The organism is Magnetospirillum sp. UT-4, assembly GCF_902729435.1.
Lineage (GTDB): Bacteria > Pseudomonadota > Alphaproteobacteria > Rhodospirillales > Magnetospirillaceae > Magnetospirillum.
This window is the reverse complement of sequence record NZ_CACVCG010000047.1, coordinates 1-52,783: the sequence shown is the minus strand read 5'-3', so window position 1 is coordinate 52,783 and position 52,783 is coordinate 1. Positions and strand designations below refer to the sequence as shown.

Below are 52,783 nucleotides of genomic sequence, written 5' to 3'. Positions count from 1 at the left end.
TTCGGCAAGCTCGGCCTTGGCGAGGTCGATTTCCTGGCGGAACAGCTGGGCGGTCTCGCGGGTCAGCTCGCCGAACAGGCCGGCCAGCGAACGGTCGGGAAGCACATCCGCCATGTCAGCCTCCCGCGCCCGGGATGGTGTCGCCGGGCATGCCGATTCCGGTGTCGGTGCCTGCCGAGGCGCCGTAGCCGCCGGTCCCCCCGGGGCCGCCCAGGGCGGATGTCGGAGCCTGGGCCGCGGACATGCGGCGCGGCATCCGGCGCGGGCCGGGGCCGGCGTTCTTCACCGCCCGGGCGAGCACGAAGCCGACCATGGCGGCGCCGCCGACGAACCAGTAGGGCTGGCGGCGGGCGAAGTCCTCGGCCCCGCCCATCACGTCGTCCCACCCGGTGGAACGCAGGTAGTCGGCGACCTCGTTCAGCCGCTCGGCGGCGATATGGGTGTAGCGGCCGATCATTTCGTTCTCCGATTCCAGGTCCGTTGCCGCGCGATGCAGGGCACCCGCCATGCCGTCGACCGCACTGGCGGCGCGCCGGCGCTGTTCGTCGGCGGCGTCGCGCACCGCCGCCTTGGCCTGGGCCATGGCTTCTTCGCCGCCCGCCCGGGCCGCCCGTTTAACCTTGCCTTCGCCGAGTCCGCCGCCGCCGCCCTCCACGGCCGGTGGCATGTCGGCGGTCGGAGTCACGATGGGATCTGCCATGGCGCCCTCCTCGTTACGCTGCCTGCTTGCTGGGGAAACAGTCCGGGCGGCGCCCGGTTCCTTGGTTCGAACTTCCGGGGTTCGGACTTCCGGGTTAGCGCCGCGGCGGGAGATCGCCGGCGGTTTCGACGGCGGTCACCGGGGCATATCCGAAATAGGCGGCCACCAGGGTGATGGCGCCATGCAGCCAGATGTCGTGGCTGTGGATCGGCACCAGCCCGAACACCGTGTCGAGCACCGGGATCAGCCCCATCACCGTCAGCACCGCGTAGACCACGGCGACGGCGCGGGCATAGGCGCGCGACGGCACGAAGGACCGCCACACCACCACCCCCCAGACGCCGAATGCCAGGTGCACGATGTTGTGCAGGACGTTGACCGGGAACAGCCCGAACAGCACGCCGTGCCCGGCCTCGACCACCAGCGGCGGGCCGGCCTCGGGCGGCATCAGCACGCCGGGGACGAAGCCGAGGATGCCGATGGCCAGGAAGACCACGCCCATCACCAGGGCGAAATAGCGCGTCTTCATCGCAACCCTCCTGTGGCGGTCATTTCTGGGTGGCGAGATAGGCGATCACGTTGGCGCGGTCCTCGGGCTTCTTCAGCCCGGCATAGGCCATCTTGTTGCCCGGGATGAAGCCCTTGGGGTCGGCCAGGTACTTGTCCAGGTTTTCCGGCGTCCAGGTCAGGTTGGCGCCGGCCATGGCTGGCGAGTACTTGAATCCCTCGACCTTGCCCGAGGGGCGGCCGACGATCCCGTGCAGGCTGGGGCCGACGCGGTTCTTGCCGGGCTCGACGGTGTGGCAGGCCTTGCACTGGTTGAACACCTTCGCGCCGGCCGCCGCATCGCCTGGCGGGGCTGGGGCCGGAGCCGGGCCTTGGGCCTGGGCGGTGCCGGCATACAATGCCGCCAGCGGGACCAGGGCAAGAGCGAGGCGCACGAACATGACGCTCCTCCACGGGTATGAAGTGGTTTGTCAGGCCAACAGCCGGGGCGGGCGCTTCGTTCCACGCTTGCATTTCCTCCGGTTTGACGGAAGATGCCGCCATTCCCTTCGGCCGCCCCGGAATTCCCCTCCATGCCCAGCGAGCTGTCGCGTCCCATCGGAATCTTCGATTCCGGCGTCGGCGGGCTGACCGTGCTGAAGGCGCTGCGCGAGCGGCTGCCGGCCGAGGCCCTGGTCTATCTGGGGGACACCGCGCGCCTGCCCTACGGCACCAAGAGCGCCGCCACCGTCAGCCATTACGCCGTCCAGGCCGCCCGCGCCCTGGTCGCCACCGGCATCAAGGCGCTGGTGGTGGCCGACAACACCTCGTCGGCCCATGCGCTGGAGACCCTGCGGGCGGAGTTCCCCGGCCTGCCGGTGATCGGCGTGATCGAGCCCGGAGCCACCGCCGCCGGGCATGCCAGCGCCCGCGGCCGCATCGTCGTCATCGCCACCGAGAGCACGGTCGAGGCCGGCATCTATCCGCACGCCGTCCTCAATTCCCGCCCCGGCGCCCGGGTGACGCAGCGCGCCTGCCCGCTGTTCGTGGCCATGGTCGAGGAAGGCATGACCGACGGCCCCATCGCCGAGATGGTCGCCCGCCACTACCTCGATCCGCTGTTCGCCCAGGCCCCCGAGGGCGAGGCCGGCGACTGCCTGCTGCTCGGCTGCACCCATTTCCCCGCGCTGATGCCGCTGCTGCGCCGGGTGGTGGGCAACGGGGTAGCCATCGTCGATTCCGCCACCACCACCGCGCGGGCGGTGGACGCATTGCTGGAGCATCGCGGCCTGGCCCGTCCGCCGCTTTGCGCCGGCGGCGTGCGCTACCTGGCCACCGACGCCCCCGACCGCTTCGCCCGGGTGGCGGCGGAATTCGTCCCCTGGCACATCGGCGCCGGCGAGGTCGAGCTGATCGATCTCGGGTAACGGAACCCCGCGGACCCGGCGGCCGTTAACCTTCCGCAACCCGCTGCGGGAGAGGCCCCATGTCGTTCATCTTCGCCATCGTCATCGGCCTGCTGGCCGGCATCGTCGCCAAACTGCTGATGCCGGGGCGCGACCCCGGCGGCTTCATCGTCACCATCCTGCTGGGCATCGGCGGCGCATTGCTGGCGACCTGGGCCGGCCGCGCCCTGGGCTGGTACGGCACCGACCAGGCGGCCGGCTTCATCGGCGCCGTGGTCGGTGCGGTGTTGATCCTGTTCCTCTACCGCCTGGCCATGGGGCGGCGCAGGACGGATTAGGGCGGGGTGCCCCATTCCCTACCCGTAGCCTCATCCTTCGAGACGCCGCCTGCGGCGGCTCCTCAGGATGAGGCCCGAATGAGACGAAGCTCCCGCTTGATATGAGCGCAGGCCGGCGCCTCAGCCGCCGGCCGCCTTCAGCTTGGCCCGCGCCTCGGCCAGCCTGGCGTGCAGGGCATGGCAGCGTTCCGCCACCTGGGGGATGGTCTCCCAGTTGACGGGCAGCTCCTCGGACAGGTCGTGCAGGTCCATCTTGGCCTGGGTCGCCTGGGTCGACAGCTTCTTGATTTCGGCCTTCAGGGTGTCGATGTCGCTCATCACTCGCTCGCAGTCTGGCTTCGGCGGAAGCAGACTGCGACTTTAACGCATTGCACAAACAGAAGGCAATCGCGCCGGATGCCTATTTTCTGCCCTGTCGGACGGCGCGGCACACCCCGCTGCGCATGGACGCGGCCAGCGCCTTCTCGGCCTCGGCCCGGCTGGGATAGCCGCCCAGGCGCTGCCACTGGCCGCTCCAGTGCGGCACCGAGACGCGCACCTCGCAGGCGCCGCTGGCGGGCCAGCGCACCAGCAGGTGCTCCGGCGCGGCGGCGGCGGGAAGGGCGGCAAGGCTGAACAGGACGGCCAGGGTGATGCGCATGGCGGGGAAATGGCCCACGCGGGCGAGGGCCGCCATTGCCCGAACGGAATCTCGGAAGGTACTCCGACGCCGAACCCGCGTTACGCTGCCGGCACGCCCGAGGTGGTGGAGTGCTCGAAGTGCAGGGCCTCGTCCGGGTGGGTGTGGGCGCGGGCGGAGTGGGCGGCGCGGGCGGCTTCGGCGAAGCCGCTCAGGATCAGCTTCAGCTTGCCGGGATAGGTGCAGACGTCGCCGGCGGCGAAGATGCCCGGGGTAGTGGTGGCCATGGTGGCGGGATCGACCGCCACCGTGTTGCGCTCCAGGGCCAGGCCCCATTCGGCGATGGGTCCCAGATCGCTGGCCAGCCCGAAGAAGGGCAGCAGGGCGTCGGCCTCCAGGCGGCGGGTCTGGCCCTCCAGCGTCGCCACGGTGACCGCCGCCAGGGCGCCGCCGGGGGCGGCCTCGAGGCCGTGCAGCTGGTAGGGCACCACCAGTTCCACCGCGCCGGATTCGGACAGCGCCTTCAGGCGCGCCTCGGATTCCGGGGCGGCGCGGAATTTCGGGCGGCGATGCACCACCGCCACCGACGCCGCCACCTCGGCCAGCGAGATGGCCCAGTCCACCGCCGAATCGCCACCGCCGGCGATGACCACGCGCCGGCCCCGGTAATCCTCGCGCCGGGTGACGAAATAGTGCACGCCGCGGCCCGGACCCTGGCCCTCGAAGCCCTCGATGCCGTCCAGCGGCGGCCGGTTGGGGCCGAAGGCGCCGCCGCCGGCGGCGACGATCACCGCCTTGGCCAGGATGTCGGTGCCGTCGGACAGGGTGCAGCGCCAGACCTCGCCCTGCCGCTCCAGCCCGTTCATGCGGCGGCCCAGATGCATCACCGGATGGAACGGCGCCGCCTGGGCCTCGAGCCGGGCGATCAGGTCGGCGGCCAGGATGGCGGGATGGCCGGGGACGTCGTAGATGGGCTTTTCCGGATAAAGGGCGGCGCACTGGCCACCCACCGCGTCGAGGGCATCGACCACGTGGCAGCGCAGCTTGACCATGCCGCATTCGAACACCGCGAACAGGCCCACCGGCCCGGCGCCCACCACCACCACATCGGTCTCGTGCGTCATCTATCGACTCCGAAAAAACAATAGATTCACCACAAAGACACAAAGGACACCAAGAAAGAGAAAATAAGAATTTTATTTCTTCGTGTTCTTTGTGTCTTTGTGGTGAACCCCTTACTTTTCTACCACCGGAACGTCGCCATCGCCGCCAGCGGGATTTCGCCGTGCGCGGCCACCACCTCGGCCAGGCGGGCGGGTTCGGGTTCGGCGCCCGGCTCGATGCCCAGCTCGGCGGCGTGGATCCCCTGGGTCACGAACACCGCCCGCAGGCCGGCGGCATTGGCGCCCTTGACGTCGGTGTGCAGCGCGTCGCCCACCGCCAGCACCCGGTCGGCGGCGCAGCCCAGCCGCTCCAGCGCCACCGTGTAGATGGCCGGGTCGGGCTTGCCGCGCATGGCGACGCGGCCGCCCATGGCCTGGTAATGGCTGGCGATGGCGCCGGCGCACATGATGGCCCGGCCCTGGCGCATCACCACATGGTCGGGATTGGCGCAGACCATGGGCAGGCGCCGGGCGATGGCCCGGTCCAGCACCGGCTGGTACTCGGCGATGGTCTCCTCCAGGTCGACCGGCCCGGTATTGACGATGAAGTCGGCCTCGTCGATGCCGACCGAGCGGTAATCCAGTCCGTCGAACACGCTGGTGTCGCGCTCCGGCCCCATATGGTAGAGCCGGCGCCCGAGATCGGCGAAGAACGGATCGCTGCGGCGCTCCAGTTCCAGGTGCACCGCATCGCCCGAGGACAGCACCTCGTCATAGAGGTGGCGCGGCAGCCCCAGGCGGCTCAGCTGCTCGACCAGGGTGGCGCCGCGCCGGGGCGCGTTGGACAGCAGCAGGGTGCGCTTGCCGGCGGCGCGGATGGCCCGCAGGGTCTCGCCGGCGCCGGCATAGGCGACGACGCCGTCATGGATCACCCCCCACAAATCGAGGAGATAGCCGTCGGCCTGCTCGGCCAGGGCGGCGAGGCCGGGGATCAGCGGCACCCTCATGCCGCGCTCCCCACCGCGTCGGCCACCGAAGCGTGGCCGTCGCGGGCCAGCAGGGCGGCCAGCTCGCGGTTGATGCGGGCGACCAGGGCGGGGCCGTGATAGACCAGGGCCGAATAAAGCTGCACCAGCGAGGCGCCGGCGCGGATCTTGGCATAGGCGTCAGCGCCCGAGGCGATGCCGCCCACCCCCACCAGCGGCAGCCGCCCCTCGGTCAGGGCGTACATGCGGGCCAGCACGGCGGTGGAGGGCTCGAACAGCGGCGCGCCCGACAGCCCGCCGGATTCGCCGGCCTGGGGCGAGCGCAGGCTGTCCGGCCGGGCGATGGTGGTGTTGGAGATCATCAGCCCGTCCAGCGCCCCGTCCAGCGCCACGCTCGCGATATCGACCAGGTCGGCCTCGGTGAGGTCGGGGGCGATCTTCAGCAGCAGCGGCGGCCGCTTGGCCCCCTTGGTGGCAGCCTCGAGGGCGGCGCGGGTGCGGCCGACCAGCCCCTCCAGCTGATCGCGCCCCTGCAGCGCGCGCAGGCCCGGGGTGTTGGGCGACGAGACGTTGATGACCACGTAATCGGCCAGCGGCCCCAGCCGGGCGGCGCCCTTCTCGTAGTCCGAGGCGGCGTCCTCGGTGTCCTTGTTCTTGCCCAGATTGGCGCCGACGATGCCGATGCGCGGCCGTGCCTCCAGCCGCGCCGCCACCCGGTCGAGGCCCTGGTTGTTGAAGCCCATGCGGTTGATCACCGCCGCGTCCTCGGTCAGGCGGAACATGCGCGGGCGGGGATTGCCCGGCTGCGGCCGGGGTGTCACCGAGCCGATCTCGACGAAGCCGAAGCCCTGGCGCAGCATGGCATCGGGCACCTCGGCATTCTTGTCGAAGCCGGCGGCGAGGCCGACCGGATTGGGGAACCGCAGCCCCCACAGCGCCACCTCCAGCGACGGCGCCGCCACCCGCTTCTGGGCCGGCACCAGCCCCCATTTCAGGGCGCGGATGGCCAGGCCGTGGGCGGTCTCGGGATCGAAGGCGCGGATCAGCGGCCCGGCCCAGTGGTAGTAGTCGAACACGTCAGTCCTCGAGCTTGGGAAAGATGTGGCGCCCGGAGGCGGGGTCCAGCGGCAGGTCGCGCACCGCCTTGACCGCGTTCACCGGCAGCGGGCCGTAGAGGTGCGGGAACAGCTGGCCGCCCCGCGACGCCTCCCACTTCAGCGCCGGCCCCAGCACCGCCCCGTCCACCGCCAGCAGCACCAGCCCGTCCTGCCCGGCGCGATGCTTCGCCGCGCTCTCCTCCACTTGAAGGGCGGTGGAGAAATGGATGAAGCCGTCGCCCGCGTCCTGGGACGACCCGCGATAGGCGCCGTCAGCCTGGGCGGCAGCCCATTCCTCGGCTCGGCACATGTGGTAGATGGTGCGCGTCATGACGCCCGGACCTTAGCGCAAACGTTTCGGGCTGACCATGGTGTGGTGGCGAACTCTTTGGACCGCCTAACGGTTAGACCGTATCCAGGAATTGCCAATTTCCAGAAAAAGGCATCGGTCGGCGCCATTGGTTACGCCATTATGCCACTCATGCTCGATAAGCGACATACAGACCCTTACCCGAGCTGCAGCGACAGTCTCGTCGCAGGACAATTTGATTAAACTCAATTTTGAGAATGACCGGTGCCCAATCCCTGCTGACTTGGCCAGTTGCTTCATATCGCCGTCCAGCGCGATAAGCACCCATTCGTTCAATTGCGCGACAGTAGCGACAAGCGGGTCGGGGGCACCTTTCGTAAAGACGTCGTTGAACCAATGCACTTCATGACCAGCCTCCTGAAACGCTTTTCCAACGGAGACGGGCACCCCTTCATCCAAGACCAGGCTGAGGCGTAGGCGCGTCGCGGTCAAGCTGCGGCGCCGCTCTTTTGCTGTCGAATGACGCCTTCAACGTCGGCCTCGGTCAGCGACGGAAATTCTGCAACGATGGCCGATGCCGTATACCCCGCCTCGACAAACCGCATAATAGTCGAGACGCGAATCCTGGTGCCCGCCACCACTGCGGCATTGTGCGCGACATATCTGTGGCGTTCAATTTTCCCAATTTCCGACTGGTCGCGACGGTTAAGGCGCTCCGCTTCCTGGCGCATCTCGGTCATGATGTCGGAAATTTCCAGCAACGCGTACTGGCCACTGGTGACACCAATAGGCTTGCCGGTCTCCGGGTCGTCCCAACAAACCTGCCGGTTCCAGACGTACAGTCGGACGTCTGCCCATGTGGCCATGCGTTTAGAAAGTTCGGCGGCAACTTCCTTAAGGTGTTTGAGGGGTACGGCGTACCCCCCGCGCAGCAGGCTAATGGTCCGAAGCCCCACTACGTCCTTGAAGGAATAAATGCGCGAAAAATGCGAACGACGGTCCTCCACTGCATACTGCGGCGCAAAGAATCCGATCCGGTCCCACTCAGCGAGCTGGCGCTTGCTCAGTCCGGTAAGCCGCACCACCTGCTCCGCCGTGAATGCTCTTATGACGTTATCGCCACCGGCCATCGTCAATCCTTCATACTTCCCCGTGTTGGTTAGCACCCAGCCGTTAGAATATCATGAATAATCGACTGAGTGCGACAGCGGCGTAACGCCCTACACCGTGAAATACCGCGCCTGCGGGTGCAGGCTGACGATGGCCGAGGTGCTTTGTTCCGGTTCCAGCTGGAACTCGTCCGACAGGGTCACGCCGATGCGGTCGGCGCCGAGAAGCGACAGCAGGGCCGACTGGTCCTCGATGCGCGGGCAGGCCGGGTAGCCGAAGCTCCAGCGGCTGCCGCGGTAGCCCTGCTTCAGGAGTTTCTCGGTATCGGCCGCGTCCTCGGCGGCGAAGCCCAGTTCGGCCCGGATGCGCTTGTGGACGTATTCGGCGGCGGCTTCCGCCATCTCCACCGACAGGCCGTGCAGGTACAGGTAGTCCTGGTACTTGTCGGCCTTGAACCACTGCTCGGCCACCTCCGAGGCGGCGCGGCCCATGGTCACCACCTGCAGGCCGATGACGTCGCGCACCGGGTCCGAGACGGGGCGGAAGAAGTCGCCTATGGAGATGCCGTCGTCCTTGGCCTGGCGCGGGAAGGGGAAGCGGGCGACCTCGGTCGTGCCGTCCTCGGCGAACAGCACCACGGTGTCGCCATCCGATGCCGCCTTCCAATAGCCGTAGGCGGCCTGGCCTTTGAGGATTCCTTCCTTCTCGCAGCGCTTCAGCATGGCATGGGCGATGGGCTTCAGCTCCTTGGCCGCCCAGGCCTTGAACTCGTCGATGGAGCGGCCCTGCTTCTTGTAGCCCCAGTGGAACTGATACAGCATGGTCTCGTTGAGGAACGGCACCAGGTTCTGCAGCGGCAGCTTCTCGATGATTCGGGCGCCCCAGAACGGCGGGGTGGGAACGGCGACGTCGCGGTGCAGCTCGGCCCGGCGGGTGGTGACGGCGTCCCAGTCGATCGGGCGGCGGTCGTCGCCGGCGGCCACGCCCAGGCGGCGGGAATTGCCGGGGCGCGGCCCCTCGGCCCGCTCGGCCACCAGGGCGTCGAAGCCGCCCTCGGCGACCTTGCTCATCAGGTCCAGCCCGTCGAAGGCGTCGCGGGCATAGGCCACCCGGCCCGAGCCGTAGACGGCGCGGCAATCCTCCTCCACATACTTGCGGGTCAGCGCGGCGCCGCCCAGCAGCACCGGCACGTCCAGGCCGGCGGCGGTCATCTCGGCCAGGTTCTCCTTCATGATCACCGTGGACTTGACCAGCAGGCCGGACATGCCGACCGCGTCGGCCTTGTGCTCGCGGGCCGCCTTGATGATCTCGGCCACCGGCTGCTTGATGCCGATATTGACCACCTTGTAGCCGTTGTTGGTGAGGATGATGTCGACCAGGTTCTTGCCGATGTCGTGGACGTCGCCCTTGACGGTGGCCAGCACCAGGGTGGCCTTGGTGGTGCCCGCCGCCTTGTCCATGTGGGGTTCGAGGAAGGCCACGGCGGCCTTCATGGTCTCGGCCGATTGCAGCACGAAGGGCAGCTGCATCTTGCCGGAGCCGAACAGCTCGCCCACCACCTTCATGCCGTCCAGCAGCAGATTGTTGATGATGTCCAGCGGCTTCCACCCTTCCGCCATGGCCTTGGCGAGATCGTCGTCGAGGCCGGTGCGGTCGCCGTCGATGATGCGCTGCTTCAGGCGCTCCTCGGTGCTGGCCGGCAGCTCCTTCTTCATGTCGGCGGCCTTGCGGTCGCCGAACAGGGCGATGAAGCGGGCCAGGGCCTGCGGATCGCGGTCGAAGATCAGGTCCTCGGCCGCCGCCACTTCCTCGGCCGGCAGGGTGTGCAGGGGCAGAATCTTGGAGACGTGGACGATGGCCCCGGTCATGCCGCGCTTGATGGCATGGTCGATGAACACCGAGTTCAGCACCTGCCGCGCCGCCGGCTTCAAGCCGAACGAGACGTTGGACAGGCCCAGCACGATGCCGCATTCCGGCATCTCCTTGGCGATGCCGGCGATGGCGTCCAGGGTCTCGATGGCGAGGCGGCGGTCGTCCTCGTTGCCGGTGCAGATGGTGAAGGTCAGCGGGTCGAACAGCAGGTCGGCGGGGGCCAGGCCGTGGGTGTTGACGGCGAAGTCGTAGAGGCGGCGGGCGACGCGCAGCTTGTCGGCGCACGACTTGGCCATGCCGTCCTCGTCGATGGTCAGCGCCACCACGGCGGCGCCGAACTTCCTGGCCAGGCGCAGGCGGTCGGCGGCGTCGCCCTCGCCGTTCTCGAAGTTGATGGAATTGAGGATGGCCTTGCCGCCGTACAGCTTCAGGCCGGCTTCCAGGACGGGAAGCTCGGTGGAATCGATGACCAGCGGGGTGGTGACGGCGCCGCGCAGGCGGGTCACCACCTCGGTCATGTCGCGCACCTCGTCGCGGCCGACGAAGGCGGTGCAGACGTCCAGGGTGTGGCTGCCCTCCTTCACCTGCTCGCGGGCCAGGGCGACGATGCCGTCCCAGTCCTCGGCGTCCTGCATGTCGCGGAACTTCTTCGAGCCGTTGGCGTTGCAGCGCTCGCCGATGGACAGGAAGGCGTTCTCCTGCTTCAGCGGCACCTGGGAATAGAGCGAGGCCACCGCCGGCACCCAATGAACCGTGCGCTTGACCGGAGCGGGCCGCGCGCCATTGCCGATGCGCTTCAGCATCTCGTTGGTGGCGGCGATGTGGGGTGGCGTGGTGCCGCAGCAGCCGCCGATCAGGTTGACTCCCATGGCGACGAAGCGCTCGTGCCACAGCGCCAGTTCCTCGGGCAGCAGCGGATAGCGGGTCTGGCCGTCCACCAGTTCGGGCAGGCCGGCATTGGGCTGCACCGAGACCAGGCCGGGCCAGTTCTCGGCCAGCCACTTGACGTGCTCCATCATCTCCTGCGGGCCGGCGGCGCAGTTCAGCCCCAGCGACGGCACCCCCAGCGACTGGATCACGGTGGCGGCGGCGGCGATGTCGGCGCCCACCAGCAGGGTGCCGGTGGTCTCCACCGTCACCTGCACCAGCACCGGCACGTCGGTGCCGGCCTGGGCGTTGGCCAGACGGCAGCCGTTGATGGCGGCCTTGATCTGCAGCGGGTCCTGGCAGGTCTCGACCAGGAAGGCCGAGACCTTGCCGGCGATCTGGCCGGCGGCCTGCAGGGCATAGGCGGCCTCGAGCTCGTCATAGCCGATATGGCCAAGGCTGGGCAGCTTGGTGCCCGGCCCGATGGCCCCCAGCACGAAGCGGGCCCGGCCGTCGCCCTTGAACTGCTCGGCCGCCTCCCAGGCGATCTCGATGGCCGTCCGGTTGAGGTCGAAGGCCTGATCCTGCAGGCCGAACTCGGCCAGGGTGATGGGGCTGGCGCCGAAGGTGTCGGCCTCGACCATGTCCGACCCGGCCTCGAAATAGCGGGCGTGGATGCCGCGGATGACGTCGGGACGCGACTTCACCAAAATTTCGGTGCAGTTCTCGTGGCCCCAGAAATCCTTGTCCACCGACAGGTTCATGGCCTGCACCAGCGCGCCGGTGCCGCCGTCGCAGAGAAGAACGCGGGAAGAGAGGTGGTCGAGAATGTCGGTCATTGATTCGGTTCCGTCGTTGACGTGCTCCCCCTCGCCCGCTTGCGGGAGAGGGGGGTGGGGGGAGAGGGCCGCCCGGCCAGGGCCTGCGCCAGCGTTTCCAGGACGCCCTCGATGTTCTCAAGCACTTCGTTGTTCCAGTAGCGGAGGATCTTGAATCCCAGGCTCTCCAGATAGTCCGCGCGGCGGCGGTCGTGGGCCTGATGGTCCGGCAGGCCGTGCTGCCCGCCGTCCAGTTCCACGATCAGGCCGTATTCGTGGCAGACGAAGTCGGCGAAGTAGGGGCCGATGGGATGCTGGCGCCTCCATTTGCTGCCGTTCAACTGCTTCGCCTGCAGGCGACGCCATAAGGCCTTCTCCGCCTCGGTGGCATTTTCCTGCCTGAGCTGTCGCGCCCTTTCGGTCGCCGAATGCGGTTTCCAGGTCACCATGCGGCACGCTCCGTTGGCCCTCTCCCTCCCCGGCCCTCCCTCTCCCGCAGGCGGGCGAGGGAGGGAGCGATCACGCGCTCCGCGCCGGCCGCACGCCCAGGATATGCGAGATCGCATAGGCCAGATCGGCGCTGTTGAGAATGTCGGTCATGTCTTTTTCCTCGTCGGCGGCTGCGTCGCGGCCGATGGTTTATTCACCACAGAGACACAGAGGCACAGAGGAGTCACAGAGAAGGGGAAGAGAAATTTTTTCTCTGTGCCTTCTCTGTGTCTCTGTGCCTCTGTGGTTCACTCACATTCAATCACGCGCTCCGCGCCGGCAGTCACGCGCTCCGCGCCGGCCGCACGCCCAGGATATGCGAGATCGCATAGGCCAGATCGGCGCGGTTCAGCGTGTAGAAATGGAACTGGTCGACCCCGTCCGCCGCCAGGGCCCGGCATTGCTCGGCGGCCACGGTGGCGGCGACCAGGCGGCGGGTTTCGGGGTCGTCGTCGAGGCCCTCGAACAGCTTGGCCATCCAGCCCGGCACGGTGGCGCCGCAGGCGGCCGAGAACTTCTGCACCTGGGCGAAGTTGGTCACCGGCAGGATGCCGGGCACGATGGGCACGGTGATGCCGGCGGCCCGCGCCCGGTCGATGAAGCGGCGATAGACATCGACGTCGAAGAAGTACTGGGTGATGGCGCGGGTGGCGCCGGCATCGACCTTGCGCTTCAGATTGTCGAGGTCGAAGGCGGCATCGGGCGCGTCGGGGTGGACTTCCGGATAGGCGGCGACGGAAATCTCGAAATCGGCGATGCGCTTCAGCCCGGCCACCAGATCGGCGGCATAGGCATAGCCGCCCGGGGTGGGGACATAGGGACCGCTGCCCTCGGGGGCATCGCCGCGCAACGCGACGATGTGCCGCACGCCCTCGTCCCAGTAGCGCCGCGCGATGTCGTCCACCTCGCCCTTGGCGTGGCCGACGCAGGTGAGGTGGGCGGCGGCCTTCAGGCCGGTCTCGCGGGCGATGCGGACCACCGTCTCGTGGGTGCGCTCGCGGGTGGTGCCGCCGGCGCCGTAGGTCACCGAGACGAAGCTGGGGGCCAAGGGCTCCAGGCGCTTGATGCAGTCCCACAGGGTCGCCTGCATCTTCTCGGTCTTGGGCGGGAAGAATTCGAACGACACCGCCACCGGGCGGGCGGCGGCGGCGATGGGGAGTTGGCGGCTCACGGGCGGGCTCCTGCGGTTTCGATGGCTTTGTCGGCCTGCCACAGCACCACCGTCAAGGGGTGGCCGGGCAGCCGGGCGATGGGGCCGGGCGTCAGGCCGGCGGCGCGAAACCAGTCCGCCACTTCGGAATCGGCGAAGCCGAGGCGGCGGTGGGCGTGCTGGTCGCGCAAGGCTTCCAGGTCGTGGGGGGCGAGGTCGACCGCCACCAGCAGCCCGCCGGGCCGCAGCACGCGGGCCGCCTCGGCCACCACCAGGGCCGGCTCGGCGGCGTAGTGCAGCACCTGGTGGATGGTGACCAGGTCGGCCGAGGCGGCGGGCAGCGGCAACTGGGTGATGTCGCCCTGGCGCACCATGCAGTTGCGGATGCCGGCCCGTTCCAGGTTGGCGCGCGCCACCGCCAGCATCTCCCGCGAGAAATCGAGGCCGATTCCCTGCTCGACGTGGGCGGCCAGGGCCTGCAGCACCCGCCCGGTGCCGGTGCCCATGTCGACCAGGTCGCGCACCCGGCGCCCGGTGATGGCGGCGACCAGGGCGCGATCGACCTCGGCCTGGTCGGCATGCAGCGAGCGCATCTCGTCCCAGCGGGCGGCGTTCTCGGTGAAATAGGCCTGGGCACGGGCGGCGCGGGCGGCGCGCACCGAATCCAGGCGCTGGCGGTCGAGGCCCAGGGTGGCGTCGGCCTCGGGCAGCAGCGGCAGCAGGGCGCGGGCCAGCTCGGCGCCGTTCCCCTTGGCGGCGAGGCGGTAGAACACCCAGGCGCCCTCGGGGTAGCGTTCCAGCAGGCCGGAGTCGCACATCAGCTTCAGGTGGCGAGAGACGCGCGGCTGGCTCTGGCCCAGGATGCCGGTCAGCTCGGTGACGGTGAGGTCGCCCTGGGCAAGCAGCGCCAGCAGGCGCAGCCGGGTCGGCTCCGCCGCCGCCCGCAGGCCGGTCAACACCGCATCCATCGCCAGGAGCCTCCCCTCAAGTTCAAAAACATATAAACATATCTTTATGCGGATATGGAAGCCCCATGTTCCGGTGATGACCCGATGAGTTGTGGCAAAATTGCCACATTTTCGGTAGGGCCAGCCACAATCCGGACGGTGCCCACTGGCGTTTCCCGAAGGACTATGATACCTCGAACGATGCCGCGTCGCCCTGTATGCGGGGCGCGGCCGCCCGTGCCGCGGCACGGGGGCGCCGCCAAAACCGTGGGTGAAACAGGGTTTCGAAGAATCGACATGCCAGCCTTCACGCCTCGCACCATTCTCCCGCGCCTCGTCGCGTCCGTGTTCGCGCTCGCCCTGGTGGCCGGCTGCGCCACCCCGCCGCCCGCCGACGACAAGGAGGCGATGGTCGAGTGGGAGCAGGTCAACGACCCGCTCGAGCCCATGAACCGCACCGTCTTCGCCTTCAACCAGGCGGTCGACAAGGCGCTGCTGAAGCCGCTGGCCCAGGCCTACCGCGAGGCGGTGCCGCCCTATGGCCGCGACCGCGTGCGCGACTTCCTGAACAATCTGCGTTCGCCCATCATCCTGGCCAACGACATCCTGCAGGGCGCGCCCGACCGCGCCGTGCAGACCCTGATGCGCTTCGCCTTCAACACCGGCTTCGGCATCGGCGGCCTGTTCGACCTGGCCGGCGCCAGCGGCATTCCCTACCATGACGAGGATTTCGGCCAGACCTTCGCGGTCTGGGGAATCGGCGAGGGACCCTATCTGGTGCTGCCCATCATCGGCCCGTCCAATCCGCGCGACGGTGTCGGCCTGGTGGCGGAATGGCTGGGCGACCCGGTCAACCTGTACATCGACCGCGTCGGCGAGGATTGGGCCATGTGGACCCGCAGCGGCCTGGCCGGCATCGACAAGCGGGAATCGCTGCTCGATACCCTGGACGAGGTCGAGCGGACATCGCTCGATTATTATTCCGCCATCCGCGCCCTTTACCGGCAGCGCCGCGATGCCGAAATCAAGAACAGCCTGGGCGAAAAGCCGACCCCGGGCATGAACGTCAGCTCGGCCGGCGGCCTCTCCAACGAAAGCCACTGAGGTCCATGTTCTCGCGTCGTTCCCTGGTCGCCGTCTTCGCCCTGCTGTCGCTGCTGGCGCTGTCGCCGTCGGCCCGCGCCGACGCGACCGCCGACGCCCGCGCCTTCATCCAGAAGCTGGCCGATACCGCCATGACCACGGTGGCGGTCAAGGGCCTGTCGGACGAGGAACGGTCCAAGCGCTTCCGCGCCCTGTTCGTCGACACCTTCGACCTGCCCGAGATCGGCAAGCTGGTGCTGGCCCGCCACTGGCGCGCCGCCACGCCCGAGCAGCAGACGGAATTCCTGAAGCTGTTCGAGGACATCCAGGTCTACACCTGGACCCGGCGGTTCAAGGATTACGGCGGCGAGACCCTGGAGATCCTGGCCGTCGCCCCCGAGGGCGAGACCGACATGATCGTCGATTCGCGGATCAAGCGCGAGAAGCTGGAGCCCGTCAACGTCTCGTGGCGTCTGCGCAACAAGGGCGCCGAAGGCTTCCGCGTGCTCGACATCAAGGTCGAGGGGGCCTCCATGGCCTTCACCCACCGCTCGGAATACACCTCGGTGATCCAGAGCGCCGGCGGCAAGGTCGATGGCCTGCTCGACGCCATGCGCAAGAAGGCGGCGCAGATGAGCGCCGACAACACCGCCGCGGCCGCCGCAGCGGCGCCGTCCAGGGCGAACTAGAGCGCGATGACATTAGGTCGGCGCACGGGGTGCGCCGACCTAATGTCTGAATCGCACTCTAATTTATTGATTTAGAGGCGGATTCAACCTGATAGCATCCGGCTCTAGCCGGCCTCAGTACCCGTAGGGACGGTCGCCCCAGAGCAGGGTGGCGACATGGCGGCTGACCATCTTCATCAGGTCGTAGGACGGCCGCACGAACTGCAGCGCCATCCAGTCGCCCACCACCGCGCGCACCTCGGCACTGCCCTTCGCCGTGCGCATCTCGGGCCAATGCAGCGAATCCAGCTCGAACCGCACCACTTCGCCCTTCCAGGCGCGATGGCCCTCGGGCACCGGCACCTTCATGCCGCCGAGCGAGACGTCGAGAACCTCGAACTCGAAGCCCTCCATCCGGCAATGCAGGCCGGTGCCGGGATGACGGTCGTCGAACCGGCGCTCGTTCTTCGGTTTCTTCAGCATCGGCCCCTATCCGGAATGGCTGCGAGACACATCCGATGATCTTACCCCGGCCGTCCCGGCGATGCTACTTCGCCGTTGGTCGGGGGGGCGGGGAAACAAAGAAGGCCGGGCGTCGCCGCCCGGCCTTCTGAAACTTTGGTGGAGCTGAAGTTTCGCTAGTTTCGACGGCCCGCCGAGTCGTGAACCAAATAGGTCACGATGAGGGGATATTGTGTCAGGGTCTCGGTGGGGTCAAGCAAAACGCGAAGTTATCGCCCTCAAGCCCGCGATCTTTCAACGGCTTAACGAAGGCTTAACTATCCGCCAAATCTGGCTGGAGCTGAATGGGGCCGGGCAAGTCTCGGTCACCCTGAAGAACTTTTACCTCCAGGTTCACGCCCTCACAAAAACCAACGAGCAACGGGCACCGGGTCGCGACCTGGCTGCCCGTGCTTGCATTCCCGCTCCCGTGACCGTTTCCAGCCGGCCGGTGGCGCCCTCGCAAGAGGACGCCATCACGGCGCAGTTCACCCACGCGAAGCTGCCATCGATGGCGACGCTGTGGGGGGACGAACCAGACCAAGGGAGCAAGTGAAATGCAGGTCGATTTCATCCTTCAGGGCAAGGGGGGTGTCGGCAAGTCGCTGATCGCCGCCCTTCTGGCGCAGCACTACGTGGCGCGTGGCATCACGCCGTTGCTGGCCATCGACACCGATCCGGTCAACGCCACCTTCGCCGGCTACAAGGCGTTCGGCGCCACCACCCTCAACATCATGGACGACGCCGACATCAATCCGCGTGCGTTCGACGAGCTGATCGAACGCATCCTCACCGAGGGTGAGGCGGGCACGCCGGCGGCCATCGTCGATAACGGTGCCAGCACCTTCGTACCCCTCTGCTCCTACATGCTGCAGAACGGGGTCGTGGGCCTGCTCGCCGAAGCTGGCCACACCGTCCGCATCCATACCGTCATCACCGGCGGCCAAGCCCTGATGGATACCATGCAGGGCTTCGTCAGCCTGGCCGGCAACATCGCCGATGTGGGCTTGGTGGTGTGGATCAACGAGTTCTTCGGCAAGCCGGTCCACAACGGCAAGCGGTTCGAGGAAAGCAAGGCCTACAAGGACCACGCTGGCCGTATCCAGGGGATGGTCACCATCCCGGAGGTCAAGAAGGAGACCTTCGGCCGCGACATGATGAAGCTGTTGGATCGGCGCGCGACGTTCGCGGAAGCCGACGCCAGCTCCGACTTTGGCGTGATGGAACGCCAGCGGTTGCGCATGATCTGGCGCAACCTGGATGGCCAGATGGCGCGGGCGAACCTGTGATGCCCACGCCGATCTTCGATCCCATCACGGGCGAGATCGTGCAGGCCGGCGGCGATGCGCCGCCGGCAGCGCGGGCCATGAGTCTCGACGATGCCCGGGCCTTGCTGGTCAGGGAACATGGCGTGGCGGTCGGCACCGACGATCCGCTGTTGATGCTGGTCACCCTGCATCAGGGCATGGTGGCCGATTACGAGGCCATGCTGCGGCGGCACGATGAGGCCATTCGCGGCTTCCTCGGCGCCACCGGCGAGGCTTGCGCCGAAGCCGTGGATACGGTGCTGGCCAGCCTCAAGGACAAGACCGTCAAGGCGTCTCTCGATCAGGCGTTCGCCCTGGTCGAACGCCAGGCCTTGGCCATGGATCAACTGGACCGCCAGTTGCGCCGGCACCGCCGCTATCACCTCGCCCTTTCCCTGCTCACGGTGGCCGCCGCTGGCGCGGCCATCGCGATCTTCCTGTCCATCCTTCGGTGAGGGCCGGTCATGGAAAACCACGCCAATTCCCCTCGCCTTCTCCCCGCCATCGCGCTGGCCGCCAAGCAATTGGCGGCATTCGGCGTCGCTATGGCGATCACCCTTTCCATTCTTCGATAAGGACTACCGCCATGCCTACCCGTTTGGACCTCTCCACCTATCTGGCCGCGTTCGCGCTGGCCAGCGTCCTTGCCGTTCCCGCCCTGGCTGCAGGCGGCGCCGCCGACTGGATCAAGCCTGCCGAAGAGGGCGTGACCTCGATCACCAAGTCGCTGGTCACCATCGGCGGGGCCCTGATCGGCCTGTCCATCGTCGGCTACGGCCTGTGGTCGGCGATGAACCAGCGCATCGAGTGGTCGCGTATCTGGACGTTCTTCATCGCCGCCCTGCTCGTCACGGTCGGGCCGATGGCGATCATCTGGTTCATCGACCTGATGAAGCAGAGCTGACCGATGAAGGCGCGGTCGGTCGTGTTCACCCATATCCAGTGGCCCTTCACCGTGTTCGGCCTGCCACCGCGGCTGATGGCTCTCAGCATCGCCGGCGGCATCGCCGTCTATGTGCTGACCATCGTCTTCGGCGCCGTCGCCCTCTCGGTGATCGCCATGACCCTGGTGACGATCCTCGGCCTGGCGAGGGCTCATCGTCTGGGGCGCTCCGACCGCCACATCGAGTCCGTCTTCCTGACCACCTTCGCCTTTTGGCGTTTCTCCCATCGCCGATGGCTGCTGACCGGAGCGTTCCCTGGCAAACGCTCCCAAGGGGGCCGCTCATGAGCCTGTGGCCAATCGCGATCGGCATGGGAGGCGCCGCCGTGGCGGCCGGAGCACTTGCGGTTCCGGCCGCCCGGCGGATGGCGTTTGGATCGGTCGAGCTGGATTGGCTCGGCCGCGAGCTGGAACTGGACCGCATCGACACCGACGGCATGACCGTCCGCCTCAAGAGCGGCGGGGTGGTCCGGGCCTGGCACCTGGGCGGCATGGCCTACGACACCAAGCCGGAGGCGGAGCAAGTCGCGCTGCATCAGGGACGGTCCGACTTCCTCCACGCCTGCGCCAGCCGGGGCGTGGTGATCCGTATCTTCGGCGTGAAACGCCGCAGCGAATCGGTGATGCCGGCGAGCTGGCCCACGCCGGCGCTGGCGGAGATCGGCGAGGCGGAAGCCGCGCGCTATCGGAAATCCTGGGCGCTGCGCTGGTACATGACCCTGCAGGCGCCGGCGCTGCATGCGCTGGAAGAAGCCGACGAAAAGGTCGCCGCACTGCTGGCCAACTACCAGCCCCATCGTCTGATGCGCCCGATCGACCCGGCGGCGGACTGCCCCCTGACCGGGTTCCTGAATTTCCTCGTCTGCGGCGATCTGCGCGACGATCTGCGGTCGGTGTCGGCCAACATCTCGGCCAACCTGCAGGCCGCCAGTCCGATCTTCGACAAGGCGACGGGCAAATTCCTGGTCCATCTGCCCGACGCCTGGCTGCACAGGATCATGGCCATCCACGAATGGCCGGACCTGGTCTCCGGCCACTTGCTGCACGAGCTGATGGCCATCCCCGGCGAAATCGAGCTTTCGCAAGTCTGCGTGCCGCTCTCGCGGGATCGCGAATTGATGCTGCTGAAGCGCGGCGCCAACAACCCCTTCGGCTCGGAGCAAGCCGCAGCCGAATGCCACGGCGCCATCGAGCTGCTGTCACAGGGCAAGACCTCGCGGCTGGAGACGCAGGGCATCATCGTGCTGCGCGCCCGGACGGAAGCCGAGCTGGAGACCCTGGTCGCCACGGTGGCCCGGGTGTTGGGCAATCGGCGCGTGGCCTATTCGGTTCAGACCAAGGAAGTGCCGGTGATGTGGTTCAACCGGCTGCCGGAGCGGGAGAAGCTGGCCCGGCCGTTGAAGCTATTTGTCGAGAATGTCGCCGCCATCTGGCCGTTCGAGAGCGCCCCGGTCGGCCTGGTCGAATCCCAGTACGGAAAGGGGCCGGTGCGCAGCTTCACCACCGGCAGCGGACAGGCCTACGCTTTCCAGTTCCAGTGCCGGAAGGCGGAAAAGGCCCTCGGCAATTTCCTCGTCATGGCGCCCGCCGGCGTCGGCAAGACCAGCCTGATGATGCACCTGCTGGGCGGCCTGGCGAAGTTCGAGGGCATCCGCTCCTTCATCTTCGATTCCAAGGAGGGCGCACGGTTCATCTGCGAATGCCTGGGCGGCCTGTACCAGCCTTTCGACAAGCTGGCCCTCAACCCCCTGGATACCGACGACACCCCGCTCAACCGCCAGCGTCTGGCGCTGCTGGTCCGCTCCATGCTGGGCGATGCGGGCCAGGCCGACGGCATCGAGGACATCCTGTCCCACGTCGTGGAAACCGCCTTCACCCTCCCGGTCGAGGCGCGGACCTTCAATCAGATCTTCCCCCTGTGCTTCCCCGCCCGCAGCGACGCCCGCAAGGCGTTCGCCCGCTGGGTGATGGACGACCGCGAACGCGCCGGCCTCTACGCCAACACCTTCAACGCGGCCCGCGACAGCCTCTCGGGGCTGCTGGATCAGTCGTTCATGACCGGCATCAACATGAACGAGGCGCTGGAAGACCCCAATCTCGGGCCGCCGGTGGTGGCGCACATCGCCAGCGCCATCGAACGCTTGGCGCGCGAGGGCCGCGCCAAGGGCTTCGCCATCTTCATCGACGAGGCCGCGAAGCTGCTGCGCAACCCGGCCTTCTGCGACCTGGCGGCGGAAATGTATCGCGAGTACCGGAAGTTCGGCGGCGCCGTCGGCATGGCCTTCCAGGACCCGGGCGCCCTGCACAAGTCGGGGATCGCCGACGCGGTGATCGAAAACACCGCCTCGTTCTTTTTCTTCCCGAACCCCCAGGGCAATCCCTCGGCCTACGAGCCGTTCAATCTCAACGACGAGCAAAGGGGCTTCATCTTCGGCGCGCCGGAGGGGCGCAAGGTGCTGCTGGTGAAGCGCGAGGCGGCCACCGGGTTCGAGGAATCGGTGATTCTCGATGTCGATCTGGCGCCGCTCGGCCGGCCGTTGCGGTTCTACCGCTCCGGTCCCGACTCCGTGCGTGATCTGCAGGCCATTCAAGCCAAGTGGGGGGACCAATGGCCCGCCCACGTCTGACCCGGATGGTTCTGGCCGTCGTCGGCCTGGTCGTGGCGGTGCCGGCCGCCCAGGCCACCTATGCCGTCCTTGATAGCGCCGCCGTGGCCAAGGCGGTCGAGCAGATCAAGGAACTGAAGAACCAGGCCGCCACCCAACTCCAGCAGCTTCAAGAGCTGAAGCAGCAAGTCGCCTTCCTCAACGACATCTCGGGCTTCATGAAGGAAGTCCAGGACGCGGTCGGCCTGGTCGCCAATATGTCGCTGCCGATCCCCAACCTGGAACGCATTGCGGCGCAGACCAAGAGCGACATGCGCTGCCTGATGCCCGACGGGCTGAAGTGGGGCATCAAGACCGAAGACCTCAATCTCGGGTCCATCTGCGAGGCCTCGTCGGCCTATCGCTCGGCGCTGTTCGTCGATCCAGCGGCCACCAAGGGCATGTCCTACGCCGATCAGGAACGCTTGCGGGTCCAGGCGGCCGGGCGGCGCACCGCTCTGATCGAAGACACCACGTCGCGGGCGCTCGCTCAGGCCGATGTGCAGATGAAGCAAGCCGACGAGCTGAACAGCGCGGCCGATCAGCTGCAGTCGGACCTGGCTGCGGCCAAGACCCTGCAAGACCGCGAACACGTCCAGGCGCAAGTCCAGGTGGCCGGCCTGCGCGCCTCGGCGCGGCAACTCCAGCTTCTCGCGCAAATGCTGAAGCTGCAGGCGGCGGTGGCCATCAAGGCCGGCCTGCCGGCGGACAGGGTCAAGGAAATCACCGGGGAGGGAGAGGGGAAATGACCAGGTCAGCTGAAGAACTTGTCCCGAATGTACCGCGCCCCGTGGCGGGCGACTGGGTCCTCGTAGTGCTTGTCCAGGATCATCGCTTCGGCGACGTGGGAGCCACCGAGGGGACCACCCTTTTTAGTGCGCGGACGGCGTTTTCCGCTGCCGACGAAGAACGCCAAGACAAGGCCACCAACGACCAATCCGCCAAGGGTCTTCAGGCCCTCAAGGGTTTCATCGAAGCCCTTGGCGAGCCGTTGAGTGAGATCGTCCTCACCGAACGCCGGAACAACGCTGAGAAGGATAAGCACCATGGCTAATCCGGCCGATCTCGCCACCACCTGTTGGACCTGCAAGCCGCTGGTGAAATACGTCGAGCTGACGCAGGACTTCGCCGACAAGCTGAGCGAGACGCTGCATGACCCGATGCTCATGTTGTTCGGGGCGCTCGCCGGATTGTGGATCGTGTTGTCTGGCATTCGACTTGCCCTGCGGATGACGGAACACACTGAAATCATAAAGGACTTTGTATTTATAAGTATAACCGGAATATTGCTCGGGAGTCAATCTACTCAACTTATATCATACGTGTATTCATCCGCCGTCTCCATCATGGGTGCCTCATCGGCAGCGGTGTTCTCCATCGCCGGCGGAGTACAGGACAGCTCGGGGTATGACGGCCTGGTCGCCCTCGCTGCCAATGGCGAAAAAGCGGTCTACAAGGTGTTCCAGGCCGCCGGCGCAATCTGGCGTGCCGGTGCGCTGTACGAACTGGGGAACTACGCTTACGCCATCGTTCTGGTGGTTCCCTATTTCCTGCTCGTCGTCGCCTATTCCAGTCAAGTCGTGGTGGCCATCTTCCGCGCCACCATGATCGGGGTGTTCGCGCCGTTCCTGTTCATGGCCTTCGCCTTCAACTGGGGGCGCGGCATGGCGCAGTCGGGCGCCAAGACGCTGCTGGCCTCGATCCTGGTGCTATTCGCCAGCACAGCCGCGCTGGCTCTGACAATCTTCGGCGTCAACACCCTGAGCATCGACCCTGCCAGCCTGTCCGGCGACCAGCTCAACGAGTTCGCCTCAATCACCAATCCAGAGTTTCTGGTCATCCTCTTCCTCGGCTGGATGGGCACGGCCCTCATGACCGAGGGCACCTCCCAGGCCAACTCTATCGCTCAGACCGCTCTGACCAATGCGGCGGCAGGCATCCTGACCGCTGGCGTATCGGGTAGCGCCCTCTTTGGCCTGAAGAAAAGCCGCGAAGTGGCGGGGATGTTGGGCCAGTTCGGCGGGCAAATGCATGACCGGCTATGGGAGGGCGCCACCAAGGCCGCCGGGGCCGATCTGGCCGACAAGTTCCGCAACATCAACAAGCCGGGCGGCGGGTCCTGATGGGTCGCCGGTCGATGTGTCACGACAGGAGAGATCGATGAAGTTTCTGCCCTTGCTCGCCGTCCTGCTTCTCGCCGCCTGCGGCAGTGCCCGTGAAATCCAGCACGACGGCACCGGCACCGACGAAATGCTGAAAAGCCCCTGCGCGTGCCTGCCGGTGCCGTACACGGCCCCCGGCTTCCAGTGGGGGCTCGGATGAGGCTGCAGCTTCCCGCCAGCCTGAAGCGGCTGCTCCACCTCCAGCGCCGGCGCCGGCGTCCGCGCCATGTGGACCAGGTGCCGGGGGTGGTGGATCACGGCGCGTTGCGGGCCGCCGATCCCTACGCCTTCGAGGCCGCCCATCGCCGCCTGGCGTGGATGCTGCGGCTCTCGGCCATGACCAATGTCGGCCTGTTGGCAGTGGTGATCGTCCAGTCCTCGGCGATCTCCACCCTGGTGCCGCTGCAGAAGGTGCAAATGGGCCTGGTCCGCATCGAGCCACGGGACGATCGCATGGTGCCGGTCGATCCGGTGTCGCTGGTCCGGGTGCTGCCCATCACCCGGGAGACGCCGGGCTTCGATCTGATGATGGAAGCCTTCGTCCGCCGTTACGTCCGCATCCTGCTGGAGATCGATGCGGTGTCCCAAGGCGACCGCATGCGGGAAGCCAACATCCATTCCGACGCGGACCTCTGGAAGCGGTTCACCGGCGAGCGGCTGAAGGACATCGAGCGGGCACTGGACAGCAAGCTCAACCGCTCGGTCGTGGTGGAAACGGCCGAACGCATCTCCCTGCGCGACGGCATCGCCCATTACGCCGTGGACTTCGTGCAGAGCGACACCCGCGACGGCAAGGCCGTCGAGACCCGCAAGCTGCGGGCCTACCTGGCGGTCACCACCCGCCCGCACACCGTCCGCGAAAGCGAGAAATTCGAGAATCCCTTGGGGCTGCGCGTTCTCGACGTGGCGCTGAAGGAAAGGGGGAATACATGATCCTGCCTCTCATCGCCGTCGCCGCCCTGGTCGGCCTGGCCGTCCTGCCGGCCGAAGCCCAGACGCCCTTCACCGGCAAGGGCCAGGTGCCCACGACGCCACCGCCGAAGGCGCAGCCGGCGCAACTGCCGCCGCCGGCGACCACCGCGCCGGTCCAGTTGCATCCCGGCCCCACGCCGGGCGCCGCCATGCCCATGTCGGCCGACAAGAGGCAGCAGGCCGAATTCCAGGCGGAAGGCGTGTTCCCCGACATGACCAGGCCGGGTGCCGGCGGTCAGGTCCAGGATGCCTGGAACGATTCGGACGCGCGCAAGGGCGTCTATGTCCAGCGCCTGTGCGAGGACTGCGTCTACAAGGTCCGCACCCGCGAATTCATGACCACCACGGTGATCCTGCCGGAAGACGCGGTGATCACCAGCGCCGATCCCGGCGATGCCGTCGGCTTCCAGGTCAAGGTCAAGTCCAGCAACAAGCTGGCGGTTCGGCCCACCGCCTGGGGCATCGACACCAATCTCAACGTCTACACCAGGTCGGGGGCGGTCTATCCCTTCTACATCCGGGCGGAGACGGTCAATTCCCTGAATGTCCCCGACCTGGTGGTGCGGATCGCCGGCCGGGAGCGCCCCGAAGCCGTCGCCGGCATCGGCGAGGATCACGACAAGGAAAAGGCGAAGCCGGACGACGGCAAGCCCCTGGCGAAGGGGGCCAAGCGCGACTTCGTGCGCCATGTGCCGGTCGATCCCGCCAAGTTCCACGGCTGGGGCGACTACAAGCTGTGGGGCGACGAAAGCCTGAAGCCTGAGACGGTCTGGCGGGACGACTTCTTCACCTACATTCGCTACGGCGGCAAGTGGGACGGAATGGAGCTGTCGGCCGGCTACGTCACCATCGACGGCATCGACGAGCTGGTGAACAGCCATGTCGAGGGCTCGGTCTTCGTGGTCGAGAGCACATCGCCGCTGATCACCCTCAAGAACGGCAAGAAGTACCTGTGCATCCAATACACCGGGGAGAAGCCCTGATGGGTGCGCTGTGCGACCTGGCGCTGGCCGCCGGCATGACGCTGTCCGGCGCCTGCCAGCCGTCGGCGCCGGCGCCATTGCCGCTGCCGCCCGACGATCCCGCTGTGTGGACGTACAAGCCGCCGGAGCCGAAGGTCGAGGCGCCGCCGCCACCGCCGCCAATGCCGCCGGTGATCATCCGGCAAGAGGTGATCCGGGAAGTGCCGGTGCCGGCGCCGCTGCCGGTGGTCGCACCGCCGCCCGGGCCGGACGCCCTGGAACTGGCCATGCGCGCCACCTACCAGCGCCGCACCGCCGGCGCCGCCGTGCTGCCGGAGATCGGCGGCACCGGAACCGCGGATGCCGGCCCGGCCATGCCGCGCCCTCCGGTCCCGCCGGCGGGACCGGGCGGCGGGGTCGGCGCCCCGGTGGCCGAATATGAGGAAAAATCGTCGCTGTCGTCGCTGCCGGTCGATAACGCCCGGATCATCACCACCGATCGCTACATCAGCGGCATTCTCGAAACCGGCATCAACACCCAACTGGACGGCACCACCGGCGGCCCGGTGGTGATCCAGGTGACGCGCGACGTGTTCGGCTATCACGGCCGCAACGTGCTGGTGCCCAAGGGCTCGCGCCTGGTCTGCGCGTTCAAGAGCCTGGACAAGGTCGGCTCGAGCCGCGCGCCGCTGCGCTGTTCCCGCGTCCTGCTGGGCGAGAGCCGGGCGGAAATCTTCGGCATCAAGGCCAACGTCACCGATGTCCAGGGCGGCCTCGGCGTTTCGGGCGATGTCGATAACCGCTTCGCCGAACGCTACGGCACCGCCTTCATCCTCGCCGGCATTTCGGCGGCGGTGCGGGCGGCCACCGCCGGCAGCAATTCGGCCAGCTCGTCCAGCTCGTCGTCGTCCAGTGGATCTACCAGCTCGTTCTCGGGCGGTGGCGGCGCCCTGAGTGAGGGCGGCTCGGAGCTGTCCCAACGCCTGGGCGAGATCACCGCCGCCACCCTCGAACAGACCATCAACCTCACCCCGATCCTGAAGGTGGCACAGGGCACCCGTGTCCAGGTCCGCCCCGACACCGACTGGTACATCGCAACCGTGGAGTAGCGCCATGCGTATCGCCGTTGCGGCCCTCGCCGCCTTCCTCGCCTGGTCCGCGCCGGCCCTGGCGCAAACCGCCGCCCCCACGCCGGCCACGGCGGCAACCGCGACGGCGCCGGCGGCGCCGGTCGATACCATCGCCGTCCCGGTGTGGCCGGTGGCGGCGGTCACCTTGCCGGAGGCGCAGCCGATCCCGGCGTCGTTCGCGCTCGGGCGCATCGATGGCGTGGCGCCGGAGCTGCTGTCGGGGGTCACCGCCAAGGGCTACGCCCGCAAGGTGGCGGTGGACAATCAATCCATCGGCCAAGTGCTGGTGGTGTCGGTGGCCAAGGGCGACCGCGAGGAAACCATCTCCACCGAGGGAATGACGGCGCAGTTCGACGCCAAGGAGACCAGCCAGCTCTTCCCGGAAAAGACCATTGAGGTCCAGGGATCGAAGGCGGCCCTGGTGGCGGCGCTGCAGCGCCTGGCCACGCCGAAGACGGCGAAGGAGGAAAAGACGGTCGTCAAGGACGATACGTCGCAGAACCCCACCACCGGCGGCGGTTCCTCCAACGACCTGGCCTCGGGCTACAAGTCGCCGACGGTGGCCGCCACGCCACAGACCACCACCGACGAACCGACGGTAGACACGCGCACCACCACCGAGGGCTGCCCGGTGCGTATCGACGTGGCGCAGGGCCGCGCGTTCCGGCAGAGCAAGACGCAGACCTTCACCGACGGAGCCCTGTCGGCGGACGGGCAGTGCAGCGATTCCGAGGTCAGCTTCGCGCTGCAGAAGTCCTACCTGTCGTGCTCGGTCGATGTCGTCGATCTGGCGGGCCTGAAGGCGTGGCCGCAATACAGCCTCTATTACATCGACGATTCCGGGGAGAACCACCCGGTCGGCGAATGCACCCAAGACACCGAGACCGTCTACACCATCGCGGAAGACGAATCTCAGTGCGCCATGTTCCTGGATTTCTCCACCTCGCAGGCGGTGCCCCAGGCGGCCCTCGTCTACCTCAACCGCAACAACGCCCGAATCGAGGCGCGGGGCTGCGACACCTCCACCAAGTCGGCCGCCGTGGCCATGACGGAAAGCGCGGCCAACTGTTCCATGCGCCACGACTTCGCCGGTGCGATGAGCCACGAACTGAGCATGTGGACCTATGTGCGCGGCGGCGTGACCTACCAGGCGGCGCCCTGCGCCGATGACGGCCGGACCTTCCCGCACGAGACGGTCTATGCCGATGCCGGCGGCAACTACATCTGCACACCGATCACCAACCTGACGACGAAGACCGTCACGCTGCAATCGCGCAAGCGAATCACCGTGGATGGCGTCGCTCAGTACATCACCGAATGCACGCCCGACACTTCGTCGTCGGCCATCATGGCGACGACGGACGGCTGCATGGAACCGTCGCAATGGACCCACGACCTCGATGCCGGCGTGTCCTATGGGCAAGAGCGGTTCTATTACCTGAAGCCCAGTGGCGTGCGGGAATACGTCGCCGGATGCCAGACCTCGGCGGTGACCTATGCCCATGACGTGACGGTCACCGGCTATCAGCATCACGATGACCAGCTGTGGTCCTATCCGCTGTCCACGGTGACGATTTCGGTAAACGGCAGCACCTACACGGTGGCGTCATCGACAGTGGTGCCAGGGGCGCCGCAGGTGTCGTACCTGCCCAACGGGACAACGACACAGGCAACCGGTCAAAGCAGTTACGAGGGCTGCAATGCCTATCGCCTGACAGCCAATTATCAGCGTTGGGACCGTCCGGACGACACCGAATACCTGAAGAATGTCGGGGCCGGGTTGCCGATCGGCCCGACCAACGTCTGCACCGCATCAGGCGGAATGTCCGCCGCCGAATGGAACAAGGTCGCCGGCAGTGACGCCAGCTACCAGTGCGGGACGCATTATCAATACGAAACCTGGGCTGGTGAGGGGCAAGTGCTTGTCGGCACCTGGCCGATCTATTGCCAGTACGCCGATTACACCGCAACTCACGTCGTAATTCGCGAAGATGGCACGACCATCTCCAGCCTGAACTCGGTCAAGCGCGAACAGCCGTGCACCGAGTACGCCGGCTCCTGCACGCAGAACCCGACTGCGGGAGCTGTGGCGACCTGGCGGGCACAACTGGGCTGGTGATCGCCATGTCCTCGGCGATCTCCATCATCCTTCGGCCGCTGGCGGCGTATTACGACGACGCCACCACGGTCGAGATGCGGATGACCAGGCCGAAGCGGGTCATCGTCGATCGGCGCGGCGAAGGCAAGCGCATCGTCGAAGCGCCGGAGCTGACGCTGGCCCGCATCGAGGACATGTGCCGGTCGCTGGCCAACGTCACTGGCGTCCTGTTCGACCCCGACACGGCGCCGAAGCTCTCCTGCATCGTGCCGGAGGTGCGGCACCGCTTCGAATGCCTGGTGGGCTCCTCGGTGCAAACCGGGGTGTCCATGGCCATCCGCTGCAAGCACCCCTTCACCCCCACCTGGGACCAGGTGGGGGCCTCGGCGCCGGTGGTCTCCTATCTCCGCGCCGCCTTGATGGCGGAGCGCAACATGATCGTCTCCGGCGCCACCAACACCGGCAAGACGACGCTGCTCAACAAGCTGCTGGAATTCCTGCCGGCCGATCGCCGGGTGGTCGCCTGCGAGGATACGCCGGAACTGCACATTGATCGGTTCTGGGACGGCGTCGGCCTGCTGGCGGCCCGTGAGGCGTCCACCGCCTCGGGCATGATCGATTGGCGCCAGCTCTACGACCACCAAATGCGCGCCACCCCGGATCACGTCATCTTCGGCGAGATCAGCACGCAAAACGCCTTCGCCGCCTTGGGCGCCCTGAACTCGGGAATCACTGGGTTCATGTGCACGATCCACGCCGAAAGCCCCTACCAGGTTCTGCACCGCAAGTTCGATCAGAACATCGCCTGGTCGGGGCAGACCATGCCCCGGGTGCCAGAATTCCTCGCCGAGCTGGTGGACGTGATCGTCCAGATCAAGCGCACCACCGACGGCTACCGCCGCATCACCGACATCTACGAGCCGCGCGCCGATCGCTGGGTGATGCGCGACGGCGAGCTGCAGGAAAGGATCGCCGCATGATCGTCCTGGCCGTGCCCTTCGTCGTCGCTGGCGTCTTCGTGGCGCTGGGGTGGCTGTGGCAGGAAATGTGGGCATTCTACCCGCTGCAGGGTGAGTCCTGGGCCTGGGTGTGGCGATACCTGCAGGCCTATGGCCAGGTGCCCGGCTTCGTCCAGTGGGGCATCCTCGGCGCCGGCGCCGTCTCCATCGCCTTGATCCTGGCGCTGCAGGCGGTGGCCTCGCGGATCGGCGGCCACACCATGCACGGCGCCCGCGACGACACCACCCTGCACGGATCGGCCCGCTGGGCGCGCAAGGCCGATGTCCGCAGCGCCGGCCTCATGGGGCGGGTCGGAGTGGTGGTGGGCGGCTGGCCCACTTGGCGCGGTGCCCGCACCCTGCGCCATGACGGGCCGGAGCATGTGCTGACCTTCGCCCCGACACGGTCGGGCAAGGGCGTCGGCCTGGTGCTGCCGACGCTGCTGTCCTGGCCCACCTCGGTGCTGGTGCTGGATATCAAGGGCGAGAACTGGCGGCTGACCTCGGGCTGGCGGGCGTCGCTCGGTCAGCGCATCCTCAAGTTCGATCCCACGGCGGAAGAAGGATCGATCCGCTTCAACCCGCTGGCGGAGGTCCGCATCGGCACCGGCCATGAAGTCGCCGATGCCCAAAACATCGCCGCCATGATCATCGACCCGGACGGCAAGGGCCTGGCCGATTACTGGCAGAAATCCGGGTACGCCTGGCTGACCGCGGGCATCCTCTACACCCTCTACACCATCCGCCGTGACCAGAACCGGGCTGCCTCGCTGCCCGACGTGGATGCGGTGCTGACCGCCCCGGGCGAGGGGCTGGATGACCTGTTGGACAAGATGATCGCCTTCGCCGAAGGCACGCCGGCGGCCAACCACCTGGTCAACGCCGCCGCACAGGAAATGAAGGACCGGGCCGGGCCGGAACGGTCGGGCGTGCAGTCCTCGTCGAAGGTCGATCTGGCGCTCTACCGCGATCCCATCATCGCCAAGAACATCGCCACGTCGGATTTCCGCCTTGAGGATCTGATGACCGGCGATGAGCCGGCATCGCTGTACCTGATCGTGCCGCCGTCCGACATCGACCGCCTGCGCCCGCTGCTGCGGGTGATCCTCAACCTGTTCATGCGCCGGCTGATGCAGAACGTCGGAGCCGACGGCAAGGCGGCCTACCGCCACCGCCTGCTGCTGATGCTCGATGAGTTCACCTCGATCGGGAAGCTGGAAATCTTCGAGCGGGCGCTGGCCTTCATGGCCGGCTACGGCATCAAGGCGTTCCTGATCGTCCAGGACCTGGTTCAGCTGCAGGGCACCTACGGCCGCGAGAACTCGATCATCGGCAATTGCCATATCCGCGTCGCCTACGCCCCCAACGACGTGGCCACCGCGAAGACCCTGTCGGAGATGTGCGGCAAGACGACCATCGTCCAGGCCAAGCGCAGCCGCAATCGCAAGGCCATGCAGGTCTTCGGCGCCAGTGTCACCGACTCGGTGTCGGAGGTCGGCCGGCCGCTGCTGACGCCCGATGAATGCATGCGGCTGAAGGCGGCCAAGAAATCGGCCCGCGATCCGTCCCGCATCGTGCGAGCCGGCGACATGCTTGTGTTCGCCGCCGGCGCCCCGCCGATCCTCGGCCGCCAGCCACTCTACTTCTTCGACAAGACCCTGCTCGCCCGTTCCCGCCTCGCCCCGGTCGGCTGCGACCGCCCGGACGATGGCGCCGGGCTGCCCATGCCGGCGGCGGAGGCCGGCCCTTCACCCATCGCCGACCGGCTCCGTGCGTTCTCGCGGCCGGCGTTCTGACCATAGGGGAAATGTGATGTTCAACCTCAACACCGCGATGCTGGTGGGCCGCCTCGGTGCCGATGCCGAGATCAAGACCATGCCCGGGGACAAGGGCAAGGTGGCCTCGTTCAATCTCGCCGTCGATCGCTCCTACAAGGACCGTTCCGGCAAGTGGCATACCGAAACCGACTGGTTCCGGGTCGTCACCTTCGTCCCTTCGCTCATCGACAAGGTGCTGGCCAAGGAGGCGACCAAGGGCCGTCTGGTGTTCGTCCAGGGGGCACTTCGTGCCCGCGCCTGGGAACAGGAAGGCCAGAAGCGGACTTCGGTGGAGATCGAAGTCGATAACACCGGCGGCATCACGCCGATCGTCGAAGACAAGAACTGAAGGGGGGAAACGACCATGACGACGCTGGAACATACCCTGGCCCGGTGCATCGCCCTCACCGCCTCGGCTGGTGCCGTGGTGCCGGTCGATCCCGACGACGCGGAAACCATGGGGGCGTTCGTCGAAGACGCCTTGGCCCCCGATGACGCCCTGGAAAGCCGCTTCGACGACGTGGCGGAAGGGGGTGAGTGATGGCCGACGGCAAGATCAGCTATCGCGACGAGATCGCCGGCGAGATCATCGCCCGCATCGAGGCCGGCACCGCCCCTTGGCAGAAGCCCTGGCAGGCCGGAACGCTCGGCACCGGGCCGTTCAACCCGATATCCGGAAAGCCCTATCGCGGCATCAACGACCTGTGGCTGACGCTGCAGGGGCGCGGCGATCCGCGCTGGATGACCTATCGCCAAGCCCTCGAACAGGGGGCGCAAGTCCGCAAGGGCGAACGCTCGGCCACCATCGAATACTGGCAGTGGACCATGGATCGGCCGATGGTCGATGCCGCCGGCAATCCGGTGCTGGATTCCAGCGGCCGGCCGCGCCGCGAGTCCGTGCGCCTCGATCGGCCCCGGGTGTTCTACGCCAAGGTGTTCAACGCCGATCAAATCGACGGCCTGGCCGCCTATATGCCGCCGCCGGCGCCGGAGGCACCGGCCCGCATCGCCCGGGCGGAAGCCATCATCGCCGGCGCCGGCGTGCCGGTATTCCATGACCAGCGCAACCGGGCCTTCTACCGCCCCGCCACCGATCAGATCCATTTGCCGCCGATCGAATCGTTCAAGGGCACGGAAGCCTATTACGAGACCGCTTTGCACGAGCTGGGGCACGCCACCGGCCACCATTCCCGCCTTGCCCGCGACTTCGGGCCGTTCGGCTCCGAGGGCTACGCGCGGGAGGAACTGAGGGCGGAGATCGCCAGCTACATGCTGGCCCGCGACATGGGCATCTCGTTCGATCCCTCCAACCATGCGGCCTATGTGGAATCGTGGCTGCGGACCTTGCAGGAAGACAAGAACGAGATTTTCCGCGCCGCCCGCGACGCGGAAACCATCAAGACGTGGGTGATGGAACCCGAGCGTCGGCAAGAGCTGGAACAGACGGCCCGCCGCCAGCCCGCCGGCGCAGAAACCGCGATCACCGAGGACCGGGAGCCTGCGATGACCGAGGAACCGAAACGACGCACCTTCATCGCCGTGCCTTTCGCCGAAAAGGATGAAGCCAAAGCCGCCGGCGCCAAGTGGGATCGGCAGGCCAAGTCCTGGTACCTCCCGGAGGGCGTCGATCCCGCCGGCTTCACCCGGTGGGCGAACCGTTGAAGACGATGGCGATCTTGGAGCCAACCGCGTCCTCATCCCCCTTCTTGTAGGGGTGCATCTTGGAAATCATGTGCTGAAGGAACAGCAGCGAGCCGTCATTGATGGCGGGCAGACCGGCGCCGAAGCGCCCGGAGAAGCCCAATTCGCTGTGCTCCTTCTCGACGACGATCTTCTGATCCTTCCACTCCACGCCGAATGGTGGGTTGGCAAGCAGGTAATGGAAATTCTCGCCCTCGAACCCGTCACGGGTCTTGCCGTCACCGAGCGTGTCACCGAGAACGATGCTGCTGGTATCCTCGTCCTTGATCAGCATATCCGAGCAGCAGATAGCCCAGGACTCGTCGTTATACTCCTGCCCGAACAGGGCGAGGTTGGCACGGCTGTTCTGGTCCAGGATGAACTTCTCTGACTCTGACAGCATGCCGCCGGTGCCGCAGGTCGGATCGTAAATTTTTAGAAAGATGCTGGGACGATAGACATCCTGCTCTCCGGTGTAGACGAGGTTCGCCATCAGCCGGATGACCTCACGCGGGGTGAAGTGGTCGCCGGCCTCCTCGTTGGCCTGCTCGTTGAAGCGCATCACCAGATGCTCGAACAGGTAGCCCATCTGGAGGTTGTCGATGAAGTCGGGATGCAGGTCCACATCGGCCATCGCCTTGACGATAGTGAAAAGCCGGTTGCTGGCGTCCAACTTCTCGATCTGGTCGTTGAACTTGAAGCGCTCGAAGATGCTCCGCGCGGTCGCCGAGAAACCGTTGATGTAGGAGACGAGGTTGGGGGCGATGTTTTCGGCGTCGCCAAGCAGCTTCTGGAAGGTGAACGGGCTGGTGTTGTAGAGGGGGTGCTTGCGTTTGGGGTCCGCCGCCTTGCCGAGAAGACGATCCATCGCCGCTTCCGGCATGTTCTGAGCGGTGAGGCGCTCGTACTCCTTCAGAACCGCGTCTTTCGTCGGCTCAAGAACGCAGTCCAGCCGGCGCAGAACGATGATTGGCAACATGACCAAACGGTATTGGGGCGGGCGATAGGGGCCGCGAAGGCGGTTGGCAATTTCCCAGATGGTCGCCTTTAGCTGCTCATGCGCCTGGACGTTCATTTCAAAATCCCCTCGATCTCTCATAAGCCAAGTCGTTCGGCGGAACACGCCTCCAAGCCGAACTAGCCTCGATCAGCGACGGCTGTCCATGTCCGCGAGCGAGGGCGTGATGGTAGATGTCGCGCTCACTGTAATTCCCGCCGGCATCGCCCTCCCCCAGGCAAGTCGCAACCTGAACGCACTTTTGCGGATCGATGATGGCAGTGCAGCGGAGAGGCAGCAAGCACAAGTGTTGCGGGCCATGACAGCATTGGTCACGCACGAAGAGGCTGCCCCGGCAGCGCGCCTGCGGACGCAGCATAAATACCTCCACAAGCATGGAGGTGAACGATGATCCGCTGCCGACCAACAACCTGCTCCCGCAGATTCACGACGATTACGGTCAGTGTCGAGGCGCTCGACACGATGATCCGTAACGACGGCTTATGGTCTGATCAACGGTCAACGCCTATGTCGACCAATTGGAGGGTGTCTATGCCGGTGAGCAGCACGACTATGAAATTAGGCTCCGCCGCCTTTGGCCTCCCGAAGATCGTTGAGCACCGCTGAGGTGCGAATAAGCCCTTGCGCCCTCCGGGGCGCCGCGCGGTGGGCCCACCGCGCCTATCCTGCCGTATCACGACAAGGGAAAGTCGGGGGAAAGTTCGACAAACATCGACAAAGATCGTGGCAGTTCGACAAACATCGACAAACACATGAAAAACCGCCGGCTGGTCCCGGCCCCATTGCATACGTGGAAATCCGGCGGCATAACCATGCCCCATGAGAAAGCACGGTCTGCCCCGCTGCATCGCCATCTACGCCCGCTACTCAAGCGACCTCCAGAACCCGTCATCGGTCGATGACCAGGTGGCGCTCTGCCGCTCGGTCATCACCCAGCATTTCGCCCCCACGGACCCGCGATCCGCGCTGGTGTTCTCGGACGCAGCGATCACCGGCTCCACGATGGAACGTCCCGGCCTGCTCCGCCTCATGCGGGCCGTCGAGGCGAAGCGGATTGACCTGGTGGTGGCGGAAGGCCTCGACCGGGTGTCACGGTCGCTGAAAGACATTGCCGGCCTGTATGAGAGGATGGCCTATCATGGTGTCGGCATGTGGACCGTCCATGAGGGACACATCACCGAGCTGCACATCGGCCTCAAAGGGACGATGAACCAACTGATGCTGCGGGACTTGAAGGCGAAGGTTCGGCGGGGACAATCGGCGCGGGTGGCCGCAGGCTACTCCGCCTCGTCCTGCCCCTATGGCTACCGGGTGGTGCGAGGGGTCGTGGATGGGAAGGGCCGCACGGTCAATGGCGTCCGGGCAATCAACGAGGCACAGGCAGAGGTCGTGCGCCGCGTGTTCGCGGATTTCGTGGGCGGCGCGAAAATCCCGCAAATCGTAGAGGCGCTGAACCGGGACGAGATACCTTCGCCATCGGGAGGACTGTGGAAGCGGAACGCCATCGCCGGCTCGCTGAAGCGGCAAGAAGGCATCCTCTGCAACGAGGTGTATATCGGGAACCTGATCTACAACCGGACTCGGATCGTCCGGGACCCGGTGAGCGGCAAGAAGCGCTACATCTGCAACCCCGAAGAGGAATGGACCCGCACCGCAGTGCCGGCGCTCCGCATCATCGCCGATGACCTGTGGCAGAAGGCGCAGCGGCGGCTTCGAGAGCGCAAACAGGCGGAGAAGCCGCGAAAGACACTGGGCACCATCCTGAACAGCCACAACCAGCACGCCCTCACGGGCTGGGTGAAATGTGGCGCCTGCGGAGGGCCGAAGTCGCTGGCTAATGCATCGCGATATCTGTGTTCGACCCACCGCTACGCCAAGAAATGCGCCAACGCGCGGGGCACGACGGAAGCTGTGCTGATGGCGGCGACCTTCCGGGCGATCCGGAAGCGGATTGAACAGGGAGGGTTTCGCGCCCCGTTTTCCAAGGCGTTCGCCAAGGACCTCGCGAAGCAAGAGGACCTGGCGCGGCGGGAAGCCGATACTGAGGCGGGTATCCGTCGGCTGCTGACAGCGGTCGAAAAGGGAGTCGATGTCGATCAGGCCACGGCAAGGATTTTGGAGCTGCAGGCGGACCTGGCCACCATCCGGCAGAAGGCGCTGTCCGTCCACCCGGTGGTAGTGCCCGAGGAAGCGGCAATTGCGGTCGGGCTGCTGCGGGCGGTGGCGAACGTGGATCTGAACGCGGATGTCGTCGAGACCCGGCAGATGTTCAAGGCGCTCCTAAAAGAGGTGGTGCTGACGCCCGTGCCTGGCCAGCGATCCGGCGAGACGATCGCTATAACCCTGCGCGAGGACGGCTGGCCGACGTTCTGGCGGGAATTCGCCAGCGGCCACCAGACGGCGCCGGCCGGGGGGTGAGCTTGCGATCCCCCCGGCCGGTGGCGTCACCCCTTCGGCCGACGCCCGGACTGGAGGTGTCCATGGCCGCCTAAGCGGCCATGGCGAAGGTGCGCTCGGCCGCCGCCGCGTCGTGGTGCATCTGGACGTTGACCGCCGCGATCTGCTCCAGGGCCACGGCCGCGACATCGAGGCGGATGCCGACGGACCAGGGCGCGGCGGCGAGGGCGGCGAAGTCGTCGTCGGCGACCCGGGCTTCAAGGGTGCCGAACTCGGTGCCCGGGGTCCAGCTGACCAGGTAGGGAACGTCGTCGTGCCAGTGCAGGTAGGTGTGGGTCTCGGTGGCGGTGCGGGTCATGGGAGCCTCCATCGGCGCGGTTTCGATGGCGCTCCGGCAACAGATTACCCGGGCCGGGGGCATAGCATTTTGGGGGGACCGCGCCCGCAGGGCGTGGGGGAGCCAAAATGCGTCATTGCCGCCGGCCCGGGCAATCTGTAGGAGCACGGCCACGAAACCGAGGCGATGGAGGCGGTGGCCCGGGTGGTCCGACCCGTGGCCCGCTACGGGGTCAGGCCGGCTCCCTGCTCCAGGATCGGCAATCGGGCTTGTCGGACCCAGCGGGGAAGGGCGTTGGACTGGCTCTTGACCTGGCCGGCCTCGATCGAAGCAACCAGGCGCATGCGGGATCGGGTGTTGTCCAGCAACCAGGTGCGATCCGCCAGCGCCATGCCGGCGGGAAGGTTGGCCAGGCTGCGCTGGTAGCGGCGCCGCACATCGGCCGCCGGAACATGATGGCCGCCATCGGCGACCCGGACCATGATCCGGCCGATGGACAGCTCCGGCGTGTCGGTGCAGACGAAGACCAGGTTGACCTTGTAGCCGGCCGCCTTGGCGTCGCGCATGAGCGCCAGTTCACGGTTGCCGGAAAAGGTGGTCTCCAGGGCGAAGCTCTGGCGCGCAGCGATCAACTGGCGTTGCCGGGTGAGGGCCTGGCGCCCGGCCCGGATTGCGGTGTCGGCCGCCACCGTCGCCACGCCCGCCAGCTCGCGGGCGTTGTCGTCGGGATTCACGACGGGAAGGCGGCTTGCCAGATGCTTGCGGGTCAGGGTGGTCTTGCCGGACCCATTGGGGCCGGCGACGATCCAGAGCTGATGCATCAGAGGTCGCGCAAGACCACTTCGGTCTCGTCCCGGAAGGTGACGAGCTGGCGCCGCCCGTCCGGGTACTCTTTCACAACGGCGTCGCGGAAGCGGTCGTCGCCGTAATAGATCGGCCGGCCAGCGGCGAGGTGGCGCTTCGCCTCCTCGCCGGAATCGTTGGCAACGTCACGGGTGAACGCGGCGGCGAAGCGGCGTTCCTCGGCGTCGGACATGTCGGGTGAAGGCTGTGGCTGCGCCATCGCTGCGGCTCCCTATGTCGGGAAATGGTACCGGATAGGCAGCCAATTGGCAAAGTACACTGGGAGGCGTTCCGATTGGTCATCTGGCACTCACCGACGCGAACCTGGCTTTATGAAGTTCCGCCCATGGCGGTCGATCCGAGTGTCAGTGCAGGCCTACAAAAACGGGTATCGTACGCACTTGCCACACTGGCTGCTGATGCTAACAGAAAAAACACTGGTGAGAATGTGGAACTAGGGGGGTCATCAAGAATGACCCGGTCAACCTTCATACACACTCTCGTCATTACCGCATTCTGTTATCAAATCCTCCCAAGGCCACTTGATGGTCGCAAACCGGCGATATAGAAGCAGTTGCTTATCGACGACATTGACCTTTTCGTCTTGCGGGTCGTAGGCCAGTACCAAGCCGCGACCGTCCGAGTCCACTTGCAGTTCTGGGAAGCGTGCAAGGATGGTCTTAAGGTTGCCGAGCTGGACGCGGGGTTGGCGTGCATTTGCCACGCCGTGGATAACCTTTGCAGAAAGCCCCTCTGACAATTGCTGATCAGTCGCAGACATGACTGCGGCCATCGCATGAGCATAAATGCCTGTCGAGTTTTTTCGCGTTCTGATTCCGTCGGAAACCCGCCTCGCAAAAGCCTGATACAGCTGATTCAGTTGTTCGGCAACATGCATTGCCGCAGAATGCACTGCTCCAATGTCATTGATCTGGATCGCGGTGCCAGTAGGTGCGGACTCGGAGATACCCAGTTCGTCATCAATCATTCTAAGCGCCAATTTTTGCAGGAGCCCGGCGCTTTCATAGGCGATTTCCGTCAGCTCATCAGCAACTTGGCTGCTTGGCTGAAGACCCAGAGCGCCACATCCCTTTAGCAGAACTTCCTTGAGCTCTGCTCTTTGCCAGGTCACGGGTATCTCTTCAATCCGATCCGCAAGGTCAGGGTTCAGGGTGATCAACATGTTTTCGCTGATCCAGACCCCAATGACCACGACGAAAGTATGGTAATCCCAAAGCGTTTTTAGATCGAACGCGAAGCGCCGCTGCTCCTCGGTCGATAGATAGTGGAAGTCTTCAATCACGAGCGTGCGTTTTGACGCGCGAATTAGAGAGGCAATGAATTCCAGATCGCCAAGGTCCTTACCGACGGCATGTTCCTTAACCCCCGCCTGGTATTCGCCGGCGACTTCGACGCTCCCCGTCGCCTTGGCGATGAGTTTGAAACCCGCTTCTCCAACTGCCGCAATTTTACCTTTCAGCGCTGAGGTCTCGGTTTTCTCGATTTCGAGGCAAATATCGAGCCGGGCCAGGGCATCGCGATATATGTCCAGGGTCGTGTAGGAAAGGCGGCACTGCACGACGATGGGGTCGTTCAACACGCGCTGCCGGAGCCAGGACTTGCCGACCTTTGACGCTCCCCTGATAGCAATGTGAGTTTGCTGGCGATCGATGAGCTTCTGGAACTCGCGATCCAACGAACCACGATCGATGTAGGAATGCTCGCTAACGTGCGGTGTGATACCGAAAACTTGGTGCGTTTTCATGCCCAGCCCCAAAGGTATTTCGGCCTAATCCTACTCTACCCGTGCGAGCTAATCTAGTCGCTCCGTGCTTCTGTGCGAGTTTCGGCGCCACTGCACTTAACCCTAGGGTCAGCCATTCCTCCCAAACCCACCGTTCCCCCTTTCTGCCCAGTTTGGAGCTCGATATGCTCGGCTACGGAGCCTCCCGCCAGCTTTCAACGGTATAGGCGGCCCACACCTCTGCCCCCCGCCGCAACGTTGTCGCGACGTATGCAGGCCGCCCCGACTTGGCATGGATCTCCTCCGCCAGCGTTTCGGTCTTGGCCTCGATCTCGCGCGGGTCGTTGGGATCAGCGACGGGGAGCCGTCGCCAGCATGTGGTGGCGCGCATCGTCAACCCTCCGTCTCATCGACCTGGTCGGCCAGGCGGAAGTGGTGCACCTGGTCGCGCAGGCCCTGCCACGCCGCATCCAGGTTGGCCGGATCACCGGCCTGCATGATGGCCTCTGCCAAGTGGGTGAGGCGGTCTTGGATCGGGGCGGGCATGGCCCGGAACGCCCGCAGGTGGGCGAGGGCGCGGCGGGCGTCGGCGTTGTCGTTGGCCGGGGGAACGTACTTCACCATGGTTCAGCCTCCCTTCTTCGCTTTGGCGGCTGCGGCGCGCTTGTCCTTCAGCTCGTCACGGGCAGCGGCAAACTCACGGCACACCTCGGTCAAGCCACCCGGCGCCTTGCCGACGCGCCAGGCGTGCAGGGCCTTGGCCAGCGCCGGCCCCTTGCCCTTCCAGAAATTGTTGAACGCCTGCTGGTGGTCCGGGCAGCAGAAGTCCTGAGCCTTCCGCATCTTGTCGAAGGGGCCGTCGCACCACAGGCAGGTTCCCTTCGGCTTCTCCGCTGCGGCCTGCTTGCGCCGGTCACGCTTGGAGCGTTCCCAGGCCTCACGGCACTCGGCGCTGCAGCACGCCTGGTTGCGCCGTGGGCTGTTCATGACCGTCCCGCACCACCGGCACTGCCGGGGGGCGCTTTCGCCGCCCGGGGACGCTGATTTGGGTTCCGTGTACATGGATCGCGAAACAAGGGTCATGGCACGTCCCTCCCCTGTCAGACCTGGTAGCCGTGGCTGGCGAACACTCTGGCCATGTTGGCGCCCTCCCAGGACCCGGGACGCGACACCACCATCGCCAGGTCCTGGATCACCATCTGCAGCATGCTCTCGACGGTCAGCGGCCCATGGCTGGTGAAACTCCCGCTCTCCTGGTCGGCCTCGGTGCACAGCGCCGCCAGCTCGTCGAGCAGCTGGGCGGTGGTGCCGTCGAGCTGCAGGGTGATGGTCCGGCGACCGGTCGGAAGCTCGGTGGCGGGGCGGTCGCTTTCCCGCGTCCGCCATTCCCAGGCATAGCCGAGACGCAGGGCGCCGGCCGGCCGGTAGTCGATGTCGATGTAGTAGAGGGGATTGCGGTTCATCGCCTGGAAGAACCGGCGCCGGCGCGCCTCCGCGATCGCCGGCCGGTAGGTGTTGCGCCTCACCGATCCCAGGTGCGGCCACTTCTTCCAGGCCCCGGGCATCCAGCCCATGGGCAGCTTGTAGGCGTCCGACTTCCGGCAACCAGAATGCAGGCGCTGGCCAACGCCGCGCCGCGAGGGATAGCTGTAATAGCCGCAGTCTTCATTCCATCCATTTCCAAGCGTGTAGCTCATGACTGTTCTCCATCGGGGTTGGCGGGCACCACCTGGTCGTGGGCGGCGCACCTTTCCCTCGTCGTGGAATCGGGGGTAGCAAGGTCATGGGGCACGGGGTGGCGGGGGTACCGCCCGAAACCCGGAGGGCGCGCCAGCGATCCGCGAAGCGGATTTTCGGGGGAGGGCCGCCCCGTGCCGACGGGCGCCAGCCCGGCGCTTGCCCATTGACCGCGCGAGGGGCGGACAGCCCCTGAGTTTTCGGTCGTCATCATGGCCGGCACCAATCGGACTTCCTGCCGCCCTCATAGGGGCGGGCCAGGCCGGAGGCGATCATCACCCGGGCGAGATCACGCCCGTCCGCCAAGGTGATCGCAGCCAACAAGCGGCCGTAGCGGTCGCGGCCGGCGGGCTGCAGCCGGACGCGGCTTCCCGGCGGCAACAAGCGGCGGGCCAGGTCGGAGGCTCGCCGGGCCAGCGTCCGTTCGGCCTGGCAGCGGGCACGGTCCCCCTTTTCAGGGGTGTCCATGTGCATTGCGCGCATCGGCTCTCCGTTCGGCGCGCCGGCATGGCGGACGACGAAGGTGTCGCCATCGATAATTCGCGCGATTTCACCGACCTCACCGTTAGGCGATGCCATTGAAACGACGGAGAAAATGGGGCTGAGGGCGACGATCGCGGCGTGGAAATATATGATCCACGTCATGGTGGCGGGGCGTCTCATGGCCGGCCTCCATCGGGGCCGGGTGCCCAGCGCCGGCCGATGGCCAGGCCGGGCGCGCATCGCGCCGCCCGCATCGCCTGCAGCGTCGCCTCCGGCGCCGGCGCCTGGCGCCGGTTGCGGCCAAGCAACCCCGACAGGTATTGGCCACCGCTCTCCCGTATCTTGCCGCCCCGGCGCATCAGGCCGGTTTCCACGATGGCCAGCGCGGCCGTCAGGCCCCAGCGCGCTCGCCAGCTCCGCCAGACCTGCGGCCACAGGGTGGGCGCATAGGTCCGCTGCAGCCGGTCGGCGATGGCCAGCAGCTCGGCCGCCGATTCGGGTGGCGCCTCGTCCGGGGCGAGGTCGGGCAGGAAGGTGCGGGCCAGGTCGAGGGCAAGGCGTTCGTCCACCCGATCCGGCGCCGCCTCGGCCGCCGGCGGCTCCGCTCCCTCGCCCCTGCCGAGCGGCATACGTACCTCCCCTGATCGGGGGGAGGTCGGCGCCCCCTGGGCGACGGGAGGGCGCCGTCCAGGCGTCCGCTTTACCGTGGTGGGGGCGGTCAATGTAGGAGATGTATGGTGTTGTTGATTCTCAACACCACCGGAGGGTTCGCTAAGTTTTGTACCCTCCCCCCTCCGCACCCACAACATGCGCGCCGCCTCGCGCAACACCCCCATCAGGCGGTAGGAGTTGGCCTCGTTGCGGGAGTAGCCCAGGCGGTTTTCCGTCACCTCCAGAAGTCCGAGTGAGCGCAGCTTGGCCTCGGCCGCGCGCTGCGCCGACGGGCTGATGCCGGCACGGTTCCCCAACTCGGCGCGGTAGGCTTCGAACTCGCCGGTGGCGCCCCCCAGATAGAGCAAGGCGTCGATCAGGCAGGCCTCGGCGTCGGTCCAGCCATCCGCCAGGGTTTGCAGCTTCCATGGCCAGCGCGCCCGGGCATGGGCGGCGCGGCGGCGCTGGATCATGCGCCGCGACGGCCCGCGCCGCCGCGTCGGAGCGGCGATCTCGGCCGGCGCCGGCGGTGGCGCCACGAAGGGCCGAAGATCTGTCCCGATCAGCGCCGGAGCCGCCTTGGCCCGGCTTTCCATCACCGCCGCCGCCAGGGCGGCCTCCATCCGCTGCTTACCGGTGGGCCTCCCCACCGCAAACATTGGGTCGCACGTCATCGCTCCTCCTCGCGGAGGGCGCGGCTTTCACGACGAGAAAAAGGACGAGCCAGCCCGTGCGGAAAACACAGGGTTTTCCGTTGACACCTGACCTGACGCACGCTAAGAAAGTCGTTGCCACACGAATTATTCTTAGCCGTGCATCAGGCCGCTAATCCTTGGGATTGGCGGCCTTTTTGCTATGTCATTGGATGTGCCACGCCTCTCTTTACGCAAGCGAAACCTTGCGCTCCACCGCTGATCGTGGTAACACGATCAGCGGATTCGGCGGGCAGAAAATTGGTGGAGCTGAGGGGAATCGAACCCCTGACCTCCGCAGTGCGATTGCGGCGCTCTCCCATCTGAGCTACAGCCCCGTTCAAGGGCGCCGAAAATATGGGATGGGCCGGGGGCTGTCAAGCGCTGCCTGGACCAAAGCCGACCCTTGGGTCCCCTTGCGCGCGGGCGCCTCTGCCGGTAGGGTTGGGCCGCGCGCCCAACCGAAGACCCGAGGCCCATCGCGATGGACATCATCCTCGTCCCCTTGCTCACCGTCGTGGACATCGCCCTGGCCATCTACTGGTACATCGTCCTGGCGACGGTGATCTTCAGCTGGCTGCTGGCCTTCGGCGTGGTCAACACCTACAACCACGCCGTCCGCACCATCGGCGAGGTGCTGGCACGGCTGACCGAACCGGCGCTGCGCCCGATCCGCCGCTGGATGCCCGATATCGGCCCGGTCGACCTGTCCCCCATCGCGTTGTGGCTGATCCTGATCTTCCTGCGCATGGTGGTGGGCGAGCTGCTGGTGGTGGTACGCCAGGTTTGACCGCGTCGCCGGTCGCCGCCGCCGCCGGCGGGGTGCGGGTGCGGGTGCGCCTGACGCCCAAGGCGGCGCGGGACCGCATCGACGGCCTCGCCGCCGATGCCGACGGTGCGGTGGCGCTCAAGGTCTCGGTCACCGCCGTGCCCGAGGACGGCAAGGCCAATGCCGCGCTGATCAAGCTGCTGGCGAAGGAATGGAAGGTGGCGAAATCGGCGCTGACGCTGGTCCAGGGGGCCACCGACCGGCGCAAGGTGATACACGTGGCCGGCGACCCCGACGAGCTGGGGGGGCGCCTCGCAACCTGGATGGAGAGGCTGACATGACGAGTGCCAAGCTTATCGACGGCAACGCCTTTTCCGCCGGGCTGCGCGACGAGATCGCCGCCCGCGTGCGCGAGATCCGCGACGAGCATCACGTCACCCCCGGCCTGGCGGTGGTGCTGGTGGGCGAGGACCCGGCCAGCCAGGTCTATGTCCGCAACAAGAACAAGCGGGCGATGGAATGCGGCATGGACTCGTTCGAGCACATCCTGCCCGCCGACACCCCCGAGCACCATGTGCTGAACCTGATCGAGGGGCTCAACGACGATCCCGCCGTGCACGGCATCCTGGTGCAGCTGCCGCTGCCCCGCCACATCGATTCCCAGAAGGTCATCGAAGCCATCCGTCCCGACAAGGACGTCGATGGCTTCCACCCCTGGAACGTGGGCAAGCTGGCCTCGGGCGGCATCGGCCTGATTCCGTGCACGCCGCTGGGCTCGCTGATGATGCTGCGCGACCATCTGGGGCCGCTGGCGGGGATGAAGGCCATCGTCGTCGGGCGCTCCAACATCGTCGGCAAGCCCATGGCCCATCTGCTGATCCGCGAAAGCTGCACCGTCACCGTCGCCCATTCCCAGACCCGCGACCTGCCGGCCGAGGTGCGCGCCGCCGACATCGTGGTCGCCGCCGTGGGCCGGCCCGAGATGATCCGGGGCGACTGGATCAAGCCCGGGGCAACGGTGATCGACGTCGGCATCAACCGGGTGGTCGACCACCAGACCGGCAAGAACAAGCTGGTGGGCGACGTCGCCTTCGCCGAGGCGGTCCAGGTGGCCGGTGCCATCACCCCGGTGCCCGGCGGCGTCGGGCCGATGACCATCGCCTGCCTGCTCAGGAACACCCTGACCGCGGCGGCCCGCCTGCACCGGCTCGACATTCCCGAAGCCCATCCCTGGGCCTGACCCGGTGCTGGAGCTGGCGCTGGCGGTGGCGGTGTTCCTGGCCAGCCACCGCCTGACCAACCGGCCCGCCTTCCGCGCCGGCGCCGAACGCGCCCTGGGCGGCCGCACCGGGTTCATCGCCGCCTATTCGCTGCTGTCGCTGGCGCTGCTGGCCTGGATCATCGTCGCCTACCAGCGCGCCCCCACGATCGTGCTGTGGCATCAGCAGCCGTGGATGCGCTGGGTGCCGGTGCTGGCCATGGCGCCGGCCTGCCTGCTGCTGGGGGCGGGGATGGCCACGCCCAACCCGTTCTCCATCGGCCCCGGGGGCAAGGGCTTCGATCCCGCCCGGCCGGGCCTGCTGCGCCTGACCCGCCATCCGGTGCTGTGGGGCCTGGCGATCTGGGCCGGCGCCCACCTGGTGCCCAACGGCGATGCCGCCGCGGCTCTGGTGTTCGTGCCGCTGCTGACCCTTGCTCTGGCCGGTCCCCGCCTGCTCGACGCGGCGCGGCGGCGCGCCCTGGCCGACTGGGACGGCCTTGCCGCCCTGACCGGCCGCCCGGCCTGGGTGATGGTGCCCGAGACCGGCTGGCGCTGGCTGATCGGCATCGCCCTTTATGCCGCCCTGATCCACCTGCACCTGCCGGTGATCGGGGCGAGCCCGTGGCCGTGACCTCCGAATTGCCATAACGTCGTCATGGCCGGGCTTGACCCGGCCATCCACGCTTCACGGTCACGGCGGCCACCGTGGACCCCCGGGTCAAGCCCGGGGGTGACGAAGATAAACGGCAGGACCTACCTCAAACTCGCCTCGATATTGCCGCCATCGACGGTCAGCGTGCAGGCGGTGGTCTTGGACGCCCGGGCGAGGTAGACGAAGGCGTCGGCGACGTCCTCGGCGGTGACCTCGCGGCCCAGCAGGTTGCCGGCCATGTAGTTGGTTTCCGACACCCCGCGGGCCTTCGACCGGCTGGCGATCATCTCGTCGGTCAGCAGGCCCGAGCGGATGCGGTCGGCGTTGACGGCGTTGGAGCGAATGCCGTCGGCGCCGTGGTCCAGGGCGTATTGCTTCATCAGGAACAGGGTGGCGGCCTTGGGCAGGCCGTAGGGGCCGAAGTTCTTGCCCGGGTTCAGCGCCTGCTTCGAGGTGTTGAACAGCAGGCAGCCCCCCGTCCCTTGCGCCTTCATCACCTGCACGGCGTTGCTGGCCACCGATTGGTGGCCGAAGAAGTTGAGCTCGAAGCTGGTGCGCAGCACCGCGTCATCGACCGTGCCCACCGTGCCCTGCCAGGCGGCGCCGGCATTGGAGACCACCACATCGACGCCGCCGAAATGGGCGCACACCGCCGCGAACGCCGCCGCCACCGACTTGGGATCGGTGACGTCGCAGGCCAGGCCCAGGGCCTTGCCGCCGATGGATCTGGCGACGGATTGCGCCGCGCCCTCGTTGAGGTCGAGCACCGCCACCTCGGCGCCCTCCTTCGCAAACGCCTTCGCGGTGGCGGCGCCGATGCCCGAGCCGCCGCCGGTGACCACCACCACCTGGCGGGCCAGCGCCTTCTCGGCGCCCTTGCCCAGCTTGGCCTGCTCCAGCCCCCAGTATTCGCAGTCGAACATGTCGGCTTCCGAGACCGGCTGGTAGGTGCCGACCGCCTCGGCGTCGGTGACGCTTTCCACCGTGTTGACCGCGATGTCGGCGGCGATGGCGGCGTCCTTCTTCGAGGCCCCCACGCCGAACAGCCCGAGGCCGGGCACCAGCAGCACCCGCGGCATGGGATCGAGTTCGGTCTTCTTCGGCTCGGCGCGGACGTTGTTGCGCTCGAAATAGGAATGGTAGCGGGCGACGTAGGTGTCGATGGCGGCCTTCGCCGAGGCCGCCCAGGCCTCCATGGCGTCGCCATCGGGCGCCGGCAGCACCGCCGGCCAGTTCTTGGTGCGGATGGTGTGGTCGGGGGTGACCACGCCGACCTGGGAATAGCGCGACACCTCCTCGCCATCGACGTAGTTGCGGATGGCGTCGGAGGTGCGGAAGTCCAGCACCCAGCGCTTGAACGCGCCGTCCTTGCCCTCGATGGCGAGCAGGCCGCGCAGCACCGGCGTGACGGCCGACACCGGCGCCACCCTGGCCGGCAGGGCGGCGGCCTTGAACACCGGCTTGCGCTTCTGCTGCAGCCGCTTTTCGGCCATGTCCACGTAGTGGATCATGCGCTCATAGGCTTCCTTGGCGGTGGCGCCGAAGGTGAAGATGCCGTGCTTCAGCAGGATCAGCCCCTCCACCGAGGAATCCTGCTCGTAGATTTCGGCCGCCTTCTTGGCCAGGGCGAAGCCGGGCATGATGTAGGGGACGTAGCCCATCTTCGGGCCGTAGAGATCGCGGCAGAGGGCCTCGCCGTCGGGCTGGTCGGTCAGCGACAGCACCGCGGTGGAATGGGTGTGGTCGATGAACTTGTGCGGCAGGAAGGCGTGCAGCAGCGTCTCCACCGAGGGATTCGGGCTGGACGAATCCATCAGGTTGCCGCGCTGGAAATTGACCATGTCCTCGTCCGACAGCACCGGCAGGCGGCGCAGCTTGAACAGCGGCGCCATGCGCACGGCCGGCAGGCCGGCCGGCTCGATGTTGCCCATGTCCCAGCCCGAGCCCTTGACGCACAGCACCTCGACCTCGTCGCCGACCAGATCCTTCACGACGGTCTTGACCGAGGTGTTGCCGCCGCCGTGCAGCACCAGCCTGGGATCGCCGCCCAGCAGCCGGGTGGTGTAGACGCGCAGCGCCAGATCCTGGTTATGGCCCTGGGCCGCATACTTGGCGATGGCGGCTTGGGCGTCGGTATCGGACCACAGGGATTTCATGGGGACCTCAGGCTTTTTCGGGGAACAACGCCCGCAGCCCCTCGGCCGAGGCGGCACAGACACCGCGTTCGGTGATCAGGCCGGTGACCAGGCGGGCGGGGGTGACGTCGAAGGCGTAATTGGCGGCGGCGCTGCCGTCGGGGACCAGCTGGACCTCGACCACCCGCCCGGCTTCGTCCTTGCCGGCGATGTGGCTCTGCTCGCGCGGGTCGCGCTGCTCGATGGGGATCTCCTTGACCCCGTCGGCGACGGTCCAGTCGATGGTCGGGCTGGGCAGGGCGACGTGGAACGGCACGCCGTTGTCCTTGGCCGCCAGCGCCTTCAGATAGGTGCCGATCTTGTTGCAGACGTCGCCGCCCCGGGTGGTGCGGTCGGTGCCGACGATGACGATGTCGACCTCGCCGTGCTGCATCAGGTGACCGCCGGTATTGTCGGCGATCACCGTGTGCGGCACGCCGTGCCAGTTCAGCTCGCGCGCGGTCAGCGCCGCGCCCTGGTTGCGGGGGCGCGTCTCATCGACCCAGACATGGACCGGCAGGCCGGCATCGAAGGCCTTGTAGACCGGGGCCAGCGCGGTGCCCCAATCGACGGTGGCGAGCCAGCCGGCATTGCAATGGGTCAGCACGTTGACGCGCGAGGCGCCCTTGGCCTTGGCCTTCTCCCACGCTTCGGCGATCAGCCGGGCGCCGTGGTCGCCGATGGCCGAGCAGATGGCCACGTCCTCGTCGGCGATGGCGGCGGCGCGGGCGAAGGCGGCGGCGGCGCGCTCAGGCTCGGGCACCGGGCCCAGCGCCTTGATCATCTCGTCCAGCGCCCATTTCAGGTTGATGGCGGTCGGGCGGGTGGCGTGCAGCACATTGTAGGCCACCGTCAGCGCCAGGTCCGACGGGTTGGCCCGGGCGGCCAGCGCCATGCCGTAGGCGGCGGTGGCGCCGATCAGCGGCGCCCCGCGCACCAGCATGGCCTTGATGGCATGGGCGGCGTCGGCCAGGGTGTCCAGGCGCACCGTGACGAATTCGTGCGGCAGCCGGGTCTGGTCGATGATCTCCACCGCCGCCCCGTCGGCGGCCGGCCAGATGGTGCGATAGGGAACACCGTCGATCTTCATTGCGGGGCGTCCTTTTTTCGGTCTGGGGCTGCCTTCGGGCGCGAACCTTACGAAATGGCGGCGGCCGGCGCAACCGGCGAGGCTGCGACGCTCATGCGAAAGGCGGAGGGCTGCGCACAAGGATAGTATGCGTTAGTTCCCATGACCTTGCTTGTCGTGTGGGTATAGGGTGAAGATGCATTGGCGCCCCCATTTCGGGAGGCGCCAATATTTTTGGAAAGGGGGGAGACGGCGATGAAAGAATCCGTCACGACCCGATGCGGCTGGACCGAGGGCAAGGGCAAGCCCGACGACCTCGACGGCCTGCGCGAGATTCTGCTGTGCGCCAGCCGGCGCGGCTGCCAGTCCTGCGTCGAATGCAGCGAGCGGGCGCTGGAGATGGTGCTCAGTTCCGCCCGCCGGCGCGAGGTTCCCTTGCCCTGATCGCGGGGCGTTGCCGCCTCACCTCGGCGCGTGTCAAGCCCGCCCTGGGGATGCCTCCTTCCTCACCATTCCCCCTTGCCAGTCGCGGCGCCACCTGAAAGCATGGCGTCAGCTTTCAGTACGGGAGGGAATTCAATGACCGGCAAGACTCCTTCGCTTCCGCGCGCCGCCGCCCTGGTCGGGCCGTTCGCCAGCGGCAAGACCACCCTGCTGGAAGCCCTGCTGTTCCGCGCCGGCGCCATTCCCCGCCAGGGCCGCATCAAGGACGGCAACACCGTCGGCGATGCCAGCGCCGAGGCCCGCGCCCGGCTGATGAGCGTCGAGCCGACCATCGCCGGCACCGAATATCTGGGCGAGCGCTGGACCTTCATCGACTGCCCGGGCTCGGTGGAGTTCCAGCAGGACGCCTACAACACGCTGATGGCGGTGGACGCCGCCATCGTGGTGTGCGAGCCCGATCCCGCCCGCGCGGTGATGGTGGCGCCGCTGCTCAAGTTCCTCGACGAGCACCGGGTGCCCCACATGCTGTTCGTCAACAAGGTCGATACCGCCGGCGTGCGCCTGCGGGAAACGCTGGAGGCGCTGCAGGCGGTGTCGGAACGGCCGCTGGTGCTGCGCGAGGTGCCCATCCGCGAGAACGACCAGGTGGTCGGCTTCGTCGATCTGGTGAGCGAGCGGGCCTACCGCTACCATCCCGGCCAGACCTCGGACCTGATCAAGATCCCCGATGCCATGCAGGACGAGGAGCGCCAGGCCCGCCAGGAGATGCTGGAGCACCTGGCCGATTTCGACGACCACCTGCTCGAAGAACTGCTCGAGGACGTCGCCCCGCCGGCCCAGGAGGTCTATGACGACCTGGCCAAGGACCTGGCCGACGACCTCATCGTGCCGGTGTTCTTCGGCACCGCCGAGAACGACGGCGGCATCACCCGGCTGTGGAAGGCGCTGCGCCACGACGTGCCCGCCCCCACCGCCACCGCCGCCCGGCTGGGCTTCGCCAATGGCGGCGCCGCGGTGGCCCGGGTGTTCAAGACCGTGCACGCCGCCCATACCGGCAAGCTCAGCTATGCCCGCATCCTCCGCGGCGAGTTTGCCGACAGCCAGACGGTGGGCGGGACGCGGCCCTCGGGCCTGTACCTCGCCAATGGCGGCAGCCTGACCAAGGCGGCCAAGGCCGGGGTGGGCGACGTCGCCGCCTTCGGCCGCCTCGACAGCGTCGCCACCGGCGACCTGCTGGGCGGCGAGGGCGAGACCGGCGCCCCCTGGCCGGCGCCGCTGGAGCCGCTGTTCGGCCTGTCCCTGCAGGCCGAGAAGAAGGGCGACGACGTCAAGCTGTCGGGCACCCTGACCAAGCTGGTGGAGGAGGACCCCTCGTACCGCCTGGAGCAGAACGCCGAATTCTCGGAACTGGTGCTGTGGGGCCAGGGCGAGATCCACCTGCTGGTGGCGCTGGAACGGCTGAAGAGCCGCTTCAACATGGGCGTGGTCACCGCCAAGCCCACCGTCCCCTACAAGGAGACCGTCAGGAAGCCGACCGCGGTGCATGGCCGCCACAAGAAGCAGTCGGGCGGCCACGGCCAGTTCGGCGACGTCCACATGGAGATCCGGCCGCAGCCGCGCGGCGCCGGCTTCGCCTTCGAGGACAAGATCGTCGGCGGCGCCATCCCGCGCAACTACATCCCGGCGGTCGAGGACGGCGTCACCGAGTTCCTGAAATGCGGCCCGCTGGGCTTCCCGGTGGTGGACGTGGCGGTGACCCTGACCGACGGCAGCTACCACTCGGTGGACAGCTCGGACATGGCGTTCAAGACCGCCGCCCGCATCGCCATGACCGAGGGCCTGCCCAAGTGCGAGCCGGTGCTGCTGGAGCCCATCCTGCAGGTCGAGGTGTCGGTTCCGTCCGACTTCACCTCGAAGGCGCAGCGCATCATCTCGGGCCGTCGCGGCCAGATCCTGGGCTACGACGCCAAGGAAGGCTGGACCGGCTGGGACCAGGTCTCGGCCTACCTGCCGCAGGCCGAAATGGGCGACCTGATCGTCGAGCTGCGCTCGCTGACCATGGGCGTCGGCACCTTCTCGTGGCGCTTCGACCATCTGCAGGACCTTTCGGGGCGTGCCGCCGACAAGGTGGTGGAGGACCGCAAGGCGGCGCTGGGACAGGGATAAAGGCCTTTGACGAAACTGAACCGGCCGGTTTAGTTTAGCGTCATGGCCAGGTCCGATACCCCCCGAACCGCGGCAAAGCGCGCCGCCATCCTGGATGCCGCCCAGGCCTGCTTCCTGGAAAGCGGCTATGCCGGCACCAGCATGGACCAGATGGCGGCCCGCGCCGGCGTGTCGAAGGCCACCATCTATGCCCATTTCCAGGGCAAGGACGAGCTGTTCGGCGCCATCATCTGCCGCCGCTGCGACGACGAGGCCGATGGCCTGGGCGCCGTCGCCGCGACGCCGGGCCAGGACGCCCGTGCGGCGCTGACCGCCGCCGGGCGCCAGCTGCTCGACATGTTCCTGTCGCCCGAGGTGTTGCGCATCTACCGGGTGGTGGTGGCGGAATCGGCCCGCCATCCCGACCTTGCCGACGCCTTCTACCGGGCCGGGCCGGTGCGCGGCCGCCAGCGCGTCGCCGACTTGCTGGCCGGGCTGGCGGCGCGGGGCGAACTGCGCCTGGACGATCCCTGGCAGGCCACCGACGCCTTCATCGGCATGCTGCGCAGCGAATGCTTCCAGCGCGCCCTGTTCGGCCTGCCGCCCAACCCCGCCGCCACCCCTGACTCGACCGTCGCGGCGGCCGTCGACATCATGCTGCGCGCCTTCGGCCGCTGATTTTTTCGCGAGGCTGTCCCATGTCCCAGACCGAATTCGAACTGGCCCGCCTGCAGGCGGAAATCGAGCAATTGCGCGAGGAGAACGAGGAGCTCAAGGCCGAGATCGACGAATTGCGGCGCGAGGCCGACCTGGATGCCTGCCACGCCGCCGGCCTGACCGCCCAGATCCGCGCCCTGATCGCCGAGGGCGATGCCTGCCCCAACACGGCCGCCCATCCGCTGCTGGTGCGCCGCGACTACGTCAATTCCATGACCGGCGAGACCATCCGCAAGACCGGCGCCTTCCCCATCTACCGCGAGGCCTTCGACGCCGAGGCGCGCGAGCTGGGCTTCATCGACGTGGACAGCCTGCGGGCATAGACGCTGACTTGAGCGGGAGCTTCGCCTCATTCGGGCCTCATCCTGAGGAGCCGCCGCAGGCGG

At 67.1% G+C, this 52,783-nt stretch carries 61 protein-coding genes and 1 tRNA gene (1 of these 62 cut by a window edge); 30 read left to right on the top strand and 32 right to left on the bottom strand.

The features are described from left to right. From MTBUT4_RS07315 to MTBUT4_RS07300, 4 genes are all read right to left on the bottom strand, one after another. Positions 1 to 114, bottom strand: partial view of a phage holin family protein gene (locus tag MTBUT4_RS07315; RefSeq protein WP_173979014.1) — the 5' end (the start) only. It extends 279 nt beyond the left edge of the window; only the first 114 of its 393 coding nucleotides appear in the window; it begins with the start codon at positions 112 to 114; the stop codon falls past the left edge of the window. Between the two features lies 1 nt (position 115). After that, positions 116 to 700, bottom strand: a complete 585-nt coding sequence (locus tag MTBUT4_RS07310) for a hypothetical protein (RefSeq protein WP_173979013.1) — start codon at positions 698 to 700, stop codon at positions 116 to 118. Between the two features lie 94 nt (positions 701 to 794). Then, positions 795 to 1,229, bottom strand: coding sequence for a DUF4383 domain-containing protein (locus MTBUT4_RS07305; RefSeq protein ID WP_173979012.1), 435 nt, complete (start codon positions 1,227 to 1,229; stop codon positions 795 to 797). Positions 1,230 to 1,248: 19 nt separating this feature from the next. Beyond that, entirely contained in the window at positions 1,249 to 1,647 is a 399-nt protein-coding gene (locus MTBUT4_RS07300) for a cytochrome c family protein (RefSeq protein WP_173979011.1), read from the bottom strand. A 132-nt stretch (positions 1,648 to 1,779) separates the two neighbouring features. On the opposite strand from MTBUT4_RS07300, the gene murI reads away from it, so the two are divergent. Together murI and MTBUT4_RS07290 are read left to right on the top strand one after the other, a co-directional pair. After that, positions 1,780 to 2,613, top strand: coding sequence for a glutamate racemase (murI, locus tag MTBUT4_RS07295; RefSeq protein WP_173979010.1), 834 nt, complete (start codon positions 1,780 to 1,782; stop codon positions 2,611 to 2,613). Between the two features lie 59 nt (positions 2,614 to 2,672). Further along, the gene (locus tag MTBUT4_RS07290; protein WP_173979009.1) at positions 2,673 to 2,930 is read left to right on the top strand and encodes a GlsB/YeaQ/YmgE family stress response membrane protein; all 258 of its coding nucleotides are present in this window, start codon (positions 2,673 to 2,675) and stop codon (positions 2,928 to 2,930) included. Between the two features lie 120 nt (positions 2,931 to 3,050). Here MTBUT4_RS07290 and MTBUT4_RS07285 read toward each other — a convergent pair whose 3' ends face one another. The 12 genes from MTBUT4_RS07285 to MTBUT4_RS07230 form a co-directional block, all read right to left on the bottom strand. Then, positions 3,051 to 3,248 (bottom strand): CCE_0567 family metalloprotein, encoded by a 198-nt coding sequence (locus tag MTBUT4_RS07285; protein WP_173979008.1) that lies wholly within the window; start codon positions 3,246 to 3,248, stop codon positions 3,051 to 3,053. An 82-nt stretch (positions 3,249 to 3,330) separates the two neighbouring features. Beyond that, complete coding sequence (locus MTBUT4_RS07280) at positions 3,331 to 3,606, bottom strand: hypothetical protein (RefSeq protein WP_173979007.1); 276 nt, start codon at positions 3,604 to 3,606, stop codon at positions 3,331 to 3,333. A gap of 44 nt (positions 3,607 to 3,650) precedes the next feature. Next, positions 3,651 to 4,673: an NAD(P)/FAD-dependent oxidoreductase gene (locus tag MTBUT4_RS07275; protein WP_173979006.1), complete on the bottom strand. Its 1,023-nt coding sequence runs from the start codon at positions 4,671 to 4,673 to the stop codon at positions 3,651 to 3,653. 119 nt (positions 4,674 to 4,792) lie between these two features. Beyond that, entirely contained in the window at positions 4,793 to 5,659 is an 867-nt protein-coding gene (locus MTBUT4_RS07270; protein ID WP_173979005.1) for a TIGR01459 family HAD-type hydrolase, read from the bottom strand. After that, on the bottom strand, positions 5,656 to 6,714 hold the full coding sequence (locus tag MTBUT4_RS07265) for a quinone-dependent dihydroorotate dehydrogenase (protein ID WP_173979004.1): 1,059 nt from the start codon (positions 6,712 to 6,714) through the stop codon (positions 5,656 to 5,658). The genes MTBUT4_RS07270 and MTBUT4_RS07265 overlap by 4 nt, the downstream gene beginning before the upstream one ends. Position 6,715: 1 nt before the next feature. Then, positions 6,716 to 7,066 (bottom strand): DUF952 domain-containing protein, encoded by a 351-nt coding sequence (locus tag MTBUT4_RS07260; RefSeq protein ID WP_173979003.1) that lies wholly within the window; start codon positions 7,064 to 7,066, stop codon positions 6,716 to 6,718. A gap of 66 nt (positions 7,067 to 7,132) precedes the next feature. Further along, a complete protein-coding gene (locus tag MTBUT4_RS07255) occupies positions 7,133 to 7,537 on the bottom strand; it encodes a DUF5615 family PIN-like protein (protein WP_173979002.1) in 405 nt (134 codons plus the stop codon). Continuing rightward, positions 7,534 to 8,175 carry a DUF433 domain-containing protein gene (locus tag MTBUT4_RS07250; protein ID WP_254434777.1) on the bottom strand — a complete coding sequence of 214 codons (642 nt, stop codon included), beginning with the start codon at positions 8,173 to 8,175 and terminating at the stop codon, positions 7,534 to 7,536. Before MTBUT4_RS07250 ends, MTBUT4_RS07255 begins: the two co-directional genes overlap by 4 nt. 90 nt (positions 8,176 to 8,265) lie before the next feature. Beyond that, on the bottom strand, positions 8,266 to 11,733 hold the full coding sequence (metH, locus tag MTBUT4_RS07245; protein ID WP_173979000.1) for a methionine synthase: 3,468 nt from the start codon (positions 11,731 to 11,733) through the stop codon (positions 8,266 to 8,268). Continuing rightward, positions 11,730 to 12,161: an endonuclease domain-containing protein gene (locus MTBUT4_RS07240; protein ID WP_173978999.1), complete on the bottom strand. Its 432-nt coding sequence runs from the start codon at positions 12,159 to 12,161 to the stop codon at positions 11,730 to 11,732. Before MTBUT4_RS07240 ends, metH begins: the two co-directional genes overlap by 4 nt. A gap of 323 nt (positions 12,162 to 12,484) precedes the next feature. After that, the gene (gene metF, locus MTBUT4_RS07235) at positions 12,485 to 13,372 is read right to left on the bottom strand and encodes a methylenetetrahydrofolate reductase (RefSeq protein ID WP_173978998.1); all 888 of its coding nucleotides are present in this window, start codon (positions 13,370 to 13,372) and stop codon (positions 12,485 to 12,487) included. Beyond that, on the bottom strand, positions 13,369 to 14,319 hold the full coding sequence (locus MTBUT4_RS07230; protein WP_173978997.1) for a metalloregulator ArsR/SmtB family transcription factor: 951 nt from the start codon (positions 14,317 to 14,319) through the stop codon (positions 13,369 to 13,371). The genes metF and MTBUT4_RS07230 overlap by 4 nt, the downstream gene beginning before the upstream one ends. 324 nt (positions 14,320 to 14,643) lie before the next feature. Here MTBUT4_RS07230 and MTBUT4_RS07225 point away from each other — a divergent pair, with 324 nt between their 5' ends. Then, positions 14,644 to 15,402, top strand: coding sequence for a VacJ family lipoprotein (locus MTBUT4_RS07225; RefSeq protein WP_254434776.1), 759 nt, complete (start codon positions 14,644 to 14,646; stop codon positions 15,400 to 15,402). 5 nt (positions 15,403 to 15,407) lie between these two features. Further along, entirely contained in the window at positions 15,408 to 16,070 is a 663-nt protein-coding gene (locus tag MTBUT4_RS07220) for a phospholipid-binding protein MlaC (RefSeq protein ID WP_173978995.1), read from the top strand. Positions 16,071 to 16,184: 114 nt separating this feature from the next. On the opposite strand, the gene MTBUT4_RS07215 is transcribed toward MTBUT4_RS07220, so the two are convergent. Beyond that, positions 16,185 to 16,532 (bottom strand): PilZ domain-containing protein, encoded by a 348-nt coding sequence (locus tag MTBUT4_RS07215; protein ID WP_173978994.1) that lies wholly within the window; start codon positions 16,530 to 16,532, stop codon positions 16,185 to 16,187. Positions 16,533 to 17,107: 575 nt separating this feature from the next. On the opposite strand from MTBUT4_RS07215, the gene MTBUT4_RS07210 reads away from it, so the two are divergent. From MTBUT4_RS07210 to MTBUT4_RS07185, 6 genes are all read left to right on the top strand, one after another. After that, positions 17,108 to 17,839, top strand: coding sequence for a conjugal transfer protein TraL (locus MTBUT4_RS07210; protein ID WP_173978993.1), 732 nt, complete (start codon positions 17,108 to 17,110; stop codon positions 17,837 to 17,839). Then, on the top strand, positions 17,839 to 18,312 hold the full coding sequence (locus tag MTBUT4_RS07205) for a hypothetical protein (protein ID WP_173978992.1): 474 nt from the start codon (positions 17,839 to 17,841) through the stop codon (positions 18,310 to 18,312). Before MTBUT4_RS07210 ends, MTBUT4_RS07205 begins: the two co-directional genes overlap by 1 nt. A gap of 131 nt (positions 18,313 to 18,443) precedes the next feature. Then, a complete protein-coding gene (locus tag MTBUT4_RS07200) occupies positions 18,444 to 18,761 on the top strand; it encodes a DUF6750 family protein (protein WP_173978991.1) in 318 nt (105 codons plus the stop codon). A 3-nt stretch (positions 18,762 to 18,764) separates the two neighbouring features. Beyond that, complete coding sequence (locus MTBUT4_RS07195; protein WP_173978990.1) at positions 18,765 to 19,088, top strand: hypothetical protein; 324 nt, start codon at positions 18,765 to 18,767, stop codon at positions 19,086 to 19,088. Next, the gene (locus MTBUT4_RS07190) at positions 19,085 to 21,427 is read left to right on the top strand and encodes a VirB4 family type IV secretion system protein (RefSeq protein WP_254434775.1); all 2,343 of its coding nucleotides are present in this window, start codon (positions 19,085 to 19,087) and stop codon (positions 21,425 to 21,427) included. The genes MTBUT4_RS07195 and MTBUT4_RS07190 overlap by 4 nt, the downstream gene beginning before the upstream one ends. Continuing rightward, positions 21,409 to 22,194, top strand: a complete 786-nt coding sequence (locus tag MTBUT4_RS07185; protein ID WP_173978989.1) for a type IV secretion system protein — start codon at positions 21,409 to 21,411, stop codon at positions 22,192 to 22,194. Before MTBUT4_RS07190 ends, MTBUT4_RS07185 begins: the two co-directional genes overlap by 19 nt. 5 nt (positions 22,195 to 22,199) lie before the next feature. Here the strand turns inward: MTBUT4_RS07185 and MTBUT4_RS07180 are convergent, their stop codons facing one another. Beyond that, complete coding sequence (locus tag MTBUT4_RS07180; protein WP_173978988.1) at positions 22,200 to 22,493, bottom strand: hypothetical protein; 294 nt, start codon at positions 22,491 to 22,493, stop codon at positions 22,200 to 22,202. On the opposite strand from MTBUT4_RS07180, the gene MTBUT4_RS07175 reads away from it, so the two are divergent. The 11 genes from MTBUT4_RS07175 to MTBUT4_RS07125 are packed head-to-tail and all read left to right on the top strand — an operon-like array spanning position 22,492 to position 33,246. Then, positions 22,492 to 23,568, top strand: a complete 1,077-nt coding sequence (locus MTBUT4_RS07175; protein ID WP_173978987.1) for a type IV secretion system protein — start codon at positions 22,492 to 22,494, stop codon at positions 23,566 to 23,568. The two genes, MTBUT4_RS07180 and MTBUT4_RS07175, sit on opposite strands and share 2 nt — an antisense overlap. Before the next feature lie 37 nt (positions 23,569 to 23,605). Continuing rightward, positions 23,606 to 23,767 carry a hypothetical protein gene (locus MTBUT4_RS07170; RefSeq protein WP_173978986.1) on the top strand — a complete coding sequence of 54 codons (162 nt, stop codon included), beginning with the start codon at positions 23,606 to 23,608 and terminating at the stop codon, positions 23,765 to 23,767. Next, on the top strand, positions 23,764 to 24,540 hold the full coding sequence (locus MTBUT4_RS07165) for a VirB8/TrbF family protein (protein WP_173978985.1): 777 nt from the start codon (positions 23,764 to 23,766) through the stop codon (positions 24,538 to 24,540). Before MTBUT4_RS07170 ends, MTBUT4_RS07165 begins: the two co-directional genes overlap by 4 nt. After that, positions 24,537 to 25,562, top strand: a complete 1,026-nt coding sequence (locus MTBUT4_RS07160) for a TrbG/VirB9 family P-type conjugative transfer protein (protein ID WP_173978984.1) — start codon at positions 24,537 to 24,539, stop codon at positions 25,560 to 25,562. Before MTBUT4_RS07165 ends, MTBUT4_RS07160 begins: the two co-directional genes overlap by 4 nt. After that, positions 25,562 to 26,650, top strand: coding sequence for a TrbI/VirB10 family protein (locus MTBUT4_RS07155; RefSeq protein ID WP_173978983.1), 1,089 nt, complete (start codon positions 25,562 to 25,564; stop codon positions 26,648 to 26,650). The genes MTBUT4_RS07160 and MTBUT4_RS07155 overlap by 1 nt, the downstream gene beginning before the upstream one ends. Before the next feature lie 4 nt (positions 26,651 to 26,654). Next, positions 26,655 to 28,790, top strand: a complete 2,136-nt coding sequence (locus MTBUT4_RS07150) for a hypothetical protein (RefSeq protein WP_173978982.1) — start codon at positions 26,655 to 26,657, stop codon at positions 28,788 to 28,790. 5 nt (positions 28,791 to 28,795) lie between these two features. Continuing rightward, positions 28,796 to 29,749: a CpaF/VirB11 family protein gene (locus MTBUT4_RS07145; RefSeq protein ID WP_173978981.1), complete on the top strand. Its 954-nt coding sequence runs from the start codon at positions 28,796 to 28,798 to the stop codon at positions 29,747 to 29,749. Next, positions 29,746 to 31,563, top strand: coding sequence for a type IV secretory system conjugative DNA transfer family protein (locus MTBUT4_RS07140; protein ID WP_173978980.1), 1,818 nt, complete (start codon positions 29,746 to 29,748; stop codon positions 31,561 to 31,563). Before MTBUT4_RS07145 ends, MTBUT4_RS07140 begins: the two co-directional genes overlap by 4 nt. Positions 31,564 to 31,579: 16 nt before the next feature. Next, positions 31,580 to 31,933: a single-stranded DNA-binding protein gene (locus MTBUT4_RS07135; protein ID WP_173978979.1), complete on the top strand. Its 354-nt coding sequence runs from the start codon at positions 31,580 to 31,582 to the stop codon at positions 31,931 to 31,933. 15 nt (positions 31,934 to 31,948) lie between these two features. Then, a complete protein-coding gene (locus tag MTBUT4_RS07130) occupies positions 31,949 to 32,125 on the top strand; it encodes a hypothetical protein (protein ID WP_173978978.1) in 177 nt (58 codons plus the stop codon). Continuing rightward, positions 32,125 to 33,246 (top strand): zincin-like metallopeptidase domain-containing protein, encoded by a 1,122-nt coding sequence (locus tag MTBUT4_RS07125; RefSeq protein ID WP_173978977.1) that lies wholly within the window; start codon positions 32,125 to 32,127, stop codon positions 33,244 to 33,246. Before MTBUT4_RS07130 ends, MTBUT4_RS07125 begins: the two co-directional genes overlap by 1 nt. On the opposite strand, the gene MTBUT4_RS07120 is transcribed toward MTBUT4_RS07125, so the two are convergent. Then, positions 33,224 to 34,339 carry a class I SAM-dependent DNA methyltransferase gene (locus MTBUT4_RS07120; protein ID WP_217424125.1) on the bottom strand — a complete coding sequence of 372 codons (1,116 nt, stop codon included), beginning with the start codon at positions 34,337 to 34,339 and terminating at the stop codon, positions 33,224 to 33,226. The two genes, MTBUT4_RS07125 and MTBUT4_RS07120, sit on opposite strands and share 23 nt — an antisense overlap. Positions 34,340 to 35,101: 762 nt before the next feature. Between MTBUT4_RS07120 and MTBUT4_RS07115 the strand changes: the two genes are divergently transcribed. After that, positions 35,102 to 36,700: a recombinase family protein gene (locus MTBUT4_RS07115; protein ID WP_173978976.1), complete on the top strand. Its 1,599-nt coding sequence runs from the start codon at positions 35,102 to 35,104 to the stop codon at positions 36,698 to 36,700. 70 nt (positions 36,701 to 36,770) lie between these two features. Here the strand turns inward: MTBUT4_RS07115 and MTBUT4_RS07110 are convergent, their stop codons facing one another. The 11 genes from MTBUT4_RS07110 to MTBUT4_RS07060 form a co-directional block, all read right to left on the bottom strand. Beyond that, a complete protein-coding gene (locus MTBUT4_RS07110; protein WP_173978975.1) occupies positions 36,771 to 37,037 on the bottom strand; it encodes a hypothetical protein in 267 nt (88 codons plus the stop codon). A 203-nt stretch (positions 37,038 to 37,240) separates the two neighbouring features. After that, positions 37,241 to 37,837, bottom strand: a complete 597-nt coding sequence (locus MTBUT4_RS07105; RefSeq protein WP_217424124.1) for an AAA family ATPase — start codon at positions 37,835 to 37,837, stop codon at positions 37,241 to 37,243. Next, positions 37,837 to 38,079, bottom strand: a complete 243-nt coding sequence (locus MTBUT4_RS07100) for a hypothetical protein (protein ID WP_217424123.1) — start codon at positions 38,077 to 38,079, stop codon at positions 37,837 to 37,839. The genes MTBUT4_RS07105 and MTBUT4_RS07100 overlap by 1 nt, the downstream gene beginning before the upstream one ends. 261 nt (positions 38,080 to 38,340) lie before the next feature. Beyond that, positions 38,341 to 39,624: a hypothetical protein gene (locus MTBUT4_RS07095; protein ID WP_173978974.1), complete on the bottom strand. Its 1,284-nt coding sequence runs from the start codon at positions 39,622 to 39,624 to the stop codon at positions 38,341 to 38,343. 172 nt (positions 39,625 to 39,796) lie between these two features. Then, positions 39,797 to 39,994, bottom strand: coding sequence for a hypothetical protein (locus tag MTBUT4_RS07090; protein ID WP_173978973.1), 198 nt, complete (start codon positions 39,992 to 39,994; stop codon positions 39,797 to 39,799). Between the two features lie 2 nt (positions 39,995 to 39,996). Next, a complete protein-coding gene (locus MTBUT4_RS07085) occupies positions 39,997 to 40,227 on the bottom strand; it encodes a hypothetical protein (RefSeq protein WP_173978972.1) in 231 nt (76 codons plus the stop codon). Between the two features lie 3 nt (positions 40,228 to 40,230). Next, positions 40,231 to 40,590: a hypothetical protein gene (locus tag MTBUT4_RS07080; protein WP_173978971.1), complete on the bottom strand. Its 360-nt coding sequence runs from the start codon at positions 40,588 to 40,590 to the stop codon at positions 40,231 to 40,233. 113 nt (positions 40,591 to 40,703) lie between these two features. After that, positions 40,704 to 41,300, bottom strand: a complete 597-nt coding sequence (locus tag MTBUT4_RS07075) for a hypothetical protein (protein ID WP_173978970.1) — start codon at positions 41,298 to 41,300, stop codon at positions 40,704 to 40,706. A 250-nt stretch (positions 41,301 to 41,550) separates the two neighbouring features. Next, positions 41,551 to 42,003, bottom strand: a complete 453-nt coding sequence (locus MTBUT4_RS07070; RefSeq protein WP_173978969.1) for a thermonuclease family protein — start codon at positions 42,001 to 42,003, stop codon at positions 41,551 to 41,553. After that, complete coding sequence (locus MTBUT4_RS07065) at positions 42,000 to 43,097, bottom strand: hypothetical protein (RefSeq protein ID WP_173978968.1); 1,098 nt, start codon at positions 43,095 to 43,097, stop codon at positions 42,000 to 42,002. The genes MTBUT4_RS07070 and MTBUT4_RS07065 overlap by 4 nt, the downstream gene beginning before the upstream one ends. 331 nt (positions 43,098 to 43,428) lie before the next feature. Beyond that, positions 43,429 to 43,504, bottom strand: a tRNA-Ala gene (locus MTBUT4_RS07060). Positions 43,505 to 43,650: 146 nt separating this feature from the next. On the opposite strand from MTBUT4_RS07060, the gene MTBUT4_RS07055 reads away from it, so the two are divergent. From MTBUT4_RS07055 to MTBUT4_RS07040, 4 genes are read left to right on the top strand one after another with little or no spacing between them, the layout of a single operon-like run. After that, positions 43,651 to 43,956, top strand: a complete 306-nt coding sequence (locus MTBUT4_RS07055; RefSeq protein WP_173978967.1) for a YggT family protein — start codon at positions 43,651 to 43,653, stop codon at positions 43,954 to 43,956. Further along, positions 43,953 to 44,276 (top strand): DUF167 family protein, encoded by a 324-nt coding sequence (locus tag MTBUT4_RS07050; RefSeq protein ID WP_173978966.1) that lies wholly within the window; start codon positions 43,953 to 43,955, stop codon positions 44,274 to 44,276. Before MTBUT4_RS07055 ends, MTBUT4_RS07050 begins: the two co-directional genes overlap by 4 nt. Further along, on the top strand, positions 44,273 to 45,175 hold the full coding sequence (gene folD, locus MTBUT4_RS07045) for a bifunctional methylenetetrahydrofolate dehydrogenase/methenyltetrahydrofolate cyclohydrolase FolD (protein WP_173978965.1): 903 nt from the start codon (positions 44,273 to 44,275) through the stop codon (positions 45,173 to 45,175). The genes MTBUT4_RS07050 and folD overlap by 4 nt, the downstream gene beginning before the upstream one ends. A 4-nt stretch (positions 45,176 to 45,179) precedes the next feature. Beyond that, positions 45,180 to 45,827, top strand: a complete 648-nt coding sequence (locus MTBUT4_RS07040; protein WP_254434774.1) for an NnrU family protein — start codon at positions 45,180 to 45,182, stop codon at positions 45,825 to 45,827. A 122-nt stretch (positions 45,828 to 45,949) separates the two neighbouring features. Here the strand turns inward: MTBUT4_RS07040 and MTBUT4_RS07035 are convergent, their stop codons facing one another. After that, complete coding sequence (locus tag MTBUT4_RS07035) at positions 45,950 to 48,004, bottom strand: bifunctional aldolase/short-chain dehydrogenase (RefSeq protein WP_173978964.1); 2,055 nt, start codon at positions 48,002 to 48,004, stop codon at positions 45,950 to 45,952. 7 nt (positions 48,005 to 48,011) lie between these two features. Next, a complete protein-coding gene (mtnA, locus tag MTBUT4_RS07030; RefSeq protein ID WP_173978963.1) occupies positions 48,012 to 49,112 on the bottom strand; it encodes an S-methyl-5-thioribose-1-phosphate isomerase in 1,101 nt (366 codons plus the stop codon). 234 nt (positions 49,113 to 49,346) lie between these two features. On the opposite strand from mtnA, the gene MTBUT4_RS07025 reads away from it, so the two are divergent. The 4 genes from MTBUT4_RS07025 to MTBUT4_RS07010 all read left to right on the top strand — a co-directional run bounded on the left by MTBUT4_RS07025 (position 49,347) and on the right by MTBUT4_RS07010 (position 52,720). Beyond that, positions 49,347 to 49,535 carry a hypothetical protein gene (locus tag MTBUT4_RS07025; RefSeq protein WP_173978962.1) on the top strand — a complete coding sequence of 63 codons (189 nt, stop codon included), beginning with the start codon at positions 49,347 to 49,349 and terminating at the stop codon, positions 49,533 to 49,535. 135 nt (positions 49,536 to 49,670) lie between these two features. Further along, positions 49,671 to 51,701 carry an elongation factor G gene (locus MTBUT4_RS07020; RefSeq protein WP_173978961.1) on the top strand — a complete coding sequence of 677 codons (2,031 nt, stop codon included), beginning with the start codon at positions 49,671 to 49,673 and terminating at the stop codon, positions 51,699 to 51,701. Positions 51,702 to 51,743: 42 nt separating this feature from the next. Beyond that, positions 51,744 to 52,358, top strand: a complete 615-nt coding sequence (locus MTBUT4_RS07015) for a TetR/AcrR family transcriptional regulator (protein ID WP_173978960.1) — start codon at positions 51,744 to 51,746, stop codon at positions 52,356 to 52,358. A 20-nt stretch (positions 52,359 to 52,378) separates the two neighbouring features. Beyond that, on the top strand, positions 52,379 to 52,720 hold the full coding sequence (locus tag MTBUT4_RS07010) for a septum formation initiator family protein (protein ID WP_173978959.1): 342 nt from the start codon (positions 52,379 to 52,381) through the stop codon (positions 52,718 to 52,720). Positions 52,721 to 52,783 lie beyond the last annotated feature (63 nt).

Excerpts from the sequence above, each read along its gene's own strand:
- MTBUT4_RS07310 (WP_173979013.1), bottom strand. The coding sequence starts at position 700 with ATGGCAGATCCCATCGTGACTCCGACCGCCGACATGCCACCGGCCGTG.
- MTBUT4_RS07305 (WP_173979012.1), bottom strand. The coding sequence starts at position 1,229 with ATGAAGACGCGCTATTTCGCCCTGGTGATGGGCGTGGTCTTCCTGGCC.
- MTBUT4_RS07300 (WP_173979011.1), bottom strand. The coding sequence starts at position 1,647 with ATGTTCGTGCGCCTCGCTCTTGCCCTGGTCCCGCTGGCGGCATTGTAT.
- murI (WP_173979010.1), top strand. The coding sequence starts at position 1,780 with ATGCCCAGCGAGCTGTCGCGTCCCATCGGAATCTTCGATTCCGGCGTC.
- MTBUT4_RS07290 (WP_173979009.1), top strand. The coding sequence starts at position 2,673 with ATGTCGTTCATCTTCGCCATCGTCATCGGCCTGCTGGCCGGCATCGTC.
- MTBUT4_RS07285 (WP_173979008.1), bottom strand. The coding sequence starts at position 3,248 with ATGAGCGACATCGACACCCTGAAGGCCGAAATCAAGAAGCTGTCGACC.
- MTBUT4_RS07280 (WP_173979007.1), bottom strand. The coding sequence starts at position 3,606 with ATGGCGGCCCTCGCCCGCGTGGGCCATTTCCCCGCCATGCGCATCACC.
- MTBUT4_RS07275 (WP_173979006.1), bottom strand. The coding sequence starts at position 4,673 with ATGACGCACGAGACCGATGTGGTGGTGGTGGGCGCCGGGCCGGTGGGC.
- MTBUT4_RS07270 (WP_173979005.1), bottom strand. The coding sequence starts at position 5,659 with ATGAGGGTGCCGCTGATCCCCGGCCTCGCCGCCCTGGCCGAGCAGGCC.
- MTBUT4_RS07260 (WP_173979003.1), bottom strand. The coding sequence starts at position 7,066 with ATGACGCGCACCATCTACCACATGTGCCGAGCCGAGGAATGGGCTGCC.
- MTBUT4_RS07250 (WP_254434777.1), bottom strand. The coding sequence starts at position 8,175 with ATGGCCGGTGGCGATAACGTCATAAGAGCATTCACGGCGGAGCAGGTG.
- metH (WP_173979000.1), bottom strand. The coding sequence starts at position 11,733 with ATGACCGACATTCTCGACCACCTCTCTTCCCGCGTTCTTCTCTGCGAC.
- MTBUT4_RS07240 (WP_173978999.1), bottom strand. The coding sequence starts at position 12,161 with ATGGTGACCTGGAAACCGCATTCGGCGACCGAAAGGGCGCGACAGCTC.
- MTBUT4_RS07230 (WP_173978997.1), bottom strand. The coding sequence starts at position 14,319 with ATGGATGCGGTGTTGACCGGCCTGCGGGCGGCGGCGGAGCCGACCCGG.
- MTBUT4_RS07220 (WP_173978995.1), top strand. The coding sequence starts at position 15,408 with ATGTTCTCGCGTCGTTCCCTGGTCGCCGTCTTCGCCCTGCTGTCGCTG.
- MTBUT4_RS07215 (WP_173978994.1), bottom strand. The coding sequence starts at position 16,532 with ATGCTGAAGAAACCGAAGAACGAGCGCCGGTTCGACGACCGTCATCCC.
- MTBUT4_RS07210 (WP_173978993.1), top strand. The coding sequence starts at position 17,108 with ATGCAGGTCGATTTCATCCTTCAGGGCAAGGGGGGTGTCGGCAAGTCG.
- MTBUT4_RS07205 (WP_173978992.1), top strand. The coding sequence starts at position 17,839 with ATGCCCACGCCGATCTTCGATCCCATCACGGGCGAGATCGTGCAGGCC.
- MTBUT4_RS07200 (WP_173978991.1), top strand. The coding sequence starts at position 18,444 with ATGCCTACCCGTTTGGACCTCTCCACCTATCTGGCCGCGTTCGCGCTG.
- MTBUT4_RS07195 (WP_173978990.1), top strand. The coding sequence starts at position 18,765 with ATGAAGGCGCGGTCGGTCGTGTTCACCCATATCCAGTGGCCCTTCACC.
- MTBUT4_RS07190 (WP_254434775.1), top strand. The coding sequence starts at position 19,085 with ATGAGCCTGTGGCCAATCGCGATCGGCATGGGAGGCGCCGCCGTGGCG.
- MTBUT4_RS07185 (WP_173978989.1), top strand. The coding sequence starts at position 21,409 with ATGGCCCGCCCACGTCTGACCCGGATGGTTCTGGCCGTCGTCGGCCTG.
- MTBUT4_RS07175 (WP_173978987.1), top strand. The coding sequence starts at position 22,492 with ATGGCTAATCCGGCCGATCTCGCCACCACCTGTTGGACCTGCAAGCCG.
- MTBUT4_RS07180 (WP_173978988.1), bottom strand. The coding sequence starts at position 22,493 with ATGGTGCTTATCCTTCTCAGCGTTGTTCCGGCGTTCGGTGAGGACGAT.
- MTBUT4_RS07170 (WP_173978986.1), top strand. The coding sequence starts at position 23,606 with ATGAAGTTTCTGCCCTTGCTCGCCGTCCTGCTTCTCGCCGCCTGCGGC.
- MTBUT4_RS07165 (WP_173978985.1), top strand. The coding sequence starts at position 23,764 with ATGAGGCTGCAGCTTCCCGCCAGCCTGAAGCGGCTGCTCCACCTCCAG.
- MTBUT4_RS07160 (WP_173978984.1), top strand. The coding sequence starts at position 24,537 with ATGATCCTGCCTCTCATCGCCGTCGCCGCCCTGGTCGGCCTGGCCGTC.
- MTBUT4_RS07155 (WP_173978983.1), top strand. The coding sequence starts at position 25,562 with ATGGGTGCGCTGTGCGACCTGGCGCTGGCCGCCGGCATGACGCTGTCC.
- MTBUT4_RS07150 (WP_173978982.1), top strand. The coding sequence starts at position 26,655 with ATGCGTATCGCCGTTGCGGCCCTCGCCGCCTTCCTCGCCTGGTCCGCG.
- MTBUT4_RS07145 (WP_173978981.1), top strand. The coding sequence starts at position 28,796 with ATGTCCTCGGCGATCTCCATCATCCTTCGGCCGCTGGCGGCGTATTAC.
- MTBUT4_RS07140 (WP_173978980.1), top strand. The coding sequence starts at position 29,746 with ATGATCGTCCTGGCCGTGCCCTTCGTCGTCGCTGGCGTCTTCGTGGCG.
- MTBUT4_RS07135 (WP_173978979.1), top strand. The coding sequence starts at position 31,580 with ATGTTCAACCTCAACACCGCGATGCTGGTGGGCCGCCTCGGTGCCGAT.
- MTBUT4_RS07130 (WP_173978978.1), top strand. The coding sequence starts at position 31,949 with ATGACGACGCTGGAACATACCCTGGCCCGGTGCATCGCCCTCACCGCC.
- MTBUT4_RS07125 (WP_173978977.1), top strand. The coding sequence starts at position 32,125 with ATGGCCGACGGCAAGATCAGCTATCGCGACGAGATCGCCGGCGAGATC.
- MTBUT4_RS07120 (WP_217424125.1), bottom strand. The coding sequence starts at position 34,339 with ATGAACGTCCAGGCGCATGAGCAGCTAAAGGCGACCATCTGGGAAATT.
- MTBUT4_RS07115 (WP_173978976.1), top strand. The coding sequence starts at position 35,102 with ATGAGAAAGCACGGTCTGCCCCGCTGCATCGCCATCTACGCCCGCTAC.
- MTBUT4_RS07110 (WP_173978975.1), bottom strand. The coding sequence starts at position 37,037 with ATGACCCGCACCGCCACCGAGACCCACACCTACCTGCACTGGCACGAC.
- MTBUT4_RS07105 (WP_217424124.1), bottom strand. The coding sequence starts at position 37,837 with ATGCATCAGCTCTGGATCGTCGCCGGCCCCAATGGGTCCGGCAAGACC.
- MTBUT4_RS07100 (WP_217424123.1), bottom strand. The coding sequence starts at position 38,079 with ATGGCGCAGCCACAGCCTTCACCCGACATGTCCGACGCCGAGGAACGC.
- MTBUT4_RS07095 (WP_173978974.1), bottom strand. The coding sequence starts at position 39,624 with ATGAAAACGCACCAAGTTTTCGGTATCACACCGCACGTTAGCGAGCAT.
- MTBUT4_RS07090 (WP_173978973.1), bottom strand. The coding sequence starts at position 39,994 with ATGCGCGCCACCACATGCTGGCGACGGCTCCCCGTCGCTGATCCCAAC.
- MTBUT4_RS07085 (WP_173978972.1), bottom strand. The coding sequence starts at position 40,227 with ATGGTGAAGTACGTTCCCCCGGCCAACGACAACGCCGACGCCCGCCGC.
- MTBUT4_RS07080 (WP_173978971.1), bottom strand. The coding sequence starts at position 40,590 with ATGAACAGCCCACGGCGCAACCAGGCGTGCTGCAGCGCCGAGTGCCGT.
- MTBUT4_RS07075 (WP_173978970.1), bottom strand. The coding sequence starts at position 41,300 with ATGAGCTACACGCTTGGAAATGGATGGAATGAAGACTGCGGCTATTAC.
- MTBUT4_RS07070 (WP_173978969.1), bottom strand. The coding sequence starts at position 42,003 with ATGAGACGCCCCGCCACCATGACGTGGATCATATATTTCCACGCCGCG.
- MTBUT4_RS07065 (WP_173978968.1), bottom strand. The coding sequence starts at position 43,097 with ATGGAGGCCGCCCTGGCGGCGGCGGTGATGGAAAGCCGGGCCAAGGCG.
- MTBUT4_RS07055 (WP_173978967.1), top strand. The coding sequence starts at position 43,651 with ATGGACATCATCCTCGTCCCCTTGCTCACCGTCGTGGACATCGCCCTG.
- folD (WP_173978965.1), top strand. The coding sequence starts at position 44,273 with ATGACGAGTGCCAAGCTTATCGACGGCAACGCCTTTTCCGCCGGGCTG.
- MTBUT4_RS07035 (WP_173978964.1), bottom strand. The coding sequence starts at position 48,004 with ATGAAATCCCTGTGGTCCGATACCGACGCCCAAGCCGCCATCGCCAAG.
- mtnA (WP_173978963.1), bottom strand. The coding sequence starts at position 49,112 with ATGAAGATCGACGGTGTTCCCTATCGCACCATCTGGCCGGCCGCCGAC.
- MTBUT4_RS07025 (WP_173978962.1), top strand. The coding sequence starts at position 49,347 with ATGAAAGAATCCGTCACGACCCGATGCGGCTGGACCGAGGGCAAGGGC.
- MTBUT4_RS07020 (WP_173978961.1), top strand. The coding sequence starts at position 49,671 with ATGACCGGCAAGACTCCTTCGCTTCCGCGCGCCGCCGCCCTGGTCGGG.
- MTBUT4_RS07015 (WP_173978960.1), top strand. The coding sequence starts at position 51,744 with ATGGCCAGGTCCGATACCCCCCGAACCGCGGCAAAGCGCGCCGCCATC.
- MTBUT4_RS07010 (WP_173978959.1), top strand. The coding sequence starts at position 52,379 with ATGTCCCAGACCGAATTCGAACTGGCCCGCCTGCAGGCGGAAATCGAG.